General features: G+C 47.9%; 46 protein-coding genes, 1 tRNA gene and 1 pseudogene. 4 read left to right on the forward strand and 44 right to left on the reverse strand.

The window, feature by feature from the left end; genetic code table 11:
• Positions 1 to 185: 185 nt before the first annotated feature.
• The 15 genes and pseudogenes from EYO21_06500 to EYO21_06570 all read right to left on the reverse strand — a co-directional run bounded on the left by EYO21_06500 (position 186) and on the right by EYO21_06570 (position 15,992).
• Entirely contained in the window at positions 186 to 935 is a 750-nt protein-coding gene (locus EYO21_06500; GenBank protein ID HIB03456.1) for a hypothetical protein, read from the reverse strand.
• 38 nt (positions 936 to 973) lie between these two features.
• Complete coding sequence (locus EYO21_06505; protein ID HIB03457.1) at positions 974 to 1,786, reverse strand: methyltransferase; 813 nt, start codon at positions 1,784 to 1,786, stop codon at positions 974 to 976.
• 298 nt (positions 1,787 to 2,084) lie between these two features.
• A tRNA-Lys gene (locus tag EYO21_06510) sits at positions 2,085 to 2,157 on the reverse strand.
• Positions 2,158 to 2,268: 111 nt separating this feature from the next.
• Positions 2,269 to 3,369 carry an alkaline phosphatase family protein gene (locus EYO21_06515; GenBank protein ID HIB03458.1) on the reverse strand — a complete coding sequence of 367 codons (1,101 nt, stop codon included), beginning with the start codon at positions 3,367 to 3,369 and terminating at the stop codon, positions 2,269 to 2,271.
• A 143-nt stretch (positions 3,370 to 3,512) separates the two neighbouring features.
• A complete protein-coding gene (locus tag EYO21_06520; GenBank protein ID HIB03459.1) occupies positions 3,513 to 6,518 on the reverse strand; it encodes a T9SS type A sorting domain-containing protein in 3,006 nt (1,001 codons plus the stop codon).
• A gap of 22 nt (positions 6,519 to 6,540) precedes the next feature.
• Positions 6,541 to 7,974: an MATE family efflux transporter gene (locus EYO21_06525; GenBank protein HIB03460.1), complete on the reverse strand. Its 1,434-nt coding sequence runs from the start codon at positions 7,972 to 7,974 to the stop codon at positions 6,541 to 6,543.
• The gene (locus EYO21_06530) at positions 7,971 to 8,612 is read right to left on the reverse strand and encodes a hypothetical protein (GenBank protein HIB03461.1); all 642 of its coding nucleotides are present in this window, start codon (positions 8,610 to 8,612) and stop codon (positions 7,971 to 7,973) included. The genes EYO21_06525 and EYO21_06530 overlap by 4 nt, the downstream gene beginning before the upstream one ends.
• Positions 8,602 to 9,513, reverse strand: coding sequence for a DMT family transporter (locus EYO21_06535; GenBank protein ID HIB03462.1), 912 nt, complete (start codon positions 9,511 to 9,513; stop codon positions 8,602 to 8,604). The genes EYO21_06530 and EYO21_06535 overlap by 11 nt, the downstream gene beginning before the upstream one ends.
• Complete coding sequence (locus EYO21_06540) at positions 9,494 to 10,000, reverse strand: isoprenylcysteine carboxylmethyltransferase family protein (protein HIB03463.1); 507 nt, start codon at positions 9,998 to 10,000, stop codon at positions 9,494 to 9,496. The genes EYO21_06535 and EYO21_06540 overlap by 20 nt, the downstream gene beginning before the upstream one ends.
• Before the next feature lie 21 nt (positions 10,001 to 10,021).
• Positions 10,022 to 11,170 (reverse strand): DUF4249 family protein, encoded by a 1,149-nt coding sequence (locus EYO21_06545; GenBank protein HIB03464.1) that lies wholly within the window; start codon positions 11,168 to 11,170, stop codon positions 10,022 to 10,024.
• A complete protein-coding gene (locus EYO21_06550; protein HIB03465.1) occupies positions 11,115 to 13,472 on the reverse strand; it encodes a TonB-dependent receptor in 2,358 nt (785 codons plus the stop codon). The genes EYO21_06545 and EYO21_06550 overlap by 56 nt, the downstream gene beginning before the upstream one ends.
• Positions 13,469 to 14,248 (reverse strand): 1-acyl-sn-glycerol-3-phosphate acyltransferase, encoded by a 780-nt coding sequence (locus EYO21_06555; GenBank protein ID HIB03466.1) that lies wholly within the window; start codon positions 14,246 to 14,248, stop codon positions 13,469 to 13,471. The genes EYO21_06550 and EYO21_06555 overlap by 4 nt, the downstream gene beginning before the upstream one ends.
• Before the next feature lie 89 nt (positions 14,249 to 14,337).
• Positions 14,338 to 14,835 (reverse strand): peroxiredoxin, encoded by a 498-nt coding sequence (locus EYO21_06560; protein ID HIB03467.1) that lies wholly within the window; start codon positions 14,833 to 14,835, stop codon positions 14,338 to 14,340.
• A gap of 68 nt (positions 14,836 to 14,903) precedes the next feature.
• Positions 14,904 to 15,836 (reverse strand): NAD-dependent epimerase/dehydratase family protein, encoded by a 933-nt coding sequence (locus EYO21_06565; protein HIB03468.1) that lies wholly within the window; start codon positions 15,834 to 15,836, stop codon positions 14,904 to 14,906.
• A 3-nt stretch (positions 15,837 to 15,839) separates the two neighbouring features.
• Positions 15,840 to 15,992 (reverse strand): annotated as a pseudogene (locus EYO21_06570) (cell division inhibitor).
• Positions 15,993 to 16,157: 165 nt separating this feature from the next.
• Between EYO21_06570 and EYO21_06575 the strand changes: the two are divergent.
• Positions 16,158 to 17,744 carry an amidohydrolase gene (locus tag EYO21_06575; protein ID HIB03469.1) on the forward strand — a complete coding sequence of 529 codons (1,587 nt, stop codon included), beginning with the start codon at positions 16,158 to 16,160 and terminating at the stop codon, positions 17,742 to 17,744.
• Between the two features lie 3 nt (positions 17,745 to 17,747).
• Here EYO21_06575 and EYO21_06580 read toward each other — a convergent pair whose 3' ends face one another.
• From EYO21_06580 to EYO21_06590, 3 genes are read right to left on the reverse strand one after another with little or no spacing between them, the layout of a single operon-like run.
• Entirely contained in the window at positions 17,748 to 18,026 is a 279-nt protein-coding gene (locus tag EYO21_06580; GenBank protein HIB03470.1) for a 4a-hydroxytetrahydrobiopterin dehydratase, read from the reverse strand.
• Positions 18,027 to 18,048: 22 nt separating this feature from the next.
• The gene (locus tag EYO21_06585) at positions 18,049 to 18,312 is read right to left on the reverse strand and encodes a peroxidase (protein HIB03471.1); all 264 of its coding nucleotides are present in this window, start codon (positions 18,310 to 18,312) and stop codon (positions 18,049 to 18,051) included.
• A gap of 60 nt (positions 18,313 to 18,372) precedes the next feature.
• A complete protein-coding gene (locus EYO21_06590) occupies positions 18,373 to 18,618 on the reverse strand; it encodes a hypothetical protein (protein HIB03472.1) in 246 nt (81 codons plus the stop codon).
• A gap of 104 nt (positions 18,619 to 18,722) precedes the next feature.
• Here EYO21_06590 and EYO21_06595 point away from each other — a divergent pair, with 104 nt between their 5' ends.
• Positions 18,723 to 19,238: a cupin domain-containing protein gene (locus EYO21_06595; protein ID HIB03473.1), complete on the forward strand. Its 516-nt coding sequence runs from the start codon at positions 18,723 to 18,725 to the stop codon at positions 19,236 to 19,238.
• Between the two features lie 61 nt (positions 19,239 to 19,299).
• Here EYO21_06595 and EYO21_06600 read toward each other — a convergent pair whose 3' ends face one another.
• The 4 genes from EYO21_06600 to EYO21_06615 form a co-directional block, all read right to left on the reverse strand.
• Complete coding sequence (locus tag EYO21_06600) at positions 19,300 to 19,737, reverse strand: hypothetical protein (protein HIB03474.1); 438 nt, start codon at positions 19,735 to 19,737, stop codon at positions 19,300 to 19,302.
• Positions 19,738 to 19,782: 45 nt separating this feature from the next.
• Positions 19,783 to 20,901 carry an NAD-dependent epimerase/dehydratase family protein gene (locus EYO21_06605; GenBank protein HIB03475.1) on the reverse strand — a complete coding sequence of 373 codons (1,119 nt, stop codon included), beginning with the start codon at positions 20,899 to 20,901 and terminating at the stop codon, positions 19,783 to 19,785.
• A 65-nt stretch (positions 20,902 to 20,966) separates the two neighbouring features.
• Positions 20,967 to 22,427: an amidase gene (locus EYO21_06610; GenBank protein ID HIB03476.1), complete on the reverse strand. Its 1,461-nt coding sequence runs from the start codon at positions 22,425 to 22,427 to the stop codon at positions 20,967 to 20,969.
• A gap of 4 nt (positions 22,428 to 22,431) precedes the next feature.
• A complete protein-coding gene (locus EYO21_06615; GenBank protein ID HIB03477.1) occupies positions 22,432 to 23,778 on the reverse strand; it encodes an amino acid permease in 1,347 nt (448 codons plus the stop codon).
• Between the two features lie 142 nt (positions 23,779 to 23,920).
• On the opposite strand from EYO21_06615, the gene EYO21_06620 reads away from it, so the two are divergent.
• Positions 23,921 to 24,904, forward strand: coding sequence for an ornithine cyclodeaminase family protein (locus tag EYO21_06620; protein HIB03478.1), 984 nt, complete (start codon positions 23,921 to 23,923; stop codon positions 24,902 to 24,904).
• Positions 24,905 to 24,915: 11 nt separating this feature from the next.
• On the opposite strand, the gene EYO21_06625 is transcribed toward EYO21_06620, so the two are convergent.
• The 12 genes from EYO21_06625 to EYO21_06680 form a co-directional block, all read right to left on the reverse strand.
• Entirely contained in the window at positions 24,916 to 25,359 is a 444-nt protein-coding gene (locus EYO21_06625) for a RidA family protein (GenBank protein HIB03479.1), read from the reverse strand.
• Entirely contained in the window at positions 25,359 to 26,666 is a 1,308-nt protein-coding gene (locus EYO21_06630; protein ID HIB03480.1) for an aminotransferase class V-fold PLP-dependent enzyme, read from the reverse strand. The genes EYO21_06625 and EYO21_06630 overlap by 1 nt, the downstream gene beginning before the upstream one ends.
• A 74-nt stretch (positions 26,667 to 26,740) precedes the next feature.
• Complete coding sequence (locus EYO21_06635) at positions 26,741 to 27,757, reverse strand: S9 family peptidase (GenBank protein ID HIB03481.1); 1,017 nt, start codon at positions 27,755 to 27,757, stop codon at positions 26,741 to 26,743.
• A 63-nt stretch (positions 27,758 to 27,820) separates the two neighbouring features.
• A complete protein-coding gene (locus EYO21_06640) occupies positions 27,821 to 29,272 on the reverse strand; it encodes a sodium-dependent transporter (GenBank protein ID HIB03482.1) in 1,452 nt (483 codons plus the stop codon).
• Positions 29,273 to 29,343: 71 nt separating this feature from the next.
• Complete coding sequence (locus EYO21_06645) at positions 29,344 to 32,181, reverse strand: hypothetical protein (GenBank protein ID HIB03483.1); 2,838 nt, start codon at positions 32,179 to 32,181, stop codon at positions 29,344 to 29,346.
• Complete coding sequence (locus tag EYO21_06650; protein ID HIB03484.1) at positions 32,133 to 32,735, reverse strand: CoA pyrophosphatase; 603 nt, start codon at positions 32,733 to 32,735, stop codon at positions 32,133 to 32,135. Before EYO21_06650 ends, EYO21_06645 begins: the two co-directional genes overlap by 49 nt.
• A gap of 35 nt (positions 32,736 to 32,770) precedes the next feature.
• A complete protein-coding gene (locus EYO21_06655) occupies positions 32,771 to 34,531 on the reverse strand; it encodes a DUF885 domain-containing protein (GenBank protein HIB03485.1) in 1,761 nt (586 codons plus the stop codon).
• A gap of 59 nt (positions 34,532 to 34,590) precedes the next feature.
• Positions 34,591 to 36,177: a tetratricopeptide repeat protein gene (locus EYO21_06660; protein HIB03486.1), complete on the reverse strand. Its 1,587-nt coding sequence runs from the start codon at positions 36,175 to 36,177 to the stop codon at positions 34,591 to 34,593.
• A 17-nt stretch (positions 36,178 to 36,194) separates the two neighbouring features.
• Positions 36,195 to 37,703, reverse strand: coding sequence for a CRTAC1 family protein (locus EYO21_06665; protein HIB03487.1), 1,509 nt, complete (start codon positions 37,701 to 37,703; stop codon positions 36,195 to 36,197).
• A 173-nt stretch (positions 37,704 to 37,876) separates the two neighbouring features.
• On the reverse strand, positions 37,877 to 39,346 hold the full coding sequence (locus tag EYO21_06670; protein ID HIB03488.1) for a hypothetical protein: 1,470 nt from the start codon (positions 39,344 to 39,346) through the stop codon (positions 37,877 to 37,879).
• On the reverse strand, positions 39,343 to 39,636 hold the full coding sequence (locus EYO21_06675) for a ferredoxin family protein (GenBank protein HIB03489.1): 294 nt from the start codon (positions 39,634 to 39,636) through the stop codon (positions 39,343 to 39,345). The genes EYO21_06670 and EYO21_06675 overlap by 4 nt, the downstream gene beginning before the upstream one ends.
• Positions 39,633 to 41,585: an FAD-dependent oxidoreductase gene (locus EYO21_06680; GenBank protein HIB03490.1), complete on the reverse strand. Its 1,953-nt coding sequence runs from the start codon at positions 41,583 to 41,585 to the stop codon at positions 39,633 to 39,635. Before EYO21_06680 ends, EYO21_06675 begins: the two co-directional genes overlap by 4 nt.
• A gap of 322 nt (positions 41,586 to 41,907) precedes the next feature.
• Here EYO21_06680 and EYO21_06685 point away from each other — a divergent pair, with 322 nt between their 5' ends.
• Positions 41,908 to 43,626: an amidohydrolase gene (locus EYO21_06685; GenBank protein HIB03491.1), complete on the forward strand. Its 1,719-nt coding sequence runs from the start codon at positions 41,908 to 41,910 to the stop codon at positions 43,624 to 43,626.
• Positions 43,627 to 43,659: 33 nt separating this feature from the next.
• On the opposite strand, the gene EYO21_06690 is transcribed toward EYO21_06685, so the two are convergent.
• The 10 genes from EYO21_06690 to EYO21_06735 form a co-directional block, all read right to left on the reverse strand.
• Positions 43,660 to 44,343, reverse strand: coding sequence for a hypothetical protein (locus EYO21_06690; GenBank protein HIB03492.1), 684 nt, complete (start codon positions 44,341 to 44,343; stop codon positions 43,660 to 43,662).
• 131 nt (positions 44,344 to 44,474) lie between these two features.
• Positions 44,475 to 45,443, reverse strand: a complete 969-nt coding sequence (locus EYO21_06695) for a PorV/PorQ family protein (protein ID HIB03493.1) — start codon at positions 45,441 to 45,443, stop codon at positions 44,475 to 44,477.
• 17 nt (positions 45,444 to 45,460) lie between these two features.
• A complete protein-coding gene (locus EYO21_06700) occupies positions 45,461 to 47,473 on the reverse strand; it encodes a T9SS type A sorting domain-containing protein (protein ID HIB03494.1) in 2,013 nt (670 codons plus the stop codon).
• A 48-nt stretch (positions 47,474 to 47,521) separates the two neighbouring features.
• Complete coding sequence (locus EYO21_06705; GenBank protein ID HIB03495.1) at positions 47,522 to 50,344, reverse strand: TonB-dependent receptor; 2,823 nt, start codon at positions 50,342 to 50,344, stop codon at positions 47,522 to 47,524.
• Positions 50,345 to 50,520: 176 nt separating this feature from the next.
• A complete protein-coding gene (locus EYO21_06710) occupies positions 50,521 to 51,759 on the reverse strand; it encodes a saccharopine dehydrogenase (protein ID HIB03496.1) in 1,239 nt (412 codons plus the stop codon).
• Entirely contained in the window at positions 51,701 to 53,104 is a 1,404-nt protein-coding gene (locus EYO21_06715; protein ID HIB03497.1) for a transporter, read from the reverse strand. Before EYO21_06715 ends, EYO21_06710 begins: the two co-directional genes overlap by 59 nt.
• A gap of 2 nt (positions 53,105 to 53,106) precedes the next feature.
• Entirely contained in the window at positions 53,107 to 54,354 is a 1,248-nt protein-coding gene (locus EYO21_06720; protein ID HIB03498.1) for an aminotransferase class I/II-fold pyridoxal phosphate-dependent enzyme, read from the reverse strand.
• A 23-nt stretch (positions 54,355 to 54,377) separates the two neighbouring features.
• On the reverse strand, positions 54,378 to 55,793 hold the full coding sequence (locus EYO21_06725; GenBank protein HIB03499.1) for a DUF4976 domain-containing protein: 1,416 nt from the start codon (positions 55,791 to 55,793) through the stop codon (positions 54,378 to 54,380).
• 66 nt (positions 55,794 to 55,859) lie between these two features.
• Positions 55,860 to 57,332: a sodium:solute symporter family protein gene (locus EYO21_06730; protein HIB03500.1), complete on the reverse strand. Its 1,473-nt coding sequence runs from the start codon at positions 57,330 to 57,332 to the stop codon at positions 55,860 to 55,862.
• A complete protein-coding gene (locus tag EYO21_06735; protein HIB03501.1) occupies positions 57,333 to 57,578 on the reverse strand; it encodes a hypothetical protein in 246 nt (81 codons plus the stop codon).
• Positions 57,579 to 57,671 lie beyond the last annotated feature (93 nt).

The following is a 57,671-nucleotide window of genomic DNA, read 5'->3' on the forward strand; positions in this document are numbered from 1 at the left end:
GTGGCACTCATATAACAACTAAGGGCGATTTCGAAAATCAATAAATTATTGGCCTGATCTGAATAGGTAGGACCGCCGCCTACTCAGAAAAATTCACCCCATATCATATAGATGTGGGTGCTTCTTTCATCCCAAAAACAATAAAGCCCCCGTGAGGAGGCTTTATTGTTTTTGTGCCGGGTTTACTAGCCGGTACTCAAGTCAGGTAAGTATTCCCTAATGTATGTTTTTCTGTATTCAAGAATATCCGCAACTCGATCCATCCATTCCTTCTGAGTGCCCTCACCGTGTGCATTCTCAAAAATCTCTCGAGAAAAAATGCCGACCCGATTCTCATAATCCGCCCAGGAATCAAAAGGGACAGTCATATGGATAAGATGGGTCTTCCCACCTGAAAATCGATTGAAGTGACCGAAACGAGCTTTGCTGCCGGCTTTCTTGTGGGCTTCAACTAATTGAGTCCTCAATTCTGCCCATTCACCCAACTTGGCCGGGTGAACCAAATACTGCGTTACCTCAGAATACCTTGTGGATTCTGTATTCCCGGAACCGTTATAGGAATGGCTTTTCATCTCTACCCATAAAGAAGTTCCCTCATCCTTGCTCATATCGACGTAAGGAATAACATTTTTTTGCCAATAGTCCATTTCCGCTTTGCGTAGCGGATACTTATCTCTATCGGCAAACGTGCGGGGGGTGAACCTTATTACCGCATCTTGATCCTTACCTGTAATGACTCGGAATGAGAACATGGGATAGTTCTCCTTCCCCACATTGTATTTTTTCGTCTTTTTGGCCATGGCGTCTTCCATCTGCTGACCCTGCATCGGCTTCGGATGCCATATGCGATATTGATAGACAACCCTACTATCCTGACCCAGCGATAATGACAGACAGAAGCTGAAGAAAACAATCGCACCTGTGAACTTTTTCATCTTGTTCCCCTTTACTTTTTTTGGTTTATTAGCGAGATTTAGTTATTTATCGGCTTAATGAACTTTAAAGTATATCTATCACTCTCTCCTATCAATTTGAGTTGTCTCTGTTTTGATTTAATTGATTTCTTATCTAAACCTTCCTCAGATAAAGTTGGGAGTAAATTCCAAACTCCAATAGGATAATCTTTGGTATCCTTAGGGTTTGCATTTACCTGCGAAGAAGCTACATAAACAAAACCAACAGCTTCCGCATCTTTAATCATACAAGGTTCACAACTATAGCCTTTTTCATCTATAGTTGAATTACTTCGATGATCGGTGATTCCTAAAACCCCTCCCGGTTTAAGAGTTTTATAAATTGAACGAAGTTTTTCAAATTCAGAGTTTCCAATCCAATTATGATAATTCCGAAAAGTTAATACCATATCTGCTGATTCTTCCTCTCCGTAAACAGAGCCCGTCATAGGTACCATGATTGCATTACCATATAAGTCTTTATTTGAAGTTAGTTTTTCTTTTTCTTTCTGGTATCTTACTCTAGTACGTTCATTTTCAGAGTTTTCATCATATGTTGCACTAATGTATTGACCTTTATTTTTTAAAAAGGGTGCTAATATTTCTTGATACCAGCCTCCTCCTGGATAAATTTCTACAACAGTCATCGTATTCTTAATTCCAAAAAACTTAAGTGTTTCTAAGGGGTCTCTATACTGGTCCCTGGCCTTATTTTCTTTAGATCTATGCTTGCCCTCAATAATTTCCTCTAAAGTTTGGCTATAAGAAAATTCAAAGCTTGTAATAATCAGCATACAAAAAAGGGTTATACTTTTTATATAATCAATTTTCATTTGTTTCTTCCTTAATGTGAAATATTATGTTAGTGAACTCACTTCAGTCTATGAAGACTGAATAAATCAATATAATGTGAGTGATGAATATATCAAAGACCTACCCCCCAGCAATTAACGGGGTATAGGGGTGCAAACAGGTTGAAATTGAAGTGTGTCCATACAAAACGTGTCCATAAAGCGACATTATATGACCTTCTTTGACTTTATTTGACCTAGCTGCAACCAGATAACAGGAAAGTCAACTCTCGACAGTATATAAAGAAAAAACCCCTCATTAAGAGGGGCTAATCTGGTGTGTGCCCGACAGGAATCGAACCTGTGACCAACGGCTTAAAAGGCCGCTGCTCTACCGGCTGAGCTACGGGCACAAATATAGAGAAAGGGGTGAAAATGCTGCTGACGAATCGTTAGAAACCGCTTTCTCGCGGGCCAAATTTCCCCTCCATTCATGCACAACGCAAGGGGTTTGTCAGGAGAGCCTAAGAGCCGAGTTTTACGGTCAGGGAATTGACATTTTCGCCATCCCCATCTTTCAGTTCCACCAGCATGGTGTTCAGGACTGTATCGATGGTGATAAGACCGAAATTACTGTCCGGGTAGGTGGCGCCCAGGCGAAGGGGACCGTCCTCTTCCACAGGAAATGTATCAGCATTCAAGGGGCTAGAGGTGATCTCGTATATTTTGTTCCCGGCTGGCGTGGTCAATTGGTACAGCCCGCCCCTGTGGCGGTCACCGGTGAGAAAAAGCATATTGTCCACGCTGTACTGATCCAGGAGAGACACAAACCTGTCCACTTCGTGGGGTAACATTCTCCAGCACTCCCAGCCATGGCCGGCGGCAAGGAACTGTATGGAGGATACGATAAGTCGATAATCGGCTGGTGCCTGTAGCTTGTCCTGCAGCCAGAGCCACTGAGCAGAACCAAGTATGGATCGGGTCGTGTCGTTTGAGGCAAGGTACCGTTCCTTTCCGGCTGCCCCTTCTTCATCAGTGTGATCCAGCGGTCCCCGGAAATATCGGGTGTCCAGGTAAAGAAGCTGTACTGTTTTCCCGCCCAGATCCAGCCGCTGTTCCCTGTATAGACCGGGCCGAGTCCGCCGGACGTCATCTTCCGGGATCTCCCAGAAATCGAAGAACATTTTTTCCGTCTCCTCCTTGTGGGAATAATCTATGCCGCCGTCATTAATGCCATAGTCGTGATCATCCCAGATCGCTTCCACGGGAAAGTCGGGACTCATAGCTGCGAAATTCTCTTTCTGTTTGGCGTAGGCACTCTCCATCCTGCTAAGCTCACCGCTGGGAGTATCTCCGTAAACGTTATCGCCGATCATGAGAAACATATCCGGTGCCGCAGCCTTTACTTCATCAAAAATGGCCATGGACTTGTCCTGGTCCAAGCAGGAGCCAAAACCGATCTTTACCGATGTGCGGTCACCCAGGTGATCATAAGAGCGAGGAGAGAAAATTGCCTCCGTCTCTAAAGTCTGATGGCCGGAATCCTGTTTTCCAACGTTGCCACAACCGATAGTAAAAAGAACGGAAAAAATGGCAAGCTCTGTTTTAAAAAAATGTGGTGTCATTGTTCTCTCAAATTTACAAAGAGTACTCGAGAGCACCCTTAAAACTTCAGCTATTCCGCATCAAAAATAATGTTGCGGCCCGTCTAAGCAAGGTCCCTTCGATTATATAGAAAAATCTGTCCGCTGAATTCGCTGCGTGAAAACTAACGGAGAAGCAGCATCTTCCGAGTCTGAGTGAACTCTTCAGCATCAAAACGCAAAATATAAACGCCTGAGCTAACCCTCAGACCGAACGTGTCAGTCCCGCTCCAGCGGACAGTGTGAGAACCTGCCACCATCACAACATCTGAAAGCACTGTGATGTGCCTCCCCAGTAAGTCATAGATGTTGAGAGTGACGTGGCTTTGCTCCGGAAGGTCATAGCTGATGATCGTCTCAGGGTTGAACGGGTTGGGATGGTTTGGGTGTAGGGCAAACACCCTGGGCAGTGCTACATTGTCATCGGTGGCCAGGGGCGGACCCTCGCCCTCCAGGTAAATGGTGTACTCCACAATTTCATCGTCCAAGGAAACGCTCCTCGCCACAAGCTGTTCTTCATATCCGTCCCCGTTGGCATAAACATCGTAGGTTCCATTAGGGACCCACATCCGGAATTTGCCGTTTGGTTCCACTCCGGCGTTCTGCCCCCACTGATTTACTCCGTCCCAAGCCCATACCCAGACGTGGTGGACAGGCTTTTCCGTCTTCTCAGAGAAAATTCGCCCCTTAAAACCAGACTTTGTTTTGTAAACATTGAAGTTCCTATCGGACGATCCGGAGAGGACATCCTGATACCAGTTCTTTTCAACGTAACTGCTGTCCGGCAACCGCCACGTTTCCAACCAAACATTATAACCCCTGTGATCATCAGCCTCACTCGCCACGGAAAGAGTATAAAGGCCACTCTCATCTGTCCGTGTTTGCGTCCATCCGATGTGGGTGTCCCCCCTCACCTCAACGTCCGGCAGGGGTAATCCATCCAAGGTGACCGTGCCGGTGATGGTGGCGTCTGTGCTGACAGCACTTAGATTGAGTGACACCGTTTCACCTGAAGCGACTGTGATGAGGGTGTCTCTGGGTGCCAGATAATCGGGCATAAGGTCCCACGCCTCCAGGCGGATCCACCAGTTACCGACAATAAGTCCCACCTTGAATGCGCCCGTGGCATCCGTCTTTGTCTCAATCCAGTTCCATGGTGGGAGATCAGAATTGGCATAAATCTTCACTTCGGCGATGGGGTCACCGTTCTCATCTAACGCCTTCCCCTCCACAAACGAATTGGCGTACACATAATGGAAATTGACACCGGCTGTTCCCGAGGTCACGTTCCAATGCTCTTCCAAGTGGAACAGGTCATCATCATGCAATTCCCATTCATGGGCATAAACGTGGTAACCGCCATGAGCGTCCACTTTGCTGGCCACGGCGATAGAATAAGTGCCGTCGGAATTAGTTGTGGCCTGGGACCACCCCTGTCTACTCCGGGCCTCTACACCAATGCCCACCACCGGCGACCCATCCAGAAATACCGCGCCAGAAATAGATGCATCAGCGGTTAACAGAATAATATCTTTTGTAACTGTGGACGCCACAGAAACAGAAACTTTTATCCAATCAGGATTAAGGTGCGTACCCCGCAGTTCCCAGCCGTCCACATTGATGCGCCACCTCCCGGGAGCAACGCCAAGTTTGTAATATCCTGTAGTGTCTGTTCTTGTTTCACTGAAGCCTCTCTGCTCGCCGTCACGCTCCGCCCAGACACGGAGATCAAAAAAGGAAGCTCCTGTGTCATCGATCACCTTCCCTTCAATAAAGGCGTTAGGTGAACTGAGGTTAAAGTCTAACCCGGAAGTACCGGAGGTGACATTGTGATAAGACTCCTCGATGATACTGCCGGACGGAATGGACCATTCATGCACCCAGAGATGATAACCGCCTTCGTCATCAGCTACTGAGGAGACTGAGGCTGAGAACGCACCAGTCGAATCGGAGACGGCTTCAGCCCACCCCAGTTCACTGCTGGCACCGATGAACACATGGTCCATTGGCTCACCATCGAAATAGACCATCCCCGTGATGGCGGCATCCGTGGCGTATACAGTAAAACTGTGTGTGGTGGTGCCATCTGTCACATTCACCTCCTCACCTTGAGGAACAAGATAATCCGGCATCATTTGGCCGGCGTCAACATCTAGCCACCACCGGCCTGCAATGACACCGAGCTTAAAACTACCGTCAGAGCCCGTGATCTCGTTTACATGATTCCCAGTCTGATGCTGGTTTGCATAAACAGAAACACCCACGATGGGAGTGCCGGCATTATCTGTCACAGTCCCTTCAATGAATGATGTTGCAGCAACAAGTTCAATTTTAAGGTCGGCAGTACCGGATTTAATTCCTTCATACCGTTCCTTGCGGAATGCCGTCTCGCTGAGATCGTGGGTGTTGACCCACAGATTGTAACCACCCGTGGCGTCGGCCTCGCTAGCCACCTGTAGCGTGAATGTGCCGTCTGAAGCCGTTTCAGTCCGAGTCCAGCCAGTTTTCCCTTCGGCAGATACTCCTACCTTTGAAAGTAGTGTTCCATCCAAAAGCACCATCCCTGAAATGGTGGCATCAGATGCGTAGGCAGTAAAGTCCACTGTGGTAGCAGTGTCGTCTTCTACAGTAACTTCTTTTTCCTTGGGCCTGAGATAGGTCGGGATGAGATCATTTTCATTGAGCCTCAACTTCACTTTACCGGCTTCCACCGTCATCTCATAAGACCCGTCGGTACCCGTCTTCGTCCAAGTGCCGCCCTCTCCTTCAAAATCTGCAGAAACCTCTACATCTGAGATGGGATTTCCGTCATCATCTGACACTGTCCCTCTCAGTGTGGCTGATGTGCTGAAAAAAGAAACCCTTCCGGGAAGTCCTTTGTCAGTAAAACGCTTTTTGGCTGCATATACCACTGCCCGGGATTTGTCCCACTGGGTTTTTCGTGACAGCTCCTCCAAGACGCGGTCATTCTCTATTCGTCGAAGATCACTGTTGCGCCTCATGGCCTGAAGCTGGTCATCTTGCCCGGAACCGAATGCTTTACCGGGAAGCAAACTCGCTGTAAAGATCGCAAAAAGTAATATCTGTTTTATCACAGGTGTTACCAAACCACTCAAAAGGAATTTAAGCACCTAAGCTCAAAGATCAAGATTTCTATACTTTTATCTCCTTCCAGTCACCTTTCAGAATTTTCCAGGTGATAGTGACTGCATAGAGAAACAGGTAGAGGGCAAATGCCAACCACGGCCCGACAATACCATAATCAAAAACAATACCCAGCAGGTAGCAGCCGGGGAGGAAAATACCCCAAGATAAGCTGAGATCGATGATGGCAGGAAACACCGTGTTCCCGGCACCGGAGAGACCAAACCAGAGTGTCAGCCCCACCGCATCAAAGAATTGCACAACACCCAAGATCCGTAGGGGTAAGAGACCCATCTCGATCACTGCCCTCTCATTCGTAAAGATTGATAGTATAGGCCGTGGAAACAGCAGGAAAAGTATTCCCATAGTTCCCATAAAGACCACAGACCACCGGACGGACTCCAGCATGCTTATGGCTGCCCTTTCTGGATCTTCTTCTCCCAACGCTTTACCCACCAAGGTTGCACAGGCAACGCCGAAACCAACGGCAGGAAGAAACGACGCCATGGCAAGGGTAAAGACAACTTGCGTTGCTGCCACTTCCAGTGTTCCGATTATTCCAATAATCTTGAAAAACAGCACATAGACCACCATGACACCCACTTCCTGAAAACCCTGGGGTGCAGCGATCTCCACCTCTTTCTTCAGTATCTCACGATTGAAACCACCTTTAAAAGCACCGTAGTTTCTCCTGAACTCTTGGGTAAAACCGCGAATGGTGTAGTGAATGATCATCCAAACAGCTGCACACAACGTAGCAATGGCGGCCCCCTCCACACCCAAGGCAGGGAAATCGAATGGCGACCAGAGAACGCTAAGGAATGATAAGTCTCCCATGGGCGAAGCGGCCAGCATCTCCGTTAGCCGGGCATTCCCGAAAATCAAACCTGCATCGAGATAAATGTTCAGCAGATTAGATACAATGGTCACTTCCATGTGGATCCTCGTCCGTTCCACTCCGTTGTAGAACCCCTGGAACGCATAACCGATGGTAATGCAGGCCGCTCCCACGAATGACCACTGTGTGTAGGCAATGGCTAGGGGGATAACTGCCGGGTCATCAATGAGAAACCGGATGGCAGTTCCAGCCAACTTATATCCCACCACGGCTAAAACAACACCGACCATGCCTGCCAGCACCAGTCCGGTATTCAGGGCAAGTCCGCAATCGCTGAACCTTTTTTGACCGTACCGCCGAGCCGTCACCGTTTGCACTCCCGTCCGGAAAGAAATACCAATGCTCAGAATTGTCCAGATGAGTACAGCACCCAGCCCCACTGCCGCCAAAGCTTTGGTACCTAGGCGCCCCACCATGGCCACATCCACCACATTCATGAGAACACGGCTGAGGTTACCGAGAATAACAGGGAAAGCTAAGACTAGAACCCGTCGGAAAATCGCCTTATCAGTGGGGAGGATAAGTAGCCGAAGCTTAGCTATCATTTGGCGGATGATTGCATCATTCGCCAGACGAAATAGCCGACGCCCAGGGCCAATCCCGCAAGAAAGATCACCCAAGAGAATACTTCAGGAGGAGTGGAGCCATCATTGCTCAAAAAGCTATATAAAATAAGCGATGCCGCTCCAGTCTCAACCAGCCAGTCCGTAATCGATACAACTGTGGCTTTCTCCTTCTCTTCCCGCATCAGGAGCCAGTAGCCGCAGAACACAAGTCCCACACTGACCAGGACAGGAGCCAGGATAGGGGCCATCCACGGCTGTGGCACTAGAAAGAGAAGGTCCCAGTCCAATAACGATGTGGGCCAATTGTGGAAGGTAGCTAGCCAGACATAATAAAGTATATCCCATATGCCGAAAGCAATGATAAAGGACCCAAACCTGCCCATGGGCCTCTGTCCCGCCAAGAAACCAACGGAGAGGAGAAGCACCAAAGTGGCCACTTCCCGTGCTGTCTCAATAAAATAAATTTCCTGAGGTATGTAAAAAAGATTAATGTTGCTCCCTTCTACCTGAAGGAGCTTTCTCAGATAGATGACGACGGCTGCCTCCACCAGAGCGAACGCCGCCGCAAAGAGCGTCAGCCAGAAGAATTTCCGTCGCGCCGATATGTTACGCTTCACCTATCCCCCGTTTGGTGCCACCGTACCCCACCATAAGAAACACGCCCAAGAGCACAATAAAACCGCTCACCAAAAGATGGTAGGTGGGTACCGTTCCGAAAATGATCCACGCCAGAAGGGCCGTCAGTGGAGGCTGGGTACAAGTGATGATGGCTACTTGGGACGGCCGTATCCGCTCCAGGAGCCAGTACCACAAAAAGTACGCCAGTCCTGAAGCAAAGACTCCTATGTAAACGATAGAGAGCCAGACGGTGGCGTTCGTTTGAGAATAGTCGGCAGTCATCACCGGGATGAGCCCAAACGGCAAATAGAGGAACAGACCAAACGTAAGGACAACGAATGTGGTTTCAAGGGAACCGTACCGCTCCACGATAGGCTTCCCCAGAGCAGTATATAGGGCCCACGACAGCACGGCTACAATGATTAACATATCGCCCAGAACCGTCCCTTTATTGAAAGAGATCAGTTCTCCGGCAAAAAGGACCGCCACCCCTATCATTGCGAGTCCGATTCCAGCCCACTTCCACCATCGCAATTTTTCCACTCTAAGCCAGACCGTTAGGAGCAACACCCACGCCGGCGTGGTAGCATACATGAGGGCGGGATGAGATGCAGGTGTGTAATGAATACCTATGAGGAATGTCATCTGATTTACAGGAACCGCCAGAAACGCCAGTGTCACAAACCGCCACCGGTCCACCGGATGTAGTGTAATTTTCTTCCCCGTCATTTTCATGAGCAGAAACAGCGTTGCACTTCCAATGACAAATCGGTAAAAAGCTACCACCCAGGGAGAAAGCTTCATGACCGCTTCCTTCGCGGCAATGTGTGTGAGTGAAAAGAAAAGTGAAACAGCGAAGATCGCCAGAAAAATAGTTGCTTTATTGTCCTTTGTTTTCACTTCGCTTCAGTTTGGGAAAAAACTGTCCGGTTTCCTCCAAGTATTTTTGGTAGTCATCACCAAATTTTCTAAGCATGCTCTCTTCTTCATTTATAATAGCCCACACCCAGAAAAGACTGACGGGAATCACTGAAAATAACACAAACCAGGACCGGGATAAAAGTACAACAATACCTGTTCCGCTCCAGATAAAGGCGCCGTAGAAAGGGTGGCGGGTCCAGGCGTAAGGGCCTGTTGTAATCAGCTCCTTACCCTGTATGGAAGGAGGCAGATGTTTCAGGCTCCAGAGAAGGGTGGCGAAAAAATCGACAGCGAAAAAGACTAATAGAAACCACCACATCCCATCCGGCATCACAATCAGGGGGAGAGACAATATCTGACCGATCCACACAGTAACGAACCAGACGAAAAAGGTGATGGTCAGACCTATCTGGCCTGAACCGGAAAGTATTTTATATTGTGAGATGGTCCACTCTTTTAGATACACATGACTGAAAGAGGGTGGAATTTAATGCTTGAGCTTTGAATCAGGTGCAATATAGACAAGGAATCCTCTGGACGCTCGGGAGAAGAGGAGGCCGTATCCATCCACTATATTCCCTTCAGGGAGGAGAAACTGGTTCTGCGCCACTGGGTCACCACTGTAGTAGTTGTAATAAGCTTCGTCTGTAGCAGAAAGTGTAATGAGATGCATACCGTAATAGTTGAAAAAAAGCCAACTCATGGGAACCGGAGATTCGACCACCTGCCACATAAATGGATTAATACGGTAGGGATCACCGTTTTCCAGACGCAGGTAGTCCTCTTTCCAGATGCGGTAAAGAAAAGTTGTGTCATAGATAAGATTGACAAAGGTGGAGTCGCGGACACCGTTCCTATTGTAATCAAAAAACTCGTTGCCGTTGTTATCACTGTATGGTTCCAGACCCCGTTCCTCAGCCTGCAGAGCTAAGGAAGATATCAGCACTGTATTATAATTTTCGGAGTTGAAATTCAAGAAGAAAAGAGGAAAAGAAGCAAAACTGCCAACGTAACACCTCTCATCCTTGTAAATTGCCGTTGAGATCTTCGTAATGTCAATTTTCGAAAACACTTCTTCAAAACTATCCGCCTGCCGGAGCCAGGTAATATCAAAGTTGTCCGTATTGACAACGTCCACCACCCTTTCCTCTCCGTCGCAGATGTATGTCTCGCCCATTGGGCTGAAAAATTCAATCTTCTCAGGAACCGTTGTTTCACCGTACACAGTATATTTTCCCCAGTTCACTTCCAGCCTGTAGGTCTTGCCCGGCTCAAAGATCACCGAAGGTCTGGGCAGGTAACGTCCCGGGGAGCCGGGAACAGAAAAGAGGGTGTCCCTATCAGTTGATCCCATGTTCTGTATCGTAACCAATGCGTCGCTCACAAAAAGTGACTTAGGATCCTTATCTTCGGCGATATCCGCTGAAAGGGAAACGGTACAGGTGTCACCCAGTACACCCATGGGGAACCCGGCCGTCAAACTGGCGTACACCACCAGTTTTTCATCATAAACCGCAGGATCTTCCTCGATACAGCCAAAAAAGAGTAAGATTGGGAAAATTAACCGTCCCTTTTTCATATCAAAAATCAATTGAAATACCAATGGTTGGGATGAGCGGGAAAACAGAAATCTCATTCCGTGTCACCTTACCTTCATCCGGTTCGTCCACATTGGGTTCCCCGGGGTCTGGTGTTCCATTCCCATTTGTATCGTGACTTTTCACATCCCAGTCGCCATCATCATCCAGTCCGTTGAAAGCACTGCCGGAGTTGTAGGTATAACGAAAAATGTTCTGCCTGTCGTAGGCGTTGATGACCTGAAAGTAGAGATCCACCTTTTCAAAACGTTTCGACTGAATATGGCGCACCACCGAAAAATCAAGCCTGTGGAAAGGAGGGTAACGACCAGAGTTTCTGTCACCCGGTATGGTTCTGAATTTGATGGTTCCTGCTCCAGACACGCCGTAGTCCAGATCTTCTAAGAAATATCCCAGGATAGGGGTAAACGCCTGACCACTTTGGTATGTCCATTTCCAGTTGAGGTCCCACTTCTTATTGATATTATAGTTTCCAATGACATTGAAAACGTGACGCCGGTCCCAGTTTGTGAAATAGGTCATATTGTCAAGGGTCTTCCTAGAAATAGAATAGGTATAGGCAAGCCATCCATTTAACCTACCCGTCGTTTTCTGAGTAAAAACTTCCAGACCATACGCACTCCCATCAGAGGGCGCGAAATTATCCGACACTTGTTCATCGGAAAGCTGTTCATCGGTAGAGGCCCTAGTCTCAACAAACGTCAGCATATTCTGAAGATTCTTGTAATAGCCTTCCACCTGAATCTTATAGCTGCTGCCAATGTATTCCTCGTAACCGAGAACAAGCTGCTGGGAAGCACCTGCTCCAACGGTAGAGTCGATGGCTACCCAGAAGTCGAGAATTGTGGGGTTGTAATCATCCTGAACGGTTTGAATGAATTGATGATAATTGCCAATAGCAAAATTGATGTAGCGGTCATCCGTCAGTAGGTACTTAACTCCGAGCCTGAGATCAGGAAAAAACATGTCGGCTTGATCAGTGTATGTGTTCAGCCTAACGCCCGGTTCAAAGATAAATTTCTCTCCAAGTGGCAGCTTTGTTTTGAGATAAAGTCCCATCTCATAGGGAGACCGGACAATCCTGAAAAGGGTGGTGTCACCGAACGAACTAACGTAATCGAAACCGAGTCTTTTTGCCTGGAACCCGAACTTCCAGACAAGGCTTTTGCTCTGGAAATAGGAGAAGTTTGCAGAAACTGTCTGATCATCGATAACATTATCGTTGATGAGCCCTGATTCACCGCCCAGGCCGAACAGAGTTTTGAACTGACTGGTGGCCAAAAGAAAGTTCCCGATAAGCAGATCACTGAACAGTTTTCGGTAGGCCAGGCTGAATGTCTGGTTACCCCATTGGGCGTTGAAGCCGAGATCATCAAAATAAAAATCATCCAGGCCACCATAAAAACTAATGCTGATCCTGTCTCTTGTTGAAAGATCCGAAAAAACGTGACCTTGAAGATCGTAAAAATAATAAGGCACCTTTGTGGTGGTTAAGTTGAGATCATTGGCCAACTCAAGTGCTTTGTCTATGTAGGTTCGGCGCATGGCCAAAAGCCATGCACCTTTGTAAAACGGCCCTTCCATGGTGGTCTGTGCTGCCAGCAAAGAAACATTGGCACTTGCGTCAAATTTCTTACGGTTTCCCTCTCTGCTGGTAACGTTCAGTACGGCAGAAAGCCTGCCGCCGTACTCAGCATTGTAGCCCCCTTTGATAAGTTCAGCTTCTTTAACGGCGTCCACAATAAAGTTGGAAAAAACACCGCCCAAGTGAGACGGGTTGTAAACAGTAATGCCATCCAGGAGGATAAGATTCTGGTCCGTGTTACCGCCCCGAATAATGAGGCCGGTACTGAATTCGGAAGAGGTGAGCACACCCGGCAACGCTTGGATGACTCTGAAGATATCAGGTTCTGCCAGTGCGGGGTAGGCCTTTATTTGGCGGGGGTTCAGGTTAACTTTGCCAGGCTGGATATTGATCTTCCGCTGAATCTTCTCCCCTTCCACAATCACTTCTTCGGACTCAAGAACAATGGGAGGCAATGCGATGTTTCTGTTTACAACTCCATCCTCCTTGAAGGTGAATTTTTCACGGTATTCCTCATAGCCGAGATAACTGACGACAAAAGTGTAGTCGCCGAGAGAAATTCCGTCAAGGACATAGTAACCGTTCCGGTCTGTGGCCATCCCCTGGCCCGTTTCCATGAGAAAAACATTAGCTCCCACAAGTAATTCACCCGTTTCTTCATCGGTGATAAATCCGTTGATGCGGACGGACTGAGCCCAAGACAAGGAGGAGAGAAAAAAAACAGCTAATACAATCCGATGCTTCACAGGTTTCACGCCTCGACCCTTTCCTGATCGGGAGCGTTCCCATTGACTCCGCTTGATGGGGAACCACCCGTACCGATCAGATCAAGAACAGCATCCCGTGTTTGTTTGGCCACGTCGTATCTGTCATCGTACGTTTTCCCCTCCACAGAGAACGGTTTCCCAATGATGACCCTGAGAGGATTCTTCCAGGTCCCCGTAATGAGCAGATTGTCAATATTGGCCTCTGAGTTAATCGCAATAGGAACAACTTCCATGCCTGTTCCTATAGCCAGGACGGCGCCACCGGGCCTGAACGGTCTTATCCCTCCATCCTTGAAATAGGTTCCTTCCGGAAAAATCACTACAGATCTTGGGCGGTGTTTCAGTTTTTCCGCTGCCCTCATCATAGTGTATTGAGCACCTGTCGGGTTAGAGCGATCAACAAAGATGTGCCCTTTCAGCGCCCCATACCAACCGGCGAAGGGAACTTTGCTGAACTCTCCTTTCGCTACAAAAACAATGTCCCGCTTCAGGGCCATATAGAGAAGTGCTATGTCCGCTTCATGGGTATGATTGCTCATAAAAACATACTTTTCCCCAGGAATTAGGTTTTCCTTCCCTTCCAACCTGTATCGAATGCCCCCCATAAGAAAGACCCATTTGGACCAGAGCCAGGTAAGAAACCAGGGACGTCGGTTGCGAAAGAGGACGCTCAAGAGTATATCAAGAGGTGCAAGAAAAATAAAAGCCACGGCCATATTCATCCCGACCCAAGAAATCCTCAGAAAACCAATTATACTACGCACACCTGCTCAGCCAATAGGACAGTTTTCTTGTATAATCACTTTATGCTCTAAAGAAAGGAATCACGAAGACGAGAAGAGTATGGTGGCGCTTACTTTTCGGCTGGTTCTGGCTTATCCGCAGAAAGGAAATCAAGAATATCTTCGCCATGAGTGGTCACAGAAACTTTGTCGTAAATCTTCGTGATCTTCCCCTCTTGATCAATAATGAATGTTTTCCGTGCTGCCCACCGTCCTTTGTCAACCCCGTACAGTTTCCCTGCTTTGTGCTCGCTATCACTTAAAAGTATGAACGGGAGGTTGTACTTATCGCGAAATTTTTTCTGGGACTCAACAGTATCATAACTGATGCCAAAAACTGTGATCCTCTGCTCCTTGAATCGATTGAAATGATCCCGCAAACTGCAGGCTTCTTTCGTTCACCCTGGGGTATCAGCCTTGGGAAAGAAATAGACGACCACGCGCTCCCCACGATAATCAGACAGCCTCCGCTGTTTTCCATCGTGGTCAGGCAGAACGAAGTCGGGTGCTAAATCACCTTCTTTCGGACCGTTCACATTGTCACCAACACACAGGCCGAGAGTCAACATTAGGATAGTTCCGTTTCTCAACATTTTATTTGTGATAAAATAGTGTTCAATTTATGGAGCATTACTCTTTAATCAGCCAGTAAATAGCTCAGGGACTTTTGGTCAAAATGGGTTGGCTCTACACCAAACATCTCGAAAATGTCCTTGGAAACGCAGGTGTTCCCTTCCATAAGCATCGTTATCTGATCCCGCGTGATTGGAAAGAAGGAAAATCTGTCCATTAGGACGGCTACAGATTTTACCCCCAGAGCTGGTGCCGGAACTGTCCACTTGTTTTTGCCCAATGCTTTTCCAATAGTCTTAATAATTGCCTTCCAATCAAGGTTTTCAGGACCACCCAGTTCATAGATCTGACCGATGGTCTCTTTCCTGCCTAGAGATTGAACGAAGATGGAGGAAACGTCTTTTACATGGACAGGAGACATTTCGAACTTGCCGGCATCATTGGGCATAAGACCGGAATAAAAAAGAGGCGCCGGCAGGGGCAACCGAATAAGCTGATCACGTAACTGAGTGCAGAATTCGGGACGGTCTTGGCCTCTAGGGTCACCAAAAATGAGTGACGGACGAAAAATGGTATAGTCCAGACCTGTGGTTTTCAAATACTCCTCGGCAAGATATTTGGTTCGCTGATACTCTGTTCCATCAGCCTTAACTCCATTGGCACTCATAAGAATAAATCGCTTACTCCCTAACTCTTCAGCGACAGCCATACAGGTCTTGGCTCCACGGAAGTGAAGGTCCTCGTAGGTAATACCTTTTCCAGGAAATTGGCGAATAATACCAATGCAGTAGATCACAGCATCAGAACCTGAAATCACTGAATGAACGACATCCCGATCATTAATATCGCCACTGATGATTTCACATTCGTCATTTCTAGAGATTTTTCGCTCACTACCCGCCCTCACCAGGAGTCTGGGTTGGTGCCCGTTGTCCAGCAGTTCATCTAAGATGTAACTGCCTACAAATCCGGTTCCACCAAAGAGTGCTACATTCATTATCTAATCCTTTTCTTCTTCCAACTTACCAAAAGTTTCTTCAAGCTTTTTCTTACGACAGTTGAAAATGTCCTCCAACTGCTTACGGACCATAAGCCAGTGCATAAATTGCCCCAGCTGGCCTAGGGGTATGGCGTAGGTGACAGTGTCCGTCATGAGCGTCTCTATTGAGAGGGGAAAGTATAGTGACAAATTGTTCATGCTAAACATAATTTTCTCGATTTCTAGTCTGGTCAATTAGAGTGTATGTTTTCAAAATGGTCATTTGACGGGCCAAACTGTTCAACTAACTTTCGCCAATTCAAGTTAAGGAGTGAGACTATGAGATATTTAAAAACAGCCTCGGCAGCCTTATTCATTCTCCTATTTTATCAGAGCAATGTATTTGGATCATCAAAGAGTTCCAGTGAACTGAAGAATCTCGCCGTGGATTATGTTGAAACAGACGCCAAAATGATTCAACAAATGGTGGATATGATCTTCAGTTTTGGAGAGCTGGGGTTTCAGGAAATAGAGACCTCCAAATACCTCGTGAATATTTTGAAGAAGAACGGGTTTAAGGTTCAAGAGGGAATCTCAGGGATGCCCACTGCATGGATGGCCGAATGGGGTTCAGGGAAACCTGTAATCGCTCTTGGTTCCGATATTGATGGCATTCCGAAAGCGTCTCAAAAACCCGGCGTGGGATACCACGACCCCCTCATCGAAGGCGCCCCCGGTCACGGCGAGGGGCATAACTCAGGACAGGCTGTTATTGTGGCAGCGGCCTTGGCTGTGAAAAAAATCATGAAAAAAGAAAAAATGAAAGGAACAATCCGGATTTGGCCCGGTGTAGCCGAGGAACAACTGGGCTCTAAAGCTTACTTTGTTCGGGACGGATTTTTCAAAGATGTGGATGTCTGCATCTTCACACATGTGAGCCGTAATCTGTCTACCTCCTACGGCGCGGGAGGCGGGAACGGTCTTGTTTCAGTGGAATATACTTTCAAGGGGCAGACAGCTCACTCCGCCGGTTCTCCCTGGCGGGGCAGAAGTGCCCTTGATGCTGTGGAACTAATGAATATCGGATGGAACTTCAGAAGAGAACATCTTCGTCCCAGCTATCGCGTCCATTACGTCATCACTGACGGCGGCGATCAACCCAATGTGGTCCCGCGGAATGCTTCCGTCTGGTACTACCTTCGGGAAATCGATTACAAGCATATCATGGATCTTTTCGATATGTCAAACGAAATTGCCAAGGGAGCGGCTCTTATGAGCAACACAGAACTCGTCTCAACACGTATTCTGGGCAGTGCTTGGCCGCGGCACTTCAGCAAACCCGTTGCCATGGTCATGAACGATAATATCAAGGAGGTTGGTCTGCCAGAATGGAGTGATGCTGACCAAACGTTAGCAAAAGCTGTTCAGATAGAGGCCGGCAATGAAGAACCCGAGGGGCTCGCTACTGAGCTTGACACGCTGAGAGAGCCACTTCCGGAGCGGTATAACAAAGGTGGCGGTTCAGATGACATTGGTGATATCAGCTGGACAATACCTACGGTAACTCTCCGTTTTCCATCCAACATTCCCGGTCTGCCCGGTCATAACTGGCTTAACTCTATCGCCATGGCGACACCCATCGCTCATAAAGGCGCAGTAGCCGGTGCGAAAGTGGTGGCCATGACACTGGTGGACCTCTTCACCGACCCTTCCATCGTTACTGACGCAAAGAAGTATTATGAGGAAGAACAGGCATCCAAGATGGAATACAAACCCATGATCAGGGATGAGGACACCCCAGCCATTGATCTAAATAGAAAAATCATGGCGACGTACCGGGATGAAATGCGGAAGTATTACTACAATCCTAAGAAGTATGATACTTATCTCGAACAGCTGGGGATAAAATATCCGACGGTAAAGTAGTAGCTAAAGCAGACTTTCGACCACTTTGGCCATCTTTACATCACGCTCGGTAACACCGCCGGAGTCGTGGCTTGTAAAGGTAATCTCCACACGGCACCACCCAATCTCTAGATCGGGATGGTGATTGTGTTCTTCTGCCTTTTCAGCAAGACGATTTACAAAAGTGATACCATCCATGTAAGCTTCAAAAGTGCACTTTTTCACAAGAGAATTATCGCCAAATGACCAGCCGGGAAGTTCCTGAAGGGCTCTGTCAATCTTCTTCTGCTCCAATCTACCCATATCGGTTCACACTCCTTTTACGCTATGCGTTCCCGGTTGCCTGATCAACCTTTTCCATCTCTGGCTCCAAGTCAACACCGAGGCCGTCAGCGATCCTGTTAATATAGTTAAAATAACTGATCACCTGTGCAGCATCGCTGATAGCTGACTGGCTGAATCCTTTCTGCCGTAAATGTTCCACATCAGTCTGGGTCATCTTGTCGGGGGACTGGGTCAATTTTTCCGCCCATTGGCACAAGGCACGATCAGCTTCATCAAGCTCTGCCGACTTCCAGTCCCGTTTCAGCTGATCTGCCAGTTCATCATTCCCGACTTCAACACGGAAGTCTTCAACATGGGCCTCCACTCAGTAGAAACAGTCATTCATCCAAGAGACTACCGCGGCCAGCATTTCTCGCTGTGCACGGGAAAGTTCCGATTCACCAAACATAATAGCCAGATACATCCGCATTGAGGCCTGAAGAGCTTGCGGGCTCCGGCTCATAATCTTCAAAATATTGTAGACCCTTCCACTCCGGCGGATACCTTTTTCATATTCAGCTTGAACAAGGCCTGCGGCATCTTCTGGTTTTACGAGGTCAATATAAGCCATTCTAGAATTCCTGTTTTTTTCTAAATGTCTTACCCACTGCGAAATTTATGTAAGCTATGCATCATGTCGCAACTAAGAGTAAGACCAAACAGTTGTAACGCTGAATGACCCAGTGTAACTTTGAAAAAAGAAGTTATTTTTGGGAAAGGAGCCTTGTGATGTCTGAGAAAGAAAACAATCTTGTAAAAACGGGTGACCAGGTTGACCTGAGTAAATATGTGGATGGCGAAGGAGGTATTTTCAGTGTGCGCCAACTGGAAAACATCAGAGGCTGGAACAATATCCAGTACGGTGCCGGACTTTCAGAAAAAAATGTAAACTCCAAGAAACTTTCCATGAACATAGCTACAATCCCGGCCGGCGGGGTGGCCCTGGCCCACATCCATGAGGACTTCGAAGTGATGATCTACCTATTGCAAGGGAGTGTCCGTCACGAATACGGTCCGGGATGCAAGAAATCGGTTATTCATGAGGCCGGAGACATGATATTCATCGAACCGGGGATTCCCCACGAGGTGTTTAACGTAAGCGATACAACCGAGGTGAAGGCGGTGGTTGCCCGATCCGACGCTTCAGAATGGGAAAATATCGTCCCCTACGATCGGAACACTGAGGACTAAGATTTAAGTCCTAATCTTAGGCGACTCTTCAACCTCCAGAGACTGAGTCGTTTCATAATCTTTAGTGCTTCTTCTTTTTCATTTTATTGATAATCACTTTTTTCTGCTTTTTTCCATCTTCATTATCTTCATCAATCCATATTTCCATTTCCCCAGAACCACCTTCAAATTTTCCGTGACCTGTGGTAATAACATGTACTTCGCCTTCCTCTGTAACCCACTTAATCCCCTCACCTGTTTCTTCAAAGTTGGAGGCATCCACAGGCTTTCCGTTTACCGTTACATTGAGGATGGTATCACCATCAGTCACTTCCTTTTCAACTCTTACATCCATGGTTTTTCCAAAAGAAGCTGAAGTGTGGTCTCCATCATGTGCACCAATAAAAATGTGCTCATCATCATCTTCCAAGTGCATATTACTGAAAAGAATCAACCCTGCAGCCACAACGGCCAGGGCCAGATATTTCCAGAGCATATCCAGTTTCTCTTTTGTCGTCATAGTCTTTCTCCCTTTTGAGTCAATTTAAAAGATAGAAACATCACATCAGTTTTTTTTAGCATGCCATTCTTCTAGAACCTCAAGTTCCCGCTCAGCAGAGATCCCAGCTTTCAATTTCGCTGTTCTCTCGGCAGGTTGAGATTTATACCATTCTAAAGTGTCAAATGCTGTAACTGCAAGGGGCCGGTAAGTGAGTCCCGCTGCCAGCGGTTTGGAAAGATCAAATCTCTGAAAGCCCAGACGGTCGCCTTCTGCGGGCATCCAGCAGGGAAATTCACGATAAGGACGAAGTTTCCTCTCCAATAGAAAATCCGTTTCAACCCAGGTGAATGATACATCGACATTAGTAACTGCTCGGCATCCGTAGAGGAATTCGGCAAAAGAGAGGGGTGACTGAGGTCCGAGAGCGTTGTAACTCCCCGTATTTTCATTCTCTATAAGATGGATATACCACTCTGCCAAATCTCTGACATCTATAAACATAACACCGTTTTCAGGGTCCCCTGGTGCCAGTACCTCACCTCCCCTGTCGATTCGCACAGGCCAGTAAGTGAAACGGTCTGTGTTATCTCCGGGGCCTACTATGAGACCCGGCCGAACGATGAGGGTACGATCGCCAAACGCTTTTCGGGCTTCACGCTCACATAAAACCTTATCCTGGCCGTAGCCGAGACTGCGACGCTCATCTACTGCACTTGGATCAGGATCGTACTGAGGGCTGGTTTCGTCCATACCTATCTCTGAAAAATCTGCGTAGGTAGAACGGGTAGATGTAAAGAGGTAACGACCCACAGAATTTTTCAATAATTGGGCTGAATCTCGGACCCACCAAGGTCGGATTGCTGAATTATCGATCACTACATCCCATGTGCGACCCTTGAGTGATTCAATATCATTCTCTCTATCCCCTTTCAGCTTTTCAACCTCAGGAAAAAGGTGAGTATTTGTTTTCCCACGGTTAAAAAGGGTAATAACATGACCACGGGCCTGTGCGCTTTTCACCATATGAGGTCCGATAAATCCGGTACCCCCCAGGATGAGAATAGACATGCGTTTCCCAGCTCCGTAGTTAACAGTGTTTGTCTTCCCTTTAGACAGGTTAAACCCTAAAGCTGTTGTTGCAACGGTTGCTGCCTTTAGAAATTCCCTTCTGGATTTTTTCATCTCTTACCTATCATTTTATTAGAAAATATATGAACTGGTTCAATAAAGCTAGGTTGACAAGCCTTTCAATTTATTTTTGGCGGCTGATTAAAACCGCCACATACTTTTTCAAGCAGTTCCGCGAATTTTATTGTCGTCCGGTCCTCAAGATAGGGACCTACAATCTGTATACCAATAGGCAACCCATCTTCAGATAGTCCAATGGGTGCAACTGTGGCAGGAAGCTGAGCGTTGATGGCCAGTCCTGCCCACACCATCAGATCAAAATAAGGCCTTGGCTCGCCATTCACTATCAGTTTCCTCTGGAAAAAGTCGGGACTGTGATCGTGTTCAAACGCGGAGGTAACCGTTGTGGGACATAAGAGCACATCATAGTCGTGGAACAACTCGTGCCACTTCGCCCGGACACGGTGTCGCCGCTCATCGGCTGACAGCCAATCCTTGTGAGGAATCATTGACCCTCGGGCATGTCGAACAGGCAGAGAGTCATCTTCCGGAGTACTTCCTTCAACAAGTTTTTTCATTCCTGCAATTACATTCGGAGGGAAGCCTGTGGCGATGACAGGAGGAACGAGATTCCAGAAGATGCGGTCATTAATCTCAAGAGTTATGTTGGGGTGAGTCTCCTCAATTTTTACACCATGTTTCGCCAGTTCATCCACCACCCCCTGAATAACATCTGCAATGGCTCTCTCCACAGAACAGTATGAATCATTTAGCCAGACGGCCACACGAAAATCATTCAGCGTCTCATGTCTCGATGGCGGCAGTTCCATTTTCCACGCCACACCGTCCATCATTTTTGGTGCTACCAGTAATGAAAGAGCAAGTTCAAGGTCCTCTGGTGAACGGGCCAATGGGCCCGCAACGGAGAGGGTGTCACCATCATTCACACACCCGGGTGGTGGCGGGATGTGCCCCCGCATAGAGATGATGCCGTAGCTTGGTTTATGGCCGTATACTCCGCAAAAATGGGCCGGCGTTCGGATGGAGCCACCAATGTCGCTGCCAATTTCTAACGGTGTCATTCCAGCCGCCAGCGCTGCCGCGGCGCCTCCCGAGGATCCGCCGGGTGTTCTGGTAATGTCCCACGGATTATTTGTAGTCCCATAAACATCGTTAAAGGTTTGGAAATCGCCCGACAGCAGTGGGACATTTGTCTTCCCGAATACAATAGCTCCTGCATCCACGAGGCGCTGAACGGCGTCAGCGTTCCTCACTGGGAAGTGATCCTTCCATTTAGGAGATCCGCCGGTAGAGGCTATCCCTTCTACCTCAAAGGAATCTTTAACGGTCATGGGGAGACCATGTAGAGGGCCCCACGATTCACCCTGGGTGAGCGCTTCGTCAGCAGCCTTGGCTCGCTCCGTGGCCTGTTCGGCATCAGTTACCACAACTGCGTTGATCTCTTGATTACTCGCCTCGATTTTTCGAAGATGAATTTCAAGCAGCTCCAGAGCGGATATCTCCTTCTTCTGTATTTTCTCAAGCAAGCCAGTGGCGGTTTGATACAGATCGATGTTCAATAGATCATCTCTCCATGGTGAGATCTCTGGCCAACCGGGCGTTATAATCAAATCCTTCGGCCTTCCCCTGCTGGCGGCCCACGAAAAAGAGAGCGCTCCCCACAGCCAGCCATAAGATTGTCCAAACAAAGACTGTCTTCAATATGGACACCATGAATATGAGCATGACGGCCGCTGAGAAAAGTCCAATGCCGATAACAATCAAAGGTGACGGCTTGAATTGAGCCGACTCATAGAGTGGCCGGTTGACTTTCGGCAGCATCATGAGTGCCACCCCTTGAAGAAAATAGATGATGAAAATTCCGATGAGCCCCGTGTTTAAAAGAAATTGTGCTGATTGCGTCCATATAAGAACGATACAGATGACAGCACTGATGATTAGGCTAACGTAGGGTGTTCGCCATTTAGGATGGACCGCCGAGAAAAAACTGGGCATGAGACGATCTTCACTAAAGACAAAGAATATCCGTGATGGGACAAGAATCGAACCGTTAATACTGGTCAAAAAAGCACTCATGGCTCCGAGAGCCACTATGCCGGCGCCCCAGGGTGGAAGATACACAGCCGCTGCATCGGCCATGGCAGACTGGGATTGAGCCAATACTTCGGCGGGAAGAACCCCAAACGCCACAAAAGACATGAGAAAAAAGATGACCACTGACGCAAGAACACCTCTCACAAATATGACGGGTAACGTCCGTGTGGCGTCCTTGGTTTCTCCTGCCGTCTGGGCCAGCGTCTCAAAGCCGGCATAGCTGAAAAAGAGCACAGGCATTGCCGACAGTAAGCCACCCCACCCTTTGGGCAGAATCGGGTCGTAATAGTTGAGGTCAACGGCTGCCAATCCCGGTACCACAAGCAGCACAATGCTGATCATGAGAACAATCAGCATGCCAATCTGAACCCTGCCGTAATATTTGATCCCAAAAATGTTGATTCCATAAAAAACTAGCAGCACGATCACCGCCCAAAAACGTGGATCCTGTCCCGGGATAAAGAAATTCATATATTCACCGAAACTGGTAGACATGAAAGAAATGGCTCCAACAAACGCCACCAGCTTCATCCACATAGCCACGAAACCGATGTAATAATTCCCGAACGTTCTGGAAATATGTAAATATGCACCGCCGGGGCGATTGCCAAGAGGTGTTGAAGAAAAAACACTGTACGCAAGAGCTGTGGCGAGAACAATGGGAGCAAACAGGAGATAGGCAAAGGGAACTGAACTCCCCGCCACAGCACCTGCCTCCCCCGTCACACGAAAGATGCCAGCGCCCACCAAAATACCAACAATGGTGGCGTAGCCGGAGAGAGAACCGAGATCACGACGGAGGGTTGAGTCACTCATAGGGAAAGTAAGTGTCGAAACTACCTTCCCGTCAGCCGAAAGTCAAGACAGGGAGACAGATTGGAGCGGAAAGATCACATATCTAATTTATGCTTATCATGCTCAGGCATCCTGGCAATCTATTATTAAGGAGTCAGCGGATATGAAAGTTCTCATCATCAACCGTCAGCAGGTAAAAGAGCTGTTGCCCATGCGGGCTTGTATGGACGTACTGGCGAACACATTTCGGGCTTATGCCCGCGGAGAGGCTGTCCAGCCCCTTAGAACCATGATGAAGGTGCCTAGCAGCGGCGGAATCCTGGCCCCCATGCCAGGGTATGATGGTGCCTCGAAAGCACTGGCTGTTAAGCTTATCACTGTTTTTCACAATGAAGGCGAGAGCAAGTTTGATTCCCATCAAGGTTTGGTGATTCTTTTCTCTGCCAAATACGGCAATCCGCTGGCCATTATGGACGCCATAGAGATCACAGCCATCCGGACAGCTGCCGCCAGCGGTGTTGCCACGGAATCGCTGGCCAGGGAAGAAGCAGCTATACTGGCTATTCTGGGCTCCGGTGTACAGGCCCGGTCTCATTTCACCGCCATGATGGAAGCAAGACCCATTCAGTCTGTCCGAATTTGGAGTCGAACACAAAAACATGCTGAGAAACTTGCTGAAGAACTATCAGATCAACCCTCAGTGAAAATCACTGTTGCAGAAAACGCTCAGAAAGCTGTGACTGGCGCACATATCGTTTGCACAGTCACTTCTGCTATTGAGCCGATCTTGGAAGGGTCCTGGCTTTCTCCGGGTATCCACATCAACGCAGTGGGCTCAAGCATGGCAAAGAGACGAGAGCTCGATAGTGAGGCGGTGATCAATTCAAAGCTCTATGTGGACAGTCGTGAATCGGCTACCAATGAGGCTGGCGACTTTCTCATTCCTCTTTCTGAAGGGACAGTTTCTCATGATCATATCCTGGGAGAAATAGGAGAAGTTCTGGAAGGGACTGCTGACGGACGGCAGTCAGCGGATGAAATCACCCTGTTTAAATCACTGGGAATGGCTGTGGAAGATGTAGCGGCGGCACAATATATCTACAGTCAGGCACAGGAAAAAGAGGCCGGCGTTTGGGTCGATATGTGAAGGCCTAAAACTTAGGACTTCACCGCCACCATCATAATTTCAACGAGAGCATCCCGTGGAATCCGGGCCGCCTCTACTACGGCACGGGCAGGCTTGCTTTCACTGAAGTAGGTGGCATAGACATCATTCATGGCTTTGTAATCATTCAGGTCCGCCAGATATGCCTGGACCTGTACCACGTCTGAATAGTCAAAACCTGCTGCTTTAAGCACAGCACCGAGGTTCTTTAGTACCCGGTGGGTCTGGGCCTCAATGTTCCCCTCTACCAGCTTACCCGTAGAGGGGTCAAGAGCGATCTGGCCGGCAAGATAGAGTGTGCTTCCTACACGTATACCCTGAGAATAAGGGCCAATGGCCGCTGGGGCATTAGGTGTGGAAATAACCTCCCTGTCTCCACCCCCGCCGGCACAGGCCGAAAAGGCCAGTGCGGCAAGCAGTACAACTGTCTGTCGCACTAAGACTTACTGACGCCGTTCTTCACAATATCTGTCATGGCATCTGTGAAGCGGTCGATCTCTTCAATTGTGGTATAGACGTGAGGTGTTATCCTGCACCCTTCGAATTCAGGATGCTTGATGGGGACAACGAAAATACGATACTTATCCCACAGATGCGTGGACACATCGGCAGAATCGATCCCTTCCACCTGGACAGTAGCTATACCACACGCTTTCCCAGACTTAAGACTTGTGTGGAGTTTTACGCGATCATTTTCCAGAAGAGGTTTTGCCCACCGATTTCTCAAATAGACCATCCTTGCCTCTTTATTCTTACTACCGATTCCCTGATGGAACGTGAGGGCGTCACCTATGGCCAGATAGTTAGCAGCCGGGTGGGTCCCTATCTCCTCAAACTTGCGGATATCATCATGCTCACATTGCCCAGGCGCCTGCATGGGCCAGAGATCGGCGATCAAGTCCTTCTTAACATAGAGCAAGCCGGTACCGTGAGGAGCACAAAGCCACTTATGGAGACTGGTGGCATAATAGTCACATCCCAAGTCCGAAGCATTAAAGTCGAAATGGGCGAAAGTATGGGCACCATCTACAATTACCGGGATACCTTTCTTTCGGGCCATTTGCACAATCTTCTTAACAGGGAGAATTTGCCCTGTAATGTTGATCATGTGGCACATAAGGATCATTTTGGTTTTGGAAGTAATTCCCTTTTTAAATAATCGCACAACTTCATCGTCATCCTCCGCAGGGATAGGAATCTTGAACTGTTTCATAACAATACCGTCCCTACACTCTCTCTGCTTGAATGTATTAATCATTCTGCCATAGTCCTGTGTTGTGGTGAGGACTTCATCACCGGGCTCAAAGTCAAAGCCGTTCTGGCAGATCTGGAGGCCTTCTGAGGCGTTCCGGGTTAAAGCGATCTCTTCCGCGTCGCAACCGTGAAAACGAGCCAGACGCCGCCGAACAGGTTCTCGCTGGGGCTCCAGAATGCGCCACATGGAATAAGCCGGTGAAGTGTTGGAAAAATCGAGATGGCGCTTCATAGCTTCCTGGACTACAGCTGGAGATGGGCTGACGCCGCCATTGTTCAAATTAATCAAGCCACGATCTGCGGTGTACGCCTGCTGAATCTCAAACCAGAATGATTCATCTTTGGCAATATCAGATGGGTCTCCTTTAATTCCTCTCACCGATGCCAGTGCCCTGTTCATGAGGGTCGGTTCTATGACAGCAACCGCTGCTGCTGCAGCCATCGGTTTCCCAATCGTTCCCATAAATGATCTTCGATCCATTGTTCTCATAAGAATCTCCTATAAAATTAATTTCCCTTAAGTGTACAACTGACAAACCACTTTTTCAAGAACATCAAATATGATTATATAGGACTATCCGGCTTCAGATATTTAGCCAGGAATTTCCAGATTTTCAGTCTTATCTCTCTGGCTTGGCCAAAATCCATTCTATCAAAAGAGTGGCCCCCGGGAATGTCTTCAAAAATTTCGTATTCAAAACCTTTTTTTCCATTTGCCTTAAGAGCTTGTACAAGACGTTCAACCTCAAGAACGTTTACATCGGCATCATTGGTATTGGTATGGATAAGTAAAGGTGTTCCATCATATTTCTCGGTATTCCAAGAGGGTGATCGCTTTTTGTACTCCTCTACATCCTCATTAGCCGCTTTCCCGATATGATAATCAACAGAGTAAAGATCACGATAACGCTGTGTCTTATATCCCATGCGAGCGATAAGGTCGCTCACAGGCACACCAGCATAAGCAACAGTATAATCATTGCCATGTTCGAAAATATTCATCAAAGCGTGGAGACCACCATGACTCCAGCCGACAATACCTACCCGTTTTGGATCAAGAAAATCGTAGCGCTCAAGCATATAATTCCTTGCGGAGTAGGTGTCCTCTATTTCCAACCCGCCGTAATCGATAGCCTCGTAGGTCCCGCGTCCGTAACCAGTACTGCCCCGGTACTCAGGTGCCACGATGGTGTAACCCTGTGTCAGCAATTCACGCAAGATATTGGTGAACCCGGATGAGAAATTGCTGTGAACACCGCCATGAGGCAGTACAATGAGAGGCTGTTTTTTCTTTTTGTTCAGATTTTTTGGAATAAATACATAAGTGCGAAACCGCCATGGATTGTTAGCGCCTTGTGCTGTAGGGTTAGGCTGATGTTGCAAAGGAGGGCCAGTAATGCTGGCCATATCAACCTCAGCAATATCCCCCAATCGATGGAAAAACATTAGATCGTCCACTTGACGGGAAACTTGATCGAGCTTGTGGTGAAGATATTCATTCTGTCTCTCAAGTTGAGATTTAATATCGCTGAGATTCGGAGGTGTTTCTTCCTGTGCTACAATGGGAAATGCACAAAACATTGTTATAACAACAATCAGTCCTCGAACGGTATTCAAGCTATAGTTCATTTTATCCCCCTTCGTTTAATCAGTATGACTCTGTATCCGCTCAGCCATCCACCTGTTCAGCCACAAAAGCATGGCCAGAACTGCACCCCATTGAACCAGGCATGTCATAACACTGTATGGCGACATGGGATTGTACCAGTCATCCGGCGCATAGACTGTAGCTGAGAGGGATAGCCACCAAACAAGAAGTGCTATGCCTAGAATTGGGACAATGAATTTTATGTTTTTATCCCACCATGCACCTAAATCCCAGTCATTTTTATTCTGTAACACCTCTTTCTCCCGCAGGACCGTAACTCCGTACCGCATAACTGCCACAGCCACAAAAATGCCGGATATCATGAGAGCCACTCCCCAGACAAAATCCTGATTCCCGAATAAAACAAGATTCCGTGCAGATGGGATACCCAAGAGATAACTGACGACCGCCACACAAACGATGGCTGTTTTCCTTTTCAGGCCAAGATCAATAAGATTCCGGCTGGTGAGCTCCATCATTGAGATGAGTGAAGAAAAACCGGCAAAAGAGAGCCCCAGAAAAAATAGAATAGCCACCAGTTTCCCCATGGGCATTTTGGCAAAAAGCTGTGGCATCCAGATGAAGGTGAGGCCAGTAGCGGCGGGGCCGCTTTCTTTCATAATACCAAGAATTTCACCGTTAGTCTTCCCTTCCATTCCGAGAATGGAAAATACGGTGCCGAACACCATGAGGGCCGCAAGGAGTGATACCACATTGTTACCGATGGCCGTAATAAACGCATTCTTCACAATGCCGTATCGCCGCCTGATATAGATGGCATAGGTAAGGAAAAGCCCCCAACCGGCACCGGTATCCCAGGCGTTTTGGGTCAAAGCCTCCAGCCAGAGCTTGGGATTACTGAGCTGACTCCACTGGGGCGTAAAAAGGTAAGCCACGCCATTCCAGGCGCCGGGCAAGGTTAAAGCACGAATTACAGAAAGAACAACAATAGCTAACAATGTTGGAATAAGCACCTTGTTGACTTTTTCAATAGATGAAACACCCCGCCAGATGGCCATCGCCCCTACTGCCATGGCCATACCATGAAAAAGCAGGGGTAAAGCACTTGCCTGGTAATTGTTCCACAGTGACCATGACGCTTCCGTTGTTTGAGGAAGAGGTTGGAACAGCATCTGAATAAAGTAATAAATACACCACCCCACCACCACAGAATAGTAGAACGTGATGGCCGTGGTGACCAAACCAACGAATCCGCCCATCCAAGCAAACTTCCCTCCCACAAGAGAAACAAACGCACCTATGGTCCCCTTTCGGGATTTTCTCCCCATGATATACTCAGCTATGATGAGTGGAATGCTCCAAAGGAAAAGGAAAATGACCCACGCCACAAGAAATGCACCGGCCCCATCGTCACCACCGTTTGTAGCGGCAATCCGGGGGAACCGCCAGATATTGCCTGTTCCCACGGCAATTCCTAGCGCACTCATAAGAAATGCCGATCTTGACGAAAAACGTTGTTCAGATTCTCGCTGTTCCAAACTACCCTCTCTCTATTTAATCAGAATTCAACCGTTTGACGCGTACCAAATCCCGGCCCCAGGAGAATAGCATTAAGCAGCATTCGCTCGCCACCATAGAAATATGCCCTGAAGTTAGGATCGGTGGCAAACAGGATTACCTGCCCCTTGCCCACGGATTCCCTCGCACAGTAGACAGAATTTGCCCACCGTTCTCGCGCTTCCGGCCAGAGAATCCCGGAGATTTTAACATTGTCATAATTAGCGAACCGACCAGCCACATCACTGTTATCTTTTGAAACATAGCTGTATGAGTTGTCTACCAAAATGGGGACATCGGATCCCAAACCGAACGAGAGCCAGTGTTCCTCATCCAGATCGATACGCATAATGACACCTTGCGGTGACAGTTGCCTGGCCAGTTTATCCGCCTGCTTGGCGGTTTTTGAATCAAACTTTCCTGCAGTCTCTTGCTTACTTTTTGCCGGTCGTTTCCCTTCCCAAACGGCCAGGCTATCCACAGTAGGAGATGCGGCCTGCTGATACAGTGAGAAGGCAGTGGTGTATTCATCCAGTTTGTCCAGAACCTGCCGTTTCTGCCGGACTGATACTAGTGAAACAGAGCTGTCGGCCACAAAAGCGGCCGCTGCGCCGACAGCAATGAGGGTACCACCATCTTCAACCCACTCCCGGAGATGTTTTACTCCACCTTCAGAAAGAAGTCTCTTGTAGGTTCGCGGCCCGCCGTAGGTAGATGGAAGGATCAGCACATTATATTTATCGAGATCAGTCCCCGCTAATGATGTGGAACTCAATGTCGATGTTGCCATATTCATTCTGGCGTCCAGCGTGTGCCAGATGTTGCCAAAACTGTAGGGCGATATGGTCTCACCACCCACCAGGGCGATCTTGGGACGGGCAAGCAATTCAAACTCACCGCCGCCGGGATCAGATCCTACTGAGGCAAGACCATAATCAATACTTTTGAAGGTGACACCCGTCTCTTCAGCGATCTCTTGAAGTGTCCGCTCTGAAAGGTGGCGGTTAGCATTGCTCCGAACGAGAAAACTTCCCCGGGGATAGCTTTCCCCATCCACTTTAAACGGTTCACTACCAGACCAAACCTTAGCACCGGCATCCAGTAACCTCGCCAGAGCCAACACAGCCCTATCATCGGCCCCTGAAAAAACGTAACCGACCTTAGGGTCTCTGCCGGAGAGTCGCCCTTGAATGTGGCCTGACTCATGAGCGCGGGACTTGACAGTCGGCACGCTGTCAGAAAAGTAGGCGTCCATATCGTAGCCCAATGCAAGAGACCATCCGGTAGCGTCATAAAGTCGGGAGTCGTCATACTTCAGCCTTTCTTTCCGCTGACTTTTCAGGAATTCACTATTGTGCCTGATCTCAAAGGTGAGAATGGCTTCAACAAGATTTCGATTCGGCTGGTCAAGAGGTACAATGAGGGTCCTTTCAGGGAAATTTATCCGCTTCACCGGTTTCCCATCTCTACCCGTGATGTTGCGAAGCTCAAAACTTTCCTGGGCCACTTCAACTTCAATACCCTGAAAAGTGAGCGCAGAAGCGAATTTTTCAAATCGGCTTATGTTATCATTAGGTACAAACAGGAACGCCTCCCGCCGCGTTTTATTACCATTTCCGGCGGCGGATTTTCTGTGGTTGTAGTAATCCCGGAGAAGAGTCTCACGGTTCGAGGCTGCTGTCAAAAGATTTGCCATGGAACTGGTGAAGTGATGATGCACTGTTTCACGATAGGTCATCACCGTTCCATCAGGCCGTTTCACGCGAGAGCCGTCCACACCGGCCTGTTCATAAAGTACGCCTATTGCCCCCAGAAACATTGGCCAAGAACTGCCGTAACCAGGATACATCTCTTCGTTCCACTCCCGAGTGTAATAGCTCCACCCTTGCTCATCGAAAGCCTTTGCCTGGTCCTTGGCGAACTGGTCCCACCATTTGAAGGTTTCCTTGGGAAGGAACGGATTGAAAGGCTCCCGGGGTGGTGAAAAAAGATATGTGTCATAGGGCCCCATCTCGTGGCAATCGAGAACAAACTGGGGATTCCACTTCAGGATTCCTTCCACCCGTCCTCGCGTCTCCGGGTGCACCAAGAGAAACCAATCCCTGTTGAGGTCAAACAGATAGTGGTTCCCTCTGCCGTAGGGCCAGACGCCCCTGTGATGGAGGCTCTGGATATCACTGCTGGGAATAACGCTGTTGTATTGCTCCATCTGTTTAACAAAGCGCATACGCCCGTCAGGGTTTTGCATGGGGTCAATACAGACCACCATATTGTCCAAAATGTTTCGTGTTGTTCTGTCCCGCCCGGCTAACAGCTGGTAAGCAAGATAAACGGAAGCGTCCACGCTGGAAACTTCATCCCCGTGTATACCGTAGCCTAACCATGCGACAGTAGGTAGAGATTTGATCAGCTTTTCCGCTTGAGTTGTGTTCACCTTGAGGTGGGCCAAGTCCGCCATCTGTTCACGAATCTCTTCCAATCGGTCAAAGTTCTTCTCAGACGTCACCACCAGATAGACCAGCTCCCGTCCCTCAAAAGAATGGGCGTAGACATTCAATTGAGCGTTCGGTGCTGTCTCTGACAAATAGGTAAAATAAGACATCACTTCCGCATGAGTAATAGACCGGCCTCCCAGTTCGAAACCAAGGAATTCACTGGGAGACTGGATATCAGCCCGGTATGACCCTCCTTTGAAGAAGGGAGCAGTGTAGTCTCCAAGACCTGGCGATGGATGGGTACGCATGCTCTGGCCAGTCAGAGCGGTCGTTAATATCAGCAGTACCATTTTTTTCATAACTCTTTCTCCATATTGTAACATTCTGAAAACAGATCCTTGCATTCACATAAAATTGCTGCCGTGGCACCCCAAACCTTTAACTGTTCAAAATGGAAATAGGGAACGTCCACATCAAAGCCCCTAATTTCCCTCTGTTCCCGTTTTACCCTCGAGTCGTCAAGCAACGTCTCCACCTGAATCTTATGGAGCGCCGCAACTTCAGCCTCATCAATTAGCACTTCAGGCACCGTCTCACTCCACCCCACAAAAGGGTGTACCCTGAAACCGCTGACCGGTATAAATAGTGGTGTCATTGCACCAAGCACTTTCACTGATGCCGGTACAATACCGATCTCTTCATTGGTTTCCCTAAGGGCCGTTTCTTCCAGAGATTCACCCTGTTCCTGAGCGCCGCCGGGCAGTGAAATCTGGCCACGGTGATACTCAACGACATGGGAACGTTCCATTAGAAAGAATGACCATTCTTCACCTTCCTCAAAGAGAAGCACAAGCACAGCTGACGGCATTGCATCTGCTTCATTTCGGGCTAAAGGCGGAATATATGGAGGACGAGGTGCCATCTTAATTTGCGCCATCACACCCGGGAGGGATTTCATGAGATGTGATCGCAATTCAATGATGAATGGAGGTGCTATCGCGATCGCTCTGTCTCCACCCAAATTTTTACCTGATCTTCCAGCACATCAAGAGGAACTGAGCCGTTCCCCAAGACTACGTCATGAAATTCTCTCACATCAAAATCTTCTTTGAGAACATTTTCACTATAACGTCGCAGTTCTTTGATTTTTAACTCTCCCATCTTGTATGCCAATGCCTGTCCCGGCCATGCAATATATCTATCCGTTTCTGTAGTCACTTCATGGATGGGCAGGGCTGTCCGTGTAGTCATATAGTCCATGGCTTCATCTCGTGTCCAGCCAAATGCATGAATACCTGTATCCACAACAAGCCTGCAAGCCCTCCACATTTCGTAAGTGAGCCTGCCAAAATTGTTATAGGGATCGGTATAGAAACCCGCCTCGAGGCCAAGCCATTCCGAGTAAAGTCCCCACCCTTCACCAAAGGCTGATAGAGAAAGATGCCGTCTGAACTTGGGAACATCTTCCAATTCCCGGGCAATGGCGTTCTGAAGATGGTGTCCCGGTACAGCTTCGTGCAGAGTCAGAGCTTCGAGATTGTAAAGGGGACGAATCTCCAATGCATAGGTGTTGACCCAGTAATAACCCGGTTCTCTCGACCCTTGTGCTGGTCCCACATATCGGCCGCCGGTGTATTTCGGCGCAATATGCTCTGGTACAGCTTGCACACCATAGGGCAAGCGGGGCAAATTCTTGAAAAGTGACGGAAGTTGGGCGTCCATTTTCTTGGCAATAAAGGACGCCTCTTTCAAAAGATCCTCAGGCGTTTTGGCGTAAAACTGACGATCGGTCCTTAGAAAATATAAAAAATCCTGAAAAGTACCTTCAAACCCAACTTCCTTGATGATATCTGTCATTTCTTTTTTGATTCTTTCTACCTCTTTGAGACCTACTTTATAAATCTCTTCTGGTGACAGGTCGAGTGTTGTGAAGTGACGGGCCCGTTGCTCATAATAAGCCCTTCCGTCCGGAAACTCCGATGCACCGATGGTTTTTCTGGCGTTGGGGTAATACTCATCATTGAAAAATGTGAGAAACTGTTTGTATCCCTCAACAGCACCTGTCATGACGGCTTTTCCTCCCGCCTCTCTCAATCTATCGTACTCATGAGATGGAATGGAGACGGGGAAAGAGAAAAAAGGTTCATAAAAAACACTTTCCTCAGGGTTGTTCACAACATGAGTGGAAATGGTTACGTTGTATCCCTTCAGAACAATCTGCGGCACTGTCATCCCTGTCCTGATACCTTCCCGCATGAGTGTGATGTGCTGTGCTATGTAGTCAGGAATGGCGTTCAGACGGGCAATGTAATTCTCATAGTCAGCTACACTTTTCAGGGGAATACCTTTCGGAAGTCTGGCGAGTCCGATATGAAAGCCTGAATCAGCATTAAGTGGCATTAAATAGGCTTTGAACTTGGTGTCCGCAAGACGATCCTCCACAACTCGGTGGAAAATCCTATAATTGATGCGACTTTTCTCATTAAGTCCACTCTGTTCTATGCTGTCGAGCCGCTGTAGAATATCCTGCCAGTAGTGTGCCCGTCGCTGAATATCTTCTTCAGTAACCAACGGTAACCTGTCATTGGCGGTGTGAACACCAACACCCGTAGCAAAAAGGGGGTTCTCCTTCAATCTAAACGACCACGCATCGTCGAAGATGGTCTGAAGTGCTATATCCGGATTTTGACGGAGACAGCCTGTGGTGGAAATCACCCAAATGATACCAATAAACGGCAACGATCGTTTTATCACTGTACGTTTACCCCATCTTCAGCCTGAAAGTGGCATCTCTGTCAAGGAAAGATGTCAAGTTAACGTTTTCTGTCCGAAGAATTGAGCCTATTTGGCGTAGCGGTTCTGCGATATGCGAGAAGTTTTTCCAAACGTTCCAGCTCAGCCGACGCCTTTTCGTCTCCCAAGTAGGCGGCCTGACGAAGATATTCAGCCGCTCCCTCCAGTGCGTCGTTTTTTTCAAGGAGTGTTGCCAGATCACGCCTCAGTTCGGTACTGTTGGGTTTCCCCCAAAGTTTTTTCTCCAGTACATCCCTCTCCTCTTCAAATTGAAATATATCCTTGAATAGACTGTTGTACATCCGGGCAGCTTCCCGGTCTCCCAATTTCTTGTTCACCTCAGAAAGTCCGTAAAGCACTTCTGACTTCCTTGGGTTTAAATCATGAGCTTTTTCAAAACTGTCTTTTGCTTCACTCCAATCTCCTAGACGCTGGTGAGCCTGACCCAGATGAAACCAGATATCAGGACTGTTTACTTCCAGTTTTAAAGCTTCTTTCAGAAATACTTTCGCTTCTTCCGGCCGGTTCTGTGCCAGTGCCACGAGACCTTGAAAAAGCTTCAACGGAGCAGCTGACTGATTGAGCTTTGAAGCCTCATTCAGAGCAGTTTCTGCTTTCTCAAGCTGTGACAAATAATAAAGAGCAACTCCTCGCTTGTAATTTCCAGACCAGAGGTCCGGCTCCAGAGCTACAGCACGAGTATAAGCCCTTAAAGCATCGCTGTGTCGCGAACCTGATTTGTGAATATCGCCTAACTCAATGTAGATCATCGCAGCTGAGGGATTCGCCTCTGTCCCTTGTTCAAGAATACTGAGTGCCTCTCTTTGCCGACCAAGGCTGATGTAGATCCTGCTTAGTGTAACGTATGACTTAGATCCGGTGGGACTAATGCGCATAGCGGTTTGTACATGTTCAATGGCCTTCCCGTAATCTTGGATTAGAAAATAGGCCTCTCCTAGATCGTGATGAACTTGAGGAAGTTCAGGGCGACGAGTGATGACACGGATAAAATGGGGAATGGCCGTCCTGGGTTGGCCTGCTCCAACATAGGCTCTCCCTAACCAATACCACCCAAAAAGATTATCGGGATCAACCTCAGTTGCTTTCCCCAACCATTCAATGGCCTCACTGAAATTGCCCAGCCGTATATCAATATCTCCGACATTCCTATATGCTAAAGCATATCCACCATCGAACTTTATTGCAGTAGTAAAATGAGATGCAGCTCTCTCCAGTTCACCCAACTCCTTATAGGCGGACCCAAGATTATTGTGAGCTTTCGCATTCTCAGGATCATACTTCAGAGCTGATTGATAGGCACTAATGGATTGCTGGTAGCTTTCCCCTCGGAAATAGAAATTACCGAATGAGATCCAGATATCCGGTTGGTTTGGCTTCAAGGAAAGGCTTTTTCGGTATGCCTCGGAGGCACCCATAATGTTACCAGAACGATCGTACGCTTTCGCCAAGCCTACCCAAGCTTCGAAATTCTCCGGCTCTTCGATAACAATTTCCCTTAACAAATCAGACGCTCGGCCGTAAAGGTCCTGATCCATAAGCCGATACGCCTCATCAAGGGGGTTCTCATGCTGTGCTTTCAGACACACGCACAGGATAGCTACAACTATGGCTGAATTGCGGATATTTTGCCTCCCGGCTGAACGTGGTAGTAGCGGTTCACTTCCACATCTTCAATGCGGTCAACACCACCCCCAGGCCATTTGATAGTAATCTCTTCCACTTTTTTGTCACCGCCTAATCCGAACAGAAGCCGCTTATCATTTGAGGAAAGGTAACTGGCCGCTGGATTGACAGTAGCGATCTGCGTCCCGCCGACACTCTTGACAGTCACCCTAGCGCCGATGGCGTCACGATTGTAGAGGCGACCCTCAAGCTGCAGACCTATCCAATTATTCCTGGGAATCCCTTCATTGATGAACAGACTTGCCTGCCCGCCGTTGTTTGAAATAACGACATCAGTGTCACCATCGTTATCTATATCACCAAAAGCAGCACCGCGACTTACTGTCGGTACCAAAAGGTCACCACCGATCTCATCTGTCTTCTCTACAAATGTGCCGTCACCTCTGCTGATGAACACCTGTTTTCGCTGAGCGTGAGTATAGTCGGGATTAAAAATCTCAATGTTGTCGATAACGTGTCCATTCACCACAAAGATATCGAGCCAACCGTCCAAATCAATATCAACAAATTTAGTGCCGAAACCGAGGACCTCAAGGCTCGGCTGACCCAATCCGGCGGCAAACGTCACATCTGTCAGAAATCCGTTCTGGTCATTTCTGTAAAGTGTATTGGACTCACCGCTGAAATTGGTGACAAACAGGTCGAACCAGCCATCGCGGTTGTAATCACCAAAGTCAACCCCCATTCCTGCCTCCGCCTGCCCATTTTCATTAAAACCGACGCCGGCAAAAAGGGCATCTTCCATGAAGGTCCCGGAACCGTCATTAATAAATAGATAGTTCATCACCTTATCATTTGCTACATAAACATCCATGTCACCATCGTTATCGAAATCAGCCGGAACCACCCCTAGACCCTTACCTTCAGCTTTGGAGATATTTGAGACTGCGGATATGTCCGAGAATGTCCCGTCCCCATTGTTGTGATAGAAGACATCGGGAACCCCTCTGAATACATCAGGATCACAATAAGCTCGCTGACTGCTCCTCTGATCACCACACCACGGATTTTTTTCGAGTGAATATTCCACGTAATTACTCACATAAATGTCCAGAAAGCCATCGTTGTCAGCATCGAAAAAGGCGGCGCTGGCGGACCAGGCAGGGTTAGAAATACCGGCCGCATAAGACGCATCGGCAAATGTGCCATCTCCCTCATTCCTGTACAGAATATCTGGTCCAAAGTTTGAGACATATAGGTCGGTATCTCCATCGTTGTCATAATCGGCAGCGGCACAGCCGATACCATAGGAAGTGTCCCCCAGACCAGATTCTCCCGTAACATCTGTGAATTCGTCACCGTCATTGCGAAAAAGCTGATTCCGAAGTGTGGTCTCTTTCTTCCATCCCGGTAGCGGCGCACCTTGCAGGAAAAAAACATCCAGGTCACCATCATTATCATAGTCCAGAAGGGCACATCCAGAGCCCATGGTCTCCACATAGAATTTCTGATCCGTGCCGCCATGATCATGCACAAAGTTCAATCCCATCTCCGCAGCCATGTCCTTGAATGAAAGGTTTTGTGCCGATATAGTGCCAAGCAACACAAAAAGGGACACAATTCTTTTCTCTCTCTTATGGGAGAAAGAATGAAAGAATCTCATTAATCCCCAACTCCAGAATAACGGCAGACTATTTCCAGAGCCTTAACAAGTGTCTTTGCACCCAGCACAGCGTTCTCTTCTATCAAATTCCCTTCTTGATCCAATGTGCCAAGACCGGGCCCCATGAACACCTTACCGCTGTATATGGTGGCCGGCTCTACACCCATAGCCTCTTGAGCCAGCACAATGGGGTTTGTGTTGGCCCAGAGATCCTCCAAAGTAAAAATAGGTATTCCGAATTCATCATCACACCACGTTTGTTCATAATTCAGTTCTGTTCCACCCAGCTGATAGGTTTTTGTAAATATGAGCTGATCCCGGAACTTCGATGGAGTAAACGATTTGAACTCCTCCAAAACAATCTCGTGAAAACGATCGATAGGGTCTTTCACACGATTCGGCTCGTCTCTTAGGATTTTCAGATAGGCCACGAGTCCTACCAGTGTGTCTCGACCTGGATCACAGAACGTATAGGCAGCTTTTCCATGGGATGACACTTCACCATACCTCTGTCCGCCCAGCCCCATCCCTTTCCGTATAGGATTCATTACTTCTTCCTTGCCTATGATCAGACCGCATGCAGGTGCCCTGCCTGCTTTGTCCATACTGTAGGTAATAACATCACACCCAATCTTTCGGGGGTCCATCCCAAGAAAAGGTATTGAACCGCCTGTATCAATAATGTAGGGAACATCAAAATTGGTGGCCACGTCACATAGTCCGCGGAGGAGTAGAGGCGTGCCGTCTTCATGTTGCTCACCGTGACCGTAACTGGGTGTATCATACCCAACGGCAGCAACCCCTACCAATGAATCAGCGTGACGGGCGGCTACTTTCTCAACCTCCGATAATGTGGCCGCTGAGTCAACTTTTGTCAGGAGAGAAGTGGGATTGAAACGGATACCGTGGGAATCGTACCTGGCACCTGCCATTCGGACGTAGAGAGTCTCCAAATTGGTCAAAGTTTTTCCCTCAACACCAAGTTCTCCTCCAGCAACAGTTCTATCTACCAGAAGATTTTTGTATCGGGGCGGGAAGGCGCGGCCATAGCCTCCCATCCATTCATAATCTTCGCTGTAGGGCATTAGGACACGACCGCGGTATGTTTCCCCTCGGTGCATGATAGGTGGAGCACATAAAGTCTCAAAACAGATTCTCAGGCATGCTTCACAGGTGTTGGCCGCCGCTGCGTCGTAATGGTCACCGTATACATCTTTCACTACTTCGCGGAGTTCGTCCTCCACCACACGCACAGGAAGTGTCTGGTTGCCTCGATTGGCTTCTACAATGGGATCAAGAACGTAATTGGGGAGATTCCCCGGCCGGGCCGAACTCCCAGCATAAAGACCAATATCACTCGCAAGTTTATTTAGCCCAAGTTCTTTGCCATAAGCCTCCGCTTCTGCAATGATTTCTGAAAGAGACTCATATATCTGCTGATACCATTGATATTTGAACTTCGAAATCATGAAAGTTGGAAATACTCTCCTGATTCTTTACGCTTCCAGATCACTTTATTCTTATCCATTACATTTAACTTGATACAATCAGGAACTGGGCACACATCAACACAGTCACCTACATACCAGCATTCACTTGGGTACAGCACAACTGGAACTCCACCTGGTTCTTGACTTGGGACAAAAACATCCGGTTGACATACCATCACACACAGATTGCATCCTATGCACGTCTCCGCATTGATAGAGACTGGAATAAACACATTGGTGTCACTAACAGCTACAGCCTTATTCTTCATACAGAATTCTCTTTAATATAGTCCTGATTATATTTTTCGTAATTCTCGTTCAGTGATGAATAGTAATCGATCGGTAGTTCACTTACTCGTACCCCGTTACTATTCTTACTCACGACGACAAACTTATGCCATTGGGGTGGATCTATCTCGGTATAGTCCGATCGCATAAAATGCAATTGCTTGCATGACGCCTTACGAGCAAGTGAGGAATGTATTACAATTTCAGCATTGGTCATGATATTTAGCACCTCCAAGGCGCGCATCAATTCATGAGGATTCCGTGCGAATACGTTCGTTCCGTCCTCTTTCCTTAGATCATGGAGTGCTTTCAAACCTCGATTCAACAGAACGTCTGACTTTTCTTCTCCACAATATTCCTGCATTATTTTAGTAATACTGACATTCAAATCTTTCCATTCAACACCTTTATCCAGTTTGGCTGGTGCATATGCTAATTCTCTTTCTTTTTTTACTTGGTTTTCCTCTACCACTGGCTCTGGGGCAGACATAGTATATCTAACCGCATGTCGTCCTGCGTAGTATCCCGTTGCTGCAGCGTGGCCATGACAGTCTGATGCAAAGAGAGTATCACCGGAAGCATATAGTCCTTCAAGATTGGTTCTAAGTTCCCAATTATTCACCAATCCCCCTGGAAGACCAAAAAACTGGCGCTCTGAAGGTTCAAACTTTGCCGACCACCAGCTATCACCATAGCTCCTTAATAAATCTTTGGAAGGGTCAAAACCGGCGTCTTCATACATTTTTTTAACCGGGATCTTGGTTTTACTTTCATGCCCAATCATAAGTCCCCAAATCGCCTTCCTTTCCATCTTCGGTAAACTTGAAAGGTCAGCATAGAACGGCAGTTTGTATCCCTTTTTGATAAGTTCTTCAGTCGGGGCAATATCAGGGCCGATATATTCATGCTTTTGAAACCATGTTTCTCCTCCTCCTTTTAAAAAAAATTTTTGCCCAGGAGCAGGGCGGCATCTGTCTGCAACTGTTTCAAGAACATTCCCATCACGATCAACCCAAGGAAGCTCACGTCCTGTAGCATCTACCATATTACAAGGATACCATGTGTTGTGCGTGTTTCCTGTTCCGTACGGTGGAAAACTCCTCGCACCGGACCATTCCGCACGGACAGATTTTTCCAGCATAGTAAACTCTGCTCCAATACGCCAACTGATGGCATGCCCATCTCCACAGGCTTGCATGGGCCGGAATTCAGAAATCCCCGCGAAATCAGGGGTAAACAGCCAAAGACGGCTCGGACGAGACGTACACAACACGGTAGCTTTTGCCCGTATAACAACAAACCTACCAGTATGCACATGAAAGCCAACCGCGCCCACAACCCTTCTCTTTGGCTTACCACCTTCAGTCAACAAACCTGTTATCATTGTTCTGTCAAGAATTCCCACATTTAAGCGTTGGCACTCTCGGTGAAGCGCTGGCTTGAATGTTGTCCCCCACGTTCGGATGGTATATCTGTTAACATAATCGTAAGCAAAAAGAAACTTTGTATGTTCATCTCTGAAATCAGCACCCTTGAATTCATCTTCTGTATCACGAATCTTTCCACCCATCCTCTCAAGATCAAGCAATCGATCGTACCCTTCTCTAGCCTCAATGTAATGTGAGATGCCGTTGTTGTATCCATCATTACTGTCAATTTGGGCGTGCGTTATCTCTTCTGGCGTCAGTGGACAGCAGGGATTTGTAACCGCATGCTCCCAGTGATCACATCCCGAACCCCCAGCGCCACTTCGGACTGTCCGCGCTTTTTCAACGAGGGTTACTGAAACACCTTTATTCCTTGCCGCTGCAATAGCAGCCCAACATCCGGCAATGCCACCACCAAGTATGAGAATGTCTGTATCTAATCTCTGCTCTTCTCCCCACTTAATGGGATATGGCCATTTAAACTCTGTTTGAGACTTTTTCATTTCAGTGAAATCAATCTGTCTTTATAAAAGTGTTTTCACTGCTGCTTTACTTGGTTCCACGCGGTGCAGTTTTTGACTTACTACAACAAATGCAGCGAATTAAAAAATGTAAGTCAATAAAAGTCCAAAATCCACATTTCTCAATCCACTTTTATACAGTACTAGATAATTTGAATACAATGCAATGTGAAGAAAATCTTCTAGTAATAATGGTGTCATTTCCATGTTGTTCAACAATCTAAGAATATCTCATCACATGATGTGTCCCATTTATAAATAAATACTCCATCAAAAATGCTTCTACTGATGTGTACATTCAATCATGAGTCATAAGAAAAAAGTACTTACAGGGTTTTTGATTCTCTCAATTAGCACCTTCACATATTCTTCCTGCAAAAAACATTTAGAAGAGAAAGCTGAGCTGGTATTGTTGAATGGGACTATTTATACCGTAGATGAACATAGACCTCAAGCTGAGGCTCTGGCCATAGAGGGAGATAGATTTGTTTTTATCGGTGATAATGCTGGAGCAAAAAAATATGTTGATGAAAAAACAAGAATAATTGACCTGAAGGGGAAAACAGTTACTCCAGGTCTGATTGACAGCCATGTGCACCTAGAATGGTATGGAAGATACCAAGAAGAGCTACATCTTCATGGAACCACAAACTTTGATGATGTCCTGAAAATAGTAGAGCAGCATGTTAAGAGAATTGAGCCAGGAGAATGGATCATCGGCGCCGGGTGGGATCATGAAGATTGGCCGGACAAAAAACTTCCAACTCATGAAAGACTTTCCGCCATTTCTCCCGAAAACCCCGTATTGCTAGAGAGGGATGGAGCTCATTCAGTTTTGGTAAATGACGCAGCTATGAAGCTTGCAGGTATAGACAAAAAAACAAAGGATATAAAAGGCGGACAAATCATCAGGGATGCAAAGACAGGCGCCCCCACAGGTATCTTCGTTGACAGAGCTAAAACGCTGATTAGCAGTATAAAACCTCAACCTTCTTACGATGACAGAGTGCGCTACATCCTGAATGCGGTTGATTCCTGTATCTCTGTGGGACTCACAAGCGTCCATGATGCAGGAGTTTTTAATGAGCCCAGTTTGGCTTATGAAATCATAGATATTTTTAAGTCATTAGCTGAGAATGGGAGACTAAAAAATCGAGTATATGCCATGTTAGGCGGTAATGAAGTATATCTGGACAATTATTTTGAATACCTTCCTATGATTGGTTACGGAAATCACCATCTTACATTCAGAAGTATAAAGATTGCCATCGATGGTGCCATGGGTTCTCGTGGCGCACTACTTTTAGACGAGTATTCAGATATGCCTGGCCATCGTGGTTCTGTGGTCACTGAATCAGACGCAATTAAGAAGATTGCTATCGGTGCTGTTAATAAAGACTTTCAACTGAACGTTCATGCAATTGGTGACAGCGCCATTCGACTTTCCCTTGATCTATTTGAAGAAGTTGATGCTGATTATCCCATACATGATCGTCGATTCCGAATTGAACATTTGCAGTTAATCTCCCTTGAGGACATTCCACGTTTGGAAAAACTTGGCGTTATTCCATCCATGCAAGCATATCACGCCATCTCCGATATGAACTGGGCAGAATCAAGAGTTGGAAAAGAACGTGTGAAAGGGAATTATGCCTGGCGGAAGGTCCTTGACTCAGGTGTGATCATTGCAGGCGGTTCAGACATCCCCGTAGTGCCTATTGACCCACTATGGAGTATTTACGCATCCGTTACCAGACGGGACATTGACGGACTTCCGGAAGAAGGGTGGTATCCGGAAGAACGTATGTCTCGAGAAGAAGCGTTAAAAAGTTATACAATCTGGGCAGCTTACGCAGCATTTGAAGAAGATCTAAAAGGATCCATCGAAGTGGGAAAGTTAGCAGACCTAGTAGTCTTCTCTAAAGATATCACAAAGATCGCCGCAGAAGAGTTATTAACTACAAAAGCCCTTTTAACTATTGTAGGTGGGGATATCGTTTACAAGCGTAAGGAGTTTGAGTGAGAAAAATGGAATAAAAATCCATTACGGTGACTTTTAATATTTAATATCGGTCCTGCCGACAGTTTTGCCTATATGGCCAACAAGTTTTCCCATGGTATAAAACTCTCCACTGCCAGCAGTCATACCAAAAAATGAGACATTGGGGACAATTAGCCGACCATCTTTATCACATACACTTTCATGGACAGTTGTGGCAACAACATTAGCAAAGAAAACAGTGCGGTTCGGAGGAACATCAATAGTATTAAAAATTCTGCATTCTACTTGAATTGGTGCTTCCTCTACAGTTGGGGCATTAACTTTGACTGCCTTCCCTTCAGTTAGGCCAGAAAGAGCATATTTATCACCCACTTTACTGGAGTTCATATCCACGGTATCAAAAGCGGTAATAATATCTGCTGTGGGAACATTCAAAACGAATTCTTCATGCAATTTAATCAAATTGCCAGCTATGTGATAATCAGCCACACTAATTCCAATTTGGGGCGGTTTGCCTTCAATCACAAAGGTCCATACCACTGAAATTTCGTCCGGATCACCCGGTTTCCCACGAACTGTCAACAGTATTGCTGGGACAGGAGGAATCATCGGTCCATTTTCAGAGAGCCTGAGACGTTTCTTTTTATCCTCTGAGAAAAAACTTGGAATAGTCGCACCGCTCAGGCCAGTCATTAGTGCAGGAAACACGGTCTGTTTCATAAAGATACGACGATTCATAGTTTGCTCCTTTTTGACTCTTCTATTCAAAGATTCTTGACTTTTTCAATCACTGGAATTGGACCTTTCCCAAACCATATAAAAAAGCCGTTCCAAAAGGAACGGCTTTCGAATAATAATGTACGAGTATCTTAGAGCTGGTAGCCGAGTGAAAACCTCATAACAGGATCAAAACTCTCCATTTGGGTCATGGCAACATTCACCGAAATACCGGCCATGTTTACACCAGCTCCAAATGAGAGGGCATCCTGAACAAGGTCACCCATAGTGTAACTGCCGCGAACTTTTATCATGCCCGCAACAGTCATTTCACCGTTCACCGCAATCCGCTGAGCCATATCAGAAAGCTTAATAACGTTTATTCCTGCCATAAGGCCCATATTATCATCACCAAATGCCTGGCCAACCGCACCGAAAGTAAACGTCATGGGCGGAGCGAGGCTGGATTCGGTTTCTGTTTCTACAGGATCAATCGTGGGACCGAAATTGGAGATGACCGCTCCCAGTTGAAGATTTTTATAACCTGTGTTGAATTGCGTTCCCACATCAAAGGCAAGTCCTGAGAGAGATGCATCATCAATATTCTCAGAGACCATCTTTGCAGAACCACCGATGGAGAATTTATCCGAAAGAAAACGTCCATAGCTCACCTGGAGGGCATTATCAGAAGCAGTGAAAGTCTCCATATTCGGTTCAAAAACGTAGGATCCAGACTCCTCCTTCCAGCCTGATTTCATAAAGTCCCCGTAATCTACCGATACAAAACCAACACCCAGAACACCACCAGCCATAGGCATTACAACACCGGCGTTCATGTAGGATGTTTCTACGATCCATTGCGTCATCCCGGCGCTGAATCCCAGACCACCTGCTCTGGCCAAACCCGCAGGGTTCCAGTAAAGCGCTTCCGCACCAGCTGCCTGGGCTGTAAGACCTCCCAGGGCCGCACCACGGGCATCATAATGAAGGTTCAGGAACTTAAACGCTACTGAACCGGATTTGTCTGACACACCTTCCTCATCTCCCTTTTGCGCCATAAGCAGCACAGGAAGAGCTAGGGTGAGAACTGCTGTCCATTTAGTCAGTTTATTAAATCGCATGTCGTTCCTCCCAAGGGTTAGCGGATCACCGCTAGTTTTCCGGTCGCATCGCCTACTTTCCAGAAGTAGACACCGGTTGTGACCTGCGTCCGGTTACGGGACACGAGGTTCCAGTCGAATGAACCAGTCGAACTGATCTTTTTCTCAAAAACCAAATTGCCCGTAACATCAAAGATTTTAAGATCATCGCCGGACTTTACATTGTAAAACCGCATGAAATAGATGTTCGGATTGTCCGCGCCGAAGAATGTGGTCATCACTTCCCGCTTCCAAGGGTTGGGCGCCACAAAAGGCGCTGTAGACTCACTGCCACTTACATCACTGTAAGTCAGAGTCTCCAGTGAAACTGTAAAGGCTGGCGGAGCCGTCGGTATATCTACCCTGCCATATGGATCACTTACCAAGGGGTAAGACATGGTGTAATAACTCTCCAGCGAGGGGACACTACCATGTGTCGCGCTGGTGCCACCCTTGTCATAAGCGGCCACATAATACCAGTACATGAGGCCGATAGCCACGTTCTCATCTACATAACTGTAGGTTCCGCCTGAGCCAAAGCCAGAAGCGGGTCCTTCTGAAAGCACTTTGTATGGTCCAGCAGCATGGGCTGGCCATTCGGCGTTCGGTGCTGTTGAAGGAGAACCCTCAGCATCCGTGGAGCTCCCTTCAGCGCTCATCAGCGCTTCGGTGTTGGTTCCGGGTGCAGCAGCAGCACGATAAACCCGGAAGCCAGAGAAGTCAGCTGATCCAATGTCCGGATCAATAGCTGCGATCTGCGCATCGCTGTAGGTCCAAGTAATCTTAACTGTACCATCGGACTGCGTTGTTACACCATTGGCGGCAATCTGAGGAGCCGCAGGCGGCTTTGGCAGATTATAGTCCCAGTCGTAGGCCTGTTTTGCCGCCCTAGCAGCATTCTGAGTGTTTTCAAGACCGGCACCCGCCAAAACAGCAAACACCAACTTAATGGAGTCACCGGCCGCAACATCATAAGGTCCATACGCCTGAAGGTATCGCATATCCATGGGGCTCGGGTTCACACTTTTCTTATCTTCTCCCCGGAAACCGGCACTGGCAAAATTCCACCGCGCTGCGGCAGTCTGAGGATCTTCATCACCTGTCCACCAGTAGTGAGTCACATCTGTAGCAACCAATGCATCGTGGTTTTTACCGTTCAGGTTTATGGGTGTCTGTGCAACACGAACACCACGATAATCACGACCATCGTCATCGATGCCGAAGTCGTTGGCCGCCGACGCCTGATTATCACCATCCAGTTCCATGGTTGTCATGGTAACCTCATCATAATCCACAACATCATCTGTCCAAAAAGGGAAATCCCAGTCCGGAAAGGGGACATTCCAGGTGACGTCATGATCAGCCTTGCCTCCCATAATAAGATCCGTGATATCATCTGTACCATTGTTAATGAGCGTCATTTCTTCAATAACAAAGTCGTTGAAGTCATAAGTAGATGTTGGGGCGCCAATCTTGTAGTAAGTGTTTGTGGTCCCCTGAAAACTCCAGGAGAGCCGGCGGGCTTTCACCGTCATATTTAGCGTTGGAATCGACCAATCTGAGTGACTGATCCACGGCTCTTTGTTATATTCATCCCATTCCGCCCATCCCTGGCTTGTTGTACCAGGCTCGGTACCACGTGTTAAAACGTATTCTCCTGTGGTTCCTTCAAAGTAATCTCCACCAATCTTCCCCACGATCCAGTAACCGGCACGGCAGTTGTAGTTCAGAAACCCTTTGCCGCCTTCCACGGTAAAGCAGCCAGGATACACCCAGCCGGGAATAACAGCACCACAGGTTTGATCACCTACATTTCCATAGGAATCCCAACCCATCCACATGGCATTGTTGGTGTGATAAACATACGTCTGATCAACTGCAGGACCGTAGGTGCGAATGAGGCCCCGTTTCTGTAGATCATACTTGTCCGATGCGTCCACGAAAGACACAAGGTTAAGAACCAGAGAAGCCCCAATTGTGAGACTCCAAAATTCATGATTCAATTTATTCATTTGAGTCAACTCCTTTGTAATCTTGTTGCTCTTCATTCTTCTGATAAACTAGAAACTAAGGCTAGCGCCAAAGTTGATTGTCAAGGGTTTTCCGTAGGCCAAAAGATTATTCCTCGGTCCAGAGGCCACTTGATAGAAGTTGGATGTTTCATCGAAGAATGACATGGGATCAGCTACCCAGACCACATTCTTGCGGTTGATGACATTTTCCACCAACAGATAGACTGTGGGGGAAGCGAACCCGAGACCAAGCCTTGCATCCACCTTAAGATTGATATCCATTGTAGAAGGTGCCCTTTCCTTCAATGCCGCCCCGGCTCCACCGGCGCGGGCAGTCATGGGAAGACCGCTCATTGCTACAAAGGTTAAGCTGCCGCCTACGCGCTCCATCATACCACCCATGGACATATGATAGTCAACATAGCCGTTGAGGACGTGTGGCCTGTGCCAGTCCAAGGTCGTCATTGTCATAACCCCGGAACGCTCCTGAAGGAACTGATCAACTGCGCCTGCACCCTGCTGGAGCTTATCGGACGCGGTCCCTTCTGCAACTGAGAAAGTGTAGGAGGCACGCCCTGTGAGCCCTGAAGCCGCCGTTTTAGCAAAACCTAACTCAAGTCCCCGAATTCGGCCGAAGTGATCGCTGGATTTGAAATTAAAGCTGGTAGCCTGATAAAAATCATCCGCGGTCCATTCACCAGGATTGTCATAACCAGAACCATCATCCACCGCCGGCTGGAGCGAGGCACCATTAACAGCCACTAAGTGAGCAATATCCTTGTTGTAACCCATCACATCTATCTTCATTCCGCCCGGGAGACTGTACTGTACACCCATCTCATAAGTGGTTGTCTCCTGAGGATCAAGGTTCGGGTTGCCAAGAAAAACGAAGTTGCCTGACTCAGTACCACCATCCATCTGTGCCATATAGTTATCCAGCAGATCGTAGAAAGTTGGCCTTTGGAAAAATGAGCCATAGGAATAGCGGAAAGCCATATTATTACTCACAGGAAAAGAAAGCCCAATGCGAGGACTTAGTTTTGATTTGGTTTCCGTTGCACGACGCTGGGAAAAATCGAAGGGGTTGATTGTCTGACTCTCCCACATTCTGTCCCCATCCTCACTCACATCCCAGAGGCCTTTGTCAGCGCCCGCATTAAACGCATCGAAACGTAAACCGACATTGACAATCATGTCACTGAATTCCATCTGGTCCTGCACGTAGACTGCCATTTCCATGGGACTCACGTCCTTGATGTTGTTTACCTGAATACGTGGCTTAGCATCAGAGTAGCCTACCGTCCGGCCGAACCAGACATCATGGCCGATCCTGTCGATTTGGAACATCCGGTACTCAAAGCCACCTTTCAGCAAATGACGGTTATTCAGTTGACTGGTTCCTCCCAATGAAAACGTCGTGTGTGAATCTTCAGATTTAAAGTAGTGACCATAAACGTTCATTGTCCCAAACCAGGCGTTGTTATTCGTCCTGTCTTCGAGAACTTTTGTGTGATCCGGGCCATCGGCACCGCTGTACTGAGTAGACGCAGTTACATTCTTAACATTTACAAAATCAACGAATTCACCGCCCGACGTTTTAGCGCCATCCTCCGTGATCTTGCTGAGGTTGTCTAACCGGAGCGTAATATTGGTATTAGCGGAGAGAACATAGTTGGCAGTGACACCAAACTGAACAGTCTGTGACTCCGTACGAGGGAACTGTCCCAAGGCATATTTCCAATCTGTTACAAGCAATTCACCCGCAGTTTCTCCGACTCTATTTCCATCAAACCTGGGATCATACATACTTTTTGAATCGTGAAAGAGGAATTCCGCGCCCAGCTTCAGATTCCCGCCTAACTGATAAGTGAGTTTCGCCTGGTAACTGCTGAACTCATCAGAGATTCCTGGCAGACGGCCGGGATCATTATACGACCTCATAGAGGCAACGAGCCCGAATGCACCGGAGCCGACACTCACATCGGCATCCAAGATGTTCATCGCATCACCGAAAGTTTCATCCATCGTATGCTCACTGGCAGTAGCAGATCTATAGCTTTCGCCTTCAGCTACCTCCAGAGACTCGCTGTAGAAATCAGCATCTTTGAAGTCACCATCCGCACCACCTTCACTCCTGACATAGTCCTGGGTTCCTGAGGTCCGGAAGCTGACATTGGCATGTACACCATCCGGCGCTTCCCTCAACACCGTGTTAAAAATACCTGACATGGCCTGGCCGTATTCGGCATTAAAGGCCCCCGTGATCACCTGAAGCTCTTCGATCATGGAAGGGTTGATAGGAATGGCATTGTTGCCCATAATAGGATTGAGTACAGAGGCCCCGTCCACGAGATACATCTCCTCACCAGAACGGCCGCCCCGGAGATGGAGCATTCCATCGTGTTCTATGACGCCCGGGAGCGTTTTTACAACATCTTTCACCGTTGCAACGGGGAGCTGTGTGGTGAGCGCACCGGAGACGTACTGTTTAGTAGAGGTTAGTGTTTTCTCAATAAGTGGACGTTCAGAAACAACCGTCACTGACTCGCCAGCAATGGCCTGGCTTTCAAGTGAAGCTTCCAGAGGTGTTGTCACATCCATACTGACACTCACATCCGTAGCATTATATTCGGCGTAGCCAATCATGGAAAAGGTTACACTGTACACCCCCGGCGGCAGGTTGATGATGAAATATTCACCATTCTCATCCGTGGCGGCACCGAAAGAGGTGCCATCCACTATGACGTTCGTACCGATAAGAGGATTTCCAGTACCTGCTTCTGTGACTCGACCAGATATTTTACCTGTCTGTCCAGCAAAAGCGAGGGAAAAAACACAAAGAACAGCAAGAATAGGCTTCAGGGCTCTCATGCTATTCCTCCTTATTATTTTTCATTGTTCGAATAAAAAAACCGGGGATTTGAGAAAAGTCAAGACTAAATCCACCACTTCCCTTTTAATCCCCACATAAGAAATTCAAACTATTTTGGGCATAATATTGAGTAAAACCTAAGGAAAAATTGAGCTGGGTCACATTTTGTGAGTTATTACTCGACGGTGATCCCTCGGTGAGAAAGTTCCTCCATAAATTTATCGTACGGCACGTCGTAAAGAGGCGAAAGAACACCTCTTGAAGAAATTTCCCCTCGAGCAACCATTTGCGCCATAATACTAGCGGTATATCCCACTGTTCTGTTCATAGCGGTGAAACCTGTCTCCCGATCGCGATAATCAATTACGTGTTGTATTACCCGCTCTTCCTCTCCTCCTCTCATGCCTGCTGCCTCCACACGGATAACGATTACGTCTCTCTCTTGGGCCCCAAGTTGCAACTTCGGCTCCAGAACCTCTCTAAGAAAGTCTCTGGGTGACGGCAGACCCTTCTTCAGCGGTTCTGTAGAGAGAAATCCCAAGTTAGAAAATGGTCGCATGGCTGTGGCGTGACCTGGCCAACGGAGGGTGTACCTGCCGGCAGTATGGCATGAATCACCAATACCCATCTGTTCCACAAAACGCAAGGCATCGCGGTTAGGAGTTGCTTCCATTGCACCTAAGCTAGGAACATCAACATAATGGATGTTCTCCTCGTCAAAAAGGGTCTCACAGGGAATATCAATGATTTCACCCTCTTTCAGAATTCTGGCGTCATCTGAGTATGACTTCAGGACTCCTTCATACGTCCAGGTAATTTTATACTTCAACAGATTGTCTGCGGCTGAGAGCTCTGGCAAGCCGCCGCCATAGCTGTTCAGTTCATATATTTCATCGAAATAACGCAGCATTTCCCCGCAGAGGATCAGGTCTATTCCGGGATCCAGCCCGCTCTCAGGAAAAAGAGTTACACCAGCCGATTTCGCTTTGTCATGGAGGTTATAGAGGTCCTTACCATAATTAGCGTTCACCATGTGAACACCCTCAGCAATGGCAACTTCCGCTACAGGCCGGGCAAAGGGTACAGGAAGCATGTCCACAACCACATCAAATCCTTCCTTCATAATGGCTCTCAAGGCAGCCTCATCGGTGGCGTCACACACTTGTTGAGAGCACCGATCATCTTGAAAAAGGGGATCTCCTTCTACACCAGAGAGGTCTACGTCTGTGGCCAATACACTCTTTACATCTGAAGATTGCAGCAGATCATAAATGACGGCCCGACCTTGCATACCACAACCAAGGACAAGAAATTTCATTCTGTATAGAGCTCCTTTTGAATTATACCATATATTCTTAGACAAAGCCAATAATGAGATACAGTATGGAGACCACCGCTGCCACGGAAAGGGCATAAGGCAGTTGCGTCCGGACGTGGTCAATATGATCACAGGCGCTTCCGAGAGAAGCTAGAACGGTCGTATCCGATAGAGGTGAGCAGTGATCGCCAAAGACGCCTCCTCCCCCCACAGCGGCAAAGGTACCCAAGACCACTGTGCTGAACGTTTCGCCGCTGAACTGATACGCCAGCGGCAGTGCAATCGGGATCATAATGGCGTAGGTCCCCCAAGACGTCCCTGTTGCAAAGCTGATAAAAGCACTGAGAAAGAACGTCATGAGAGGGAGAAGCTCTGGTGTCAGCCAGTGCTCAGTGGCTCCAACGACATACTGGGCCGTCCCCATCTCTTTACTCAAAAGGTTGATACAGTACGCAAGAGCCAGTATCATGACCGCCGGCATAACGCCTTTCACACCAGCCAACACAGATTTCATCAGTCCACTCAACGGGTCCACCTTCTGTAACCATAGGACGATCCCAAGGACAGCAGCAGCCAGCATATAGCTCTCCAGTACCTTTGCAGTGCCGAGAGTGATGAAAGTTCCTATGTTGATAGTGACAATGATGGTGACAGGAAGAAAAAAGTTGAGAAAAGGGTTTGTTTTGGAGGCATCGGCTGGCGCCAGATCTGTCAGCTCTTTTCCCATCATGGGAACTGCACCATCCCGAAGTACTTTTCCTTCCTTGTAAGCTCTTTCCTCCGCTTTTTTCATGGGGCCGAATTCAGGGATGAATCTTACAGCAATAAGCCCTACCATTATGATGGTCAGGAGTCCGTAGAAATTATACGGGATACTCCTGAGAAAAACGGCCATGGCCATATCTCTGTCAACAATACCAGCGGTACCCACGGACAGTCCCCCCATGTAGACAGCCCAGCTGGTAATGGGGATGATGGAAAGGAGCGGTGCCGCTGTAGAATCACAGATATAGGCAAGTTTTTCCCGAGAGATCCGGAATTTATCGGTGATATTCCGCATGACGGGTCCAACAAAAAGAGGTGTGAAGTAGTCGCTAAAAAAAATGGTGATGCCCATTCCCCATCCCAGAAGATTGACCTGTCGGCGGTTTTTCACCCACGTTCCGGCCCGCTCAGTGAACATAATGATAGCACCGGACCGCTGGAGAAAGGCTACAAGGATACCAATACAAAATTCGATGAGACAGATCCATATGAAGTCCTCATTCCCCAGTGCCCGGACAAGAAACGGCGGGAACCCGGCAATCCCCTCTCCCATCATGAGGATTCCTACAAAACAGGCGATGAGGAGGCTGATAATAGCATCGCGGGTGATAAAAGCGAGGCCTACCGCCAGAAGGGGCGGGATAATGGAGGTCCAGTGGGGATCAGACGGTATCACGCTCAGCCCGAGTGTGACTTCACCCAGTTTGCCAAGCGCTCTATCCCCTCCAGTACTCTGGGACACTGTTCTTCCAAGAATTGATCAGAAACAGCGGCGCCAGCAGCGGCCATGGCTTCACCACCATCAAAGATAACATAGGCGAGACGGGCGGTCATCTCTTCCTCCGGACGCATGAACGCTTCTCCCGACAAAAGGACCACGCCTGTCTCTTCCAGCACTTTTTCACACAAGGCATCGCTGGTTCTTATCCCTCTGGGTGAGATAGGTGAAAAATCGAGAAATAGATAGAAGGCACCCGCCGGTGAGCAAAGCTTAAGGCCTGTGTCGTGCAATCTCTTGGCGCAGTGGCACCCCAGTGCTTTCAGTATCCGTCGGGAAGCCGAGAGGTACGCTTCGATCTCTTTTCCGCCGCTGTAGGCGGTAACTGCGGCGTACTGGATGGGTGCACTCACGGTGGAATAAGTCTCGCTGGCAACAGAGCTCATGGCTTCCTGAAGCCATGACAGTTCTTTGGGAAAGATGAATGTCCCGAGCCGCCATCCGCCAGCACCACACCATTTGGAAAGTCCTGAGCTGATGATGGTCCCTTCAGGGTAATATCTTGCCAGTGACTGGTGAGCGCCATCATGATGGAGTTCCCCGTAAATCTCATCTGAGAGTACAATAATGTCCCGTTCTCTAGCTACTGTGGCCAGTGCCTCCAGCTCAGCCTGTGAATAGGTAGTCCCATGAGGATTTCCGGGATAATTTATAATAAGCAGTTTCGGGTTGGAATCGGTGACCTCGGAAGCTAACCGATCTGACGACAGGAGCCAACGGTCAGCGGAAGTGGTGTGGATGAGCCGGATGTTCCGCCCGAGTATTTCACCGTGAGGGACATAAGAGACCCAGCACGGTGTCGGTATCAATACTTCGGCCTCGAGGCAAAGCTGCATCAGAAACATCAGCTCCTTGGAGCCGGGACCGATCATCACCTGCTCCTCGGTAAAGCTGATTCCTTCCTTTCCACCATGGAATGCAGCCACGGCCTCTCTCAGCTCGGGAAACCCCTGAACAGGAAGGTATGATTTCCGGCTGACATTCTCCACGAGGGCATCAGTCACTATTTGCGGAACCGGGAAAGGCGACTCCCCAAAACCGAAACGGAACAACTCCCGCCCTTCCGCCTCCAAGGCGACGCTCAGCTCATTGATCCCGAGAGTAGGTGATTTTCTCCGGCCTTGTACATTTGGATTAACTTTATGCATTGCTAAGAAAATCTATCTGTTTCTCAGGAACCACGCCAATCCGGGTTCGGTTTTGGCATGTTTGCGTCAACATCTTCGAGCCAGGCTTTCAACTCAGCCATCAGTGCCGTCGCTATTTCGGGGTGAGTCTTCACCAAATTGTTTTGTTCACCTAGATCATTATTCAAATTGTACAATTCCACTGAGTCATCTTCAAACCACAGGATCAATTTATAGTCCCCTTTCCGTACTGCTGCTGCGGGGGTAGCACCAGAACCAGAATAGTGTGGGAAATGCCAGAACAATGTTTCTCTGTCCAGTGGTACATTATCTTTTATTGACGGCCATAGATTTTCACCGCCCACATGTTGTTCCGGTATCAAATCCAATCCAGTCATATCAAGCAGTGTTGGGAGCAAATCAGTCGAAACGCTCGGTTGATGATTGACAGTTTCTGCCTCAATCTTCCCGGGCCACCGGATGATAAACGGAATTCGAATCCCCCCTTCATACACCCACGCCTTGCCCGCCCTCAATGGCAAGTTAGATGTGGGCATCCATGTTTTCCCGCCTGAGAGTGTAGAAAGTCCTCCATTGTCAGATAAAAAAACCAGAATTGTATTTTCGGCCAAACCCAGTTCATCCAGCGCCTTGACTATCTCCCCGACACCTTCATCAGTAGATTCAATCATTCCAGCATAGACTGGGTTATCCTGTTTCAGTTTATTGAGTGTGCCGTTTTTCTCTTCATGGAACTCTGGCTCCTCCGGAACCAGATAGCGGGAAGCTTTTTCTCTATATTTCTCAATTTTCTCTTCCTTCGCCACAATAGGTGAATGGACCGTATAGTATCCCAGCATCAGCACAAATGGCTTATCCTGATATATCTCCAAGAATTTGATCGCCTCAGAAGTTAAGCGATCGGTCAGGTGCTCTCCTTCATATCCATCTTCAAGATCAGGAATGTTCAATCGAGGTCGTTTAGCGTTCTTGTAAGGGAAAAAATATGCTCCTGGTGTGCCCCCTCGGTTAGTGGCCAGATTGAATTGAAAACCGTGATGTTGAGGGAAAGATAACGTATCTCCCAAATGCCACTTTCCAATATAGCCCGTCATGTAGCCGGCATCAGAGAATACTTCCCCAAGCGAATATTCATCAAAAGGTAGGTGTTCGAAGTTGTCTGCCGGCAAAAGATTCCCCACCTGTGTCCCGCCAATCCAGTTTGTTATTTTCAGTCTCGCCGGGCTGACACCGGTCATGATACTTGCCCGGGTGGGAGAGCAGTTCGTGCCAGCTGTGTAGAATTGAGTGAACTTCATCCCTTCAGCAGCCAACTGATCAATGTTAGGCGTCTCATAGAAGGTGCTCCCGTAGCTGCCTAGATCAGACCAGCCGAGGTCGTCCACCAGAATTATCACTACATTGGGCTTATGGTATGGAGCGTCACAACCAATCAACAATATAAAACAGATTCCAATGAGCCAATTGTGAGGGAAACGGTGAAATGTCACAATTTGGACAGCAATCTATGCCTCTACGCAGGCCTTAACACGATCCCTGGGATCAGGCTGTGTCAGGAGACTCACAACCACCAGAACAAGAGTATTCAGCGTCAACCCATAAACGCCCTCATGCATCCCAGCAAAGGGCGAAAACTCCGGATTGAGTCGAAAGAAAGTGTTCACCACAATACCTGTAACAAGACCGGCCAGGGCGCCGGCTTTTGTGGCACGGGGCCAGTAGAAAGTAGCAAACACAAGTGGAAATATCTGAACGATCCCGCCATACGCCATGAGAAGCAGATCCACCAACCCCTGGTCCAGGACCAGGGCTAATCCATAAGCGGTAATTCCCAGCATAACAACAACAAGGCGAATATAGAACCGTTGCCGGGCATCATCTATTTTCATGCCAAGGCCACTTACAAGGCCGTCCCTGACAGCGATGGAGCCGGCAGAGTGGAGAATGGCGTCACCGGTAGACATGGACGCCGCTAGCGTCCCGGCGCAGACCAGCCCCACCAAAACCGGCGAAAGTGTCAATTCCCTGAGTAAAAAGGGGACAATACTATCGGCAGGATTAACCCCGGGGTATTTTAGTACACCGGAAAAACCGATGAGAAGAATTGGTATGAGGAAGATCTGGAATGTTGGATACATGACCACTGTCCGTCGTAGCGACCGATCACTCTTAGCTGCAAAGCTCCTCATAAAAAGGTGGGGCCACATCATGAAACCAAGACCGGAAACAACTATGGATGAGCTGAAGGCGGCCCACGTCCACGGGTCACCGGCGGCGTCAAGTCCGGGAGCCACCAGCATCTGCGCCTTGTCACTGTTTGCTATCTGTTCAAACATGGGTCCCACACCACCGTAAAGTTTTATGGGGAGATATAGCCCCAAAAACCAGGCGATAACCATCATGAACATCCCCTGGAACATGTTGGTCCATCCCACACCAAGTACACCACTAAATACCACATAGATAATGACCACAGCATAAGAAAGGCCTGCTCCAACGGCAAAGGGGACACGACCGTCCGTGATCGTTTCGAGAATCAGTCCCGCTCCTTTCATCTGGATCACGATGTAAGGCAGAAAGGCTCCGGCGCTCAACAGTGTCAGAATGATAGACAGTGCCCGGCTGTCAAACCGGTATGCCAGCACCTCTGCCTGCGTCACAAATCCAAACTTCTCTCCCAGTCGCCGGACCCTCGGTCCAAAAAAATAGAGCGGTACTACACCGACGATTCCGTAAGCAAGAATATAAAGAGATGCAACACCCCGTGAGTAGGCCCACCCAGGACCGCCCAGAAAGGCAAAAGAAGAAAAGATGGAGGCACCCATAACAAAGTAAAGGACAACAGTATTCATAGAGCGATCCGCCGCCACGAAACCGGTAACGCTCTTTGAGACCCGAAAACCGGACATGATACCCGTAGCCAGCGTCACCGCAAGGTAGGCCAGACAAATCAGGAGTGCGATGAGCCACCCTTCCATTTAGTTTTCCTCTGGTTCAGACCGGTAGAGCAGTACCAGCCCAAGAAAAATGGCTACAACAGCCAGTACCATCCAGAACATGAGAAAGGGAAGGCCCAGAACCATGGGGTAGATCCCCCACACTTTCGGCCACGGGAACAAAATGGCAGAGACGGCCGCGGCATAGATAATGAGAAAAAGAGTCCGGGTTCGCCTGTATTTAGGGGCATCAGAGGGTGAGAAAAAGTGCAGTCCAAGCTTATTCATAGGTGCTCATCCATACTGATATTTATGTGAAGAAAGATGGAACATAATGGTTCAGGCTGACAATCGCAAAGGAGACTGTGGCACACCGAAATA

This window comes from Candidatus Neomarinimicrobiota bacterium (assembly GCA_012964825.1).
GTDB lineage: Bacteria > Fidelibacterota > Marinisomatia > Marinisomatales > S15-B10 > UBA2125.

Bases quoted from the DNA above. Each gene is read 5' to 3' on its own strand.
- EYO21_06500 (HIB03456.1), bottom strand. From the start codon at position 935: ATGAAAAAGTTCACAGGTGCGATTGTTTTCTTCAGCTTCTGTCTGTCA.
- EYO21_06505 (HIB03457.1), bottom strand. From the start codon at position 1,786: ATGAAAATTGATTATATAAAAAGTATAACCCTTTTTTGTATGCTGATT.
- EYO21_06515 (HIB03458.1), bottom strand. From the start codon at position 3,369: ATGACACCACATTTTTTTAAAACAGAGCTTGCCATTTTTTCCGTTCTT.
- EYO21_06525 (HIB03460.1), bottom strand. From the start codon at position 7,974: ATGATAGCTAAGCTTCGGCTACTTATCCTCCCCACTGATAAGGCGATT.
- EYO21_06545 (HIB03464.1), bottom strand. From the start codon at position 11,170: ATGAGATTTCTGTTTTCCCGCTCATCCCAACCATTGGTATTTCAATTG.
- EYO21_06565 (HIB03468.1), bottom strand. From the start codon at position 15,836: ATGAATGTAGCACTCTTTGGTGGAACCGGATTTGTAGGCAGTTACATC.
- EYO21_06575 (HIB03469.1), top strand. From the start codon at position 16,158: ATGAGATATTTAAAAACAGCCTCGGCAGCCTTATTCATTCTCCTATTT.
- EYO21_06580 (HIB03470.1), bottom strand. From the start codon at position 18,026: ATGGGTAGATTGGAGCAGAAGAAGATTGACAGAGCCCTTCAGGAACTT.
- EYO21_06590 (HIB03472.1), bottom strand. From the start codon at position 18,618: ATGGCTTATATTGACCTCGTAAAACCAGAAGATGCCGCAGGCCTTGTT.
- EYO21_06595 (HIB03473.1), top strand. From the start codon at position 18,723: ATGACCCAGTGTAACTTTGAAAAAAGAAGTTATTTTTGGGAAAGGAGC.
- EYO21_06600 (HIB03474.1), bottom strand. From the start codon at position 19,737: ATGACGACAAAAGAGAAACTGGATATGCTCTGGAAATATCTGGCCCTG.
- EYO21_06605 (HIB03475.1), bottom strand. From the start codon at position 20,901: ATGAAAAAATCCAGAAGGGAATTTCTAAAGGCAGCAACCGTTGCAACA.
- EYO21_06615 (HIB03477.1), bottom strand. From the start codon at position 23,778: ATGAGTGACTCAACCCTCCGTCGTGATCTCGGTTCTCTCTCCGGCTAC.
- EYO21_06620 (HIB03478.1), top strand. From the start codon at position 23,921: ATGAAAGTTCTCATCATCAACCGTCAGCAGGTAAAAGAGCTGTTGCCC.
- EYO21_06630 (HIB03480.1), bottom strand. From the start codon at position 26,666: ATGAGAACAATGGATCGAAGATCATTTATGGGAACGATTGGGAAACCG.
- EYO21_06635 (HIB03481.1), bottom strand. From the start codon at position 27,757: ATGTTTTGTGCATTTCCCATTGTAGCACAGGAAGAAACACCTCCGAAT.
- EYO21_06640 (HIB03482.1), bottom strand. From the start codon at position 29,272: ATGAGTGCGCTAGGAATTGCCGTGGGAACAGGCAATATCTGGCGGTTC.
- EYO21_06645 (HIB03483.1), bottom strand. From the start codon at position 32,181: ATGCAAGGATCTGTTTTCAGAATGTTACAATATGGAGAAAGAGTTATG.
- EYO21_06650 (HIB03484.1), bottom strand. From the start codon at position 32,735: ATGAAATCCCTCCCGGGTGTGATGGCGCAAATTAAGATGGCACCTCGT.
- EYO21_06665 (HIB03487.1), bottom strand. From the start codon at position 37,703: ATGGGCTCTGGATGTGCCCTTCTGGACTATGATAATGATGGTGACCTG.
- EYO21_06670 (HIB03488.1), bottom strand. From the start codon at position 39,346: ATGATTTCGAAGTTCAAATATCAATGGTATCAGCAGATATATGAGTCT.
- EYO21_06675 (HIB03489.1), bottom strand. From the start codon at position 39,636: ATGAAGAATAAGGCTGTAGCTGTTAGTGACACCAATGTGTTTATTCCA.
- EYO21_06680 (HIB03490.1), bottom strand. From the start codon at position 41,585: ATGAAAAAGTCTCAAACAGAGTTTAAATGGCCATATCCCATTAAGTGG.
- EYO21_06685 (HIB03491.1), top strand. From the start codon at position 41,908: ATGAGTCATAAGAAAAAAGTACTTACAGGGTTTTTGATTCTCTCAATT.
- EYO21_06690 (HIB03492.1), bottom strand. From the start codon at position 44,343: ATGAATCGTCGTATCTTTATGAAACAGACCGTGTTTCCTGCACTAATG.
- EYO21_06695 (HIB03493.1), bottom strand. From the start codon at position 45,443: ATGCGATTTAATAAACTGACTAAATGGACAGCAGTTCTCACCCTAGCT.
- EYO21_06700 (HIB03494.1), bottom strand. From the start codon at position 47,473: ATGAATAAATTGAATCATGAATTTTGGAGTCTCACAATTGGGGCTTCT.
- EYO21_06705 (HIB03495.1), bottom strand. From the start codon at position 50,344: ATGAGAGCCCTGAAGCCTATTCTTGCTGTTCTTTGTGTTTTTTCCCTC.
- EYO21_06710 (HIB03496.1), bottom strand. From the start codon at position 51,759: ATGCCCTTTCCGTGGCAGCGGTGGTCTCCATACTGTATCTCATTATTG.
- EYO21_06720 (HIB03498.1), bottom strand. From the start codon at position 54,354: ATGCATAAAGTTAATCCAAATGTACAAGGCCGGAGAAAATCACCTACT.
- EYO21_06730 (HIB03500.1), bottom strand. From the start codon at position 57,332: ATGGAAGGGTGGCTCATCGCACTCCTGATTTGTCTGGCCTACCTTGCG.
- EYO21_06735 (HIB03501.1), bottom strand. From the start codon at position 57,578: ATGAATAAGCTTGGACTGCACTTTTTCTCACCCTCTGATGCCCCTAAA.